Annotated in this window: 49 protein-coding genes and 1 pseudogene (1 of these 50 running past the window's edge); 25 read left to right on the top strand and 25 right to left on the bottom strand. The window is 45.8% G+C overall.

All coding sequences use genetic code 11. From position 1 onward, the window contains the following. Positions 1 to 687: the 3' portion of a sulfite exporter TauE/SafE family protein gene (locus AACR11_RS24485; protein ID WP_029788359.1), read on the top strand. 63 nt of this gene lie to the left of the window's left edge; only the last 687 of its 750 coding nucleotides appear in the window; its start codon lies off the left edge, out of view; it ends in the stop codon at positions 685 to 687. A 12-nt stretch (positions 688 to 699) separates the two neighbouring features. On the opposite strand, the gene AACR11_RS24480 is transcribed toward AACR11_RS24485, so the two are convergent. Further along, a complete protein-coding gene (locus tag AACR11_RS24480; protein ID WP_017189707.1) occupies positions 700 to 1,590 on the bottom strand; it encodes a LysR family transcriptional regulator in 891 nt (296 codons plus the stop codon). Between the two features lie 70 nt (positions 1,591 to 1,660). After that, complete coding sequence (locus AACR11_RS24475) at positions 1,661 to 3,103, bottom strand: sugar porter family MFS transporter (protein ID WP_005447390.1); 1,443 nt, start codon at positions 3,101 to 3,103, stop codon at positions 1,661 to 1,663. Between the two features lie 538 nt (positions 3,104 to 3,641). On the opposite strand from AACR11_RS24475, the gene iolE reads away from it, so the two are divergent. The 9 genes from iolE to iolG all read left to right on the top strand — a co-directional run bounded on the left by iolE (position 3,642) and on the right by iolG (position 13,588). Further along, entirely contained in the window at positions 3,642 to 4,535 is an 894-nt protein-coding gene (gene iolE / locus AACR11_RS24470; protein ID WP_005437833.1) for a myo-inosose-2 dehydratase, read from the top strand. Positions 4,536 to 4,628: 93 nt separating this feature from the next. Then, entirely contained in the window at positions 4,629 to 6,500 is a 1,872-nt protein-coding gene (gene iolD, locus AACR11_RS24465; protein ID WP_029788358.1) for a 3D-(3,5/4)-trihydroxycyclohexane-1,2-dione acylhydrolase (decyclizing), read from the top strand. Positions 6,501 to 6,598: 98 nt separating this feature from the next. Next, positions 6,599 to 7,774 (top strand): Gfo/Idh/MocA family protein, encoded by a 1,176-nt coding sequence (locus AACR11_RS24460; protein ID WP_029788357.1) that lies wholly within the window; start codon positions 6,599 to 6,601, stop codon positions 7,772 to 7,774. Between the two features lie 12 nt (positions 7,775 to 7,786). Beyond that, entirely contained in the window at positions 7,787 to 8,773 is a 987-nt protein-coding gene (gene iolC, locus AACR11_RS24455; protein WP_009698036.1) for a 5-dehydro-2-deoxygluconokinase, read from the top strand. Between the two features lie 180 nt (positions 8,774 to 8,953). Beyond that, positions 8,954 to 9,823: a 5-deoxy-glucuronate isomerase gene (locus tag AACR11_RS24450; protein ID WP_029788356.1), complete on the top strand. Its 870-nt coding sequence runs from the start codon at positions 8,954 to 8,956 to the stop codon at positions 9,821 to 9,823. Between the two features lie 10 nt (positions 9,824 to 9,833). Then, entirely contained in the window at positions 9,834 to 10,661 is an 828-nt protein-coding gene (locus tag AACR11_RS24445) for a class II fructose-bisphosphate aldolase (RefSeq protein ID WP_005437843.1), read from the top strand. 72 nt (positions 10,662 to 10,733) lie between these two features. Next, positions 10,734 to 11,567, top strand: a complete 834-nt coding sequence (locus AACR11_RS24440) for a MurR/RpiR family transcriptional regulator (RefSeq protein WP_005447408.1) — start codon at positions 10,734 to 10,736, stop codon at positions 11,565 to 11,567. A gap of 185 nt (positions 11,568 to 11,752) precedes the next feature. Beyond that, positions 11,753 to 12,580, top strand: a complete 828-nt coding sequence (locus tag AACR11_RS24435; protein ID WP_029788355.1) for a sugar phosphate isomerase/epimerase family protein — start codon at positions 11,753 to 11,755, stop codon at positions 12,578 to 12,580. Positions 12,581 to 12,601: 21 nt separating this feature from the next. Further along, positions 12,602 to 13,588: an inositol 2-dehydrogenase gene (iolG, locus tag AACR11_RS24430; protein WP_029788354.1), complete on the top strand. Its 987-nt coding sequence runs from the start codon at positions 12,602 to 12,604 to the stop codon at positions 13,586 to 13,588. Positions 13,589 to 13,667: 79 nt separating this feature from the next. Here iolG and sstT read toward each other — a convergent pair whose 3' ends face one another. The 8 genes from sstT to malT form a co-directional block, all read right to left on the bottom strand. Beyond that, positions 13,668 to 14,885: a serine/threonine transporter SstT gene (gene sstT, locus AACR11_RS24425; protein WP_026000277.1), complete on the bottom strand. Its 1,218-nt coding sequence runs from the start codon at positions 14,883 to 14,885 to the stop codon at positions 13,668 to 13,670. Between the two features lie 363 nt (positions 14,886 to 15,248). Beyond that, positions 15,249 to 16,325 carry a ribosome small subunit-dependent GTPase A gene (gene rsgA, locus AACR11_RS24420; protein ID WP_009700613.1) on the bottom strand — a complete coding sequence of 359 codons (1,077 nt, stop codon included), beginning with the start codon at positions 16,323 to 16,325 and terminating at the stop codon, positions 15,249 to 15,251. A 256-nt stretch (positions 16,326 to 16,581) separates the two neighbouring features. Continuing rightward, entirely contained in the window at positions 16,582 to 16,884 is a 303-nt protein-coding gene (locus tag AACR11_RS24415; protein ID WP_029788353.1) for a glucose PTS transporter subunit EIIB, read from the bottom strand. 177 nt (positions 16,885 to 17,061) lie between these two features. Next, a complete protein-coding gene (locus AACR11_RS24410) occupies positions 17,062 to 17,529 on the bottom strand; it encodes a copper chaperone PCu(A)C (RefSeq protein WP_029788352.1) in 468 nt (155 codons plus the stop codon). Next, positions 17,519 to 18,130 (bottom strand): SCO family protein, encoded by a 612-nt coding sequence (locus AACR11_RS24405; RefSeq protein WP_005447419.1) that lies wholly within the window; start codon positions 18,128 to 18,130, stop codon positions 17,519 to 17,521. The genes AACR11_RS24410 and AACR11_RS24405 overlap by 11 nt, the downstream gene beginning before the upstream one ends. A 9-nt stretch (positions 18,131 to 18,139) precedes the next feature. Then, positions 18,140 to 18,565: a hypothetical protein gene (locus AACR11_RS24400; protein WP_029788351.1), complete on the bottom strand. Its 426-nt coding sequence runs from the start codon at positions 18,563 to 18,565 to the stop codon at positions 18,140 to 18,142. Positions 18,566 to 18,780: 215 nt separating this feature from the next. Beyond that, positions 18,781 to 19,698 carry a DUF368 domain-containing protein gene (locus tag AACR11_RS24395; protein WP_029788350.1) on the bottom strand — a complete coding sequence of 306 codons (918 nt, stop codon included), beginning with the start codon at positions 19,696 to 19,698 and terminating at the stop codon, positions 18,781 to 18,783. Positions 19,699 to 20,562: 864 nt separating this feature from the next. Beyond that, positions 20,563 to 23,271 (bottom strand): HTH-type transcriptional regulator MalT, encoded by a 2,709-nt coding sequence (malT, locus tag AACR11_RS24390; RefSeq protein WP_009698026.1) that lies wholly within the window; start codon positions 23,269 to 23,271, stop codon positions 20,563 to 20,565. Between the two features lie 567 nt (positions 23,272 to 23,838). Between malT and AACR11_RS24385 the strand changes: the two genes are divergently transcribed. The 5 genes from AACR11_RS24385 to AACR11_RS24365 all read left to right on the top strand — a co-directional run bounded on the left by AACR11_RS24385 (position 23,839) and on the right by AACR11_RS24365 (position 34,152). Further along, positions 23,839 to 26,292 carry a glycogen/starch/alpha-glucan phosphorylase gene (locus AACR11_RS24385; RefSeq protein ID WP_005447423.1) on the top strand — a complete coding sequence of 818 codons (2,454 nt, stop codon included), beginning with the start codon at positions 23,839 to 23,841 and terminating at the stop codon, positions 26,290 to 26,292. Positions 26,293 to 26,409: 117 nt separating this feature from the next. Continuing rightward, the gene (malQ, locus tag AACR11_RS24380) at positions 26,410 to 28,590 is read left to right on the top strand and encodes a 4-alpha-glucanotransferase (RefSeq protein ID WP_029788348.1); all 2,181 of its coding nucleotides are present in this window, start codon (positions 26,410 to 26,412) and stop codon (positions 28,588 to 28,590) included. A gap of 226 nt (positions 28,591 to 28,816) precedes the next feature. Further along, complete coding sequence (gene glgB / locus AACR11_RS24375; RefSeq protein WP_029788347.1) at positions 28,817 to 31,045, top strand: 1,4-alpha-glucan branching protein GlgB; 2,229 nt, start codon at positions 28,817 to 28,819, stop codon at positions 31,043 to 31,045. Positions 31,046 to 31,222: 177 nt separating this feature from the next. Beyond that, complete coding sequence (mtgA, locus tag AACR11_RS24370; protein WP_005447428.1) at positions 31,223 to 31,900, top strand: monofunctional biosynthetic peptidoglycan transglycosylase; 678 nt, start codon at positions 31,223 to 31,225, stop codon at positions 31,898 to 31,900. A 191-nt stretch (positions 31,901 to 32,091) separates the two neighbouring features. After that, positions 32,092 to 34,152, top strand: coding sequence for an alpha-amylase (locus tag AACR11_RS24365; protein WP_029788346.1), 2,061 nt, complete (start codon positions 32,092 to 32,094; stop codon positions 34,150 to 34,152). A 97-nt stretch (positions 34,153 to 34,249) separates the two neighbouring features. Here AACR11_RS24365 and AACR11_RS24360 read toward each other — a convergent pair whose 3' ends face one another. Beyond that, on the bottom strand, positions 34,250 to 34,966 hold the full coding sequence (locus AACR11_RS24360) for a DsbA family protein (RefSeq protein ID WP_005447441.1): 717 nt from the start codon (positions 34,964 to 34,966) through the stop codon (positions 34,250 to 34,252). A 90-nt stretch (positions 34,967 to 35,056) separates the two neighbouring features. Next, positions 35,057 to 35,380 carry a hypothetical protein gene (locus tag AACR11_RS24355; protein ID WP_005447443.1) on the bottom strand — a complete coding sequence of 108 codons (324 nt, stop codon included), beginning with the start codon at positions 35,378 to 35,380 and terminating at the stop codon, positions 35,057 to 35,059. A gap of 422 nt (positions 35,381 to 35,802) precedes the next feature. On the opposite strand from AACR11_RS24355, the gene AACR11_RS24350 reads away from it, so the two are divergent. The 5 genes from AACR11_RS24350 (at position 35,803) to AACR11_RS24330 (ending at position 39,344) form a co-directional block, all read left to right on the top strand. Beyond that, a complete protein-coding gene (locus AACR11_RS24350; RefSeq protein ID WP_005437881.1) occupies positions 35,803 to 36,543 on the top strand; it encodes a nucleoside recognition domain-containing protein in 741 nt (246 codons plus the stop codon). Continuing rightward, positions 36,543 to 37,010 (top strand): YjiG family protein, encoded by a 468-nt coding sequence (locus AACR11_RS24345; RefSeq protein WP_005374849.1) that lies wholly within the window; start codon positions 36,543 to 36,545, stop codon positions 37,008 to 37,010. The genes AACR11_RS24350 and AACR11_RS24345 overlap by 1 nt, the downstream gene beginning before the upstream one ends. A 9-nt stretch (positions 37,011 to 37,019) precedes the next feature. Further along, positions 37,020 to 38,144, top strand: coding sequence for a M20 family metallopeptidase (locus AACR11_RS24340; RefSeq protein ID WP_005447444.1), 1,125 nt, complete (start codon positions 37,020 to 37,022; stop codon positions 38,142 to 38,144). A gap of 205 nt (positions 38,145 to 38,349) precedes the next feature. After that, the gene (locus AACR11_RS24335) at positions 38,350 to 38,724 is read left to right on the top strand and encodes a YkvA family protein (protein ID WP_017818396.1); all 375 of its coding nucleotides are present in this window, start codon (positions 38,350 to 38,352) and stop codon (positions 38,722 to 38,724) included. 206 nt (positions 38,725 to 38,930) lie between these two features. Next, on the top strand, positions 38,931 to 39,344 hold the full coding sequence (locus tag AACR11_RS24330; protein ID WP_162860679.1) for a DUF6795 domain-containing protein: 414 nt from the start codon (positions 38,931 to 38,933) through the stop codon (positions 39,342 to 39,344). A 133-nt stretch (positions 39,345 to 39,477) separates the two neighbouring features. Here AACR11_RS24330 and AACR11_RS24325 read toward each other — a convergent pair whose 3' ends face one another. From AACR11_RS24325 to AACR11_RS24305, 5 genes are all read right to left on the bottom strand, one after another. Continuing rightward, the gene (locus AACR11_RS24325) at positions 39,478 to 39,942 is read right to left on the bottom strand and encodes a DUF6795 domain-containing protein (RefSeq protein ID WP_321572335.1); all 465 of its coding nucleotides are present in this window, start codon (positions 39,940 to 39,942) and stop codon (positions 39,478 to 39,480) included. A 402-nt stretch (positions 39,943 to 40,344) separates the two neighbouring features. Continuing rightward, on the bottom strand, positions 40,345 to 41,649 hold the full coding sequence (locus tag AACR11_RS24320) for a dicarboxylate/amino acid:cation symporter (protein WP_005437888.1): 1,305 nt from the start codon (positions 41,647 to 41,649) through the stop codon (positions 40,345 to 40,347). A gap of 320 nt (positions 41,650 to 41,969) precedes the next feature. After that, positions 41,970 to 43,034, bottom strand: a complete 1,065-nt coding sequence (locus AACR11_RS24315) for a DUF4056 domain-containing protein (RefSeq protein WP_029788342.1) — start codon at positions 43,032 to 43,034, stop codon at positions 41,970 to 41,972. A gap of 9 nt (positions 43,035 to 43,043) precedes the next feature. Further along, positions 43,044 to 44,168 (bottom strand): BamA/TamA family outer membrane protein, encoded by a 1,125-nt coding sequence (locus AACR11_RS24310; protein WP_029788341.1) that lies wholly within the window; start codon positions 44,166 to 44,168, stop codon positions 43,044 to 43,046. A gap of 12 nt (positions 44,169 to 44,180) precedes the next feature. After that, positions 44,181 to 45,020 carry a hypothetical protein gene (locus AACR11_RS24305; RefSeq protein WP_079325167.1) on the bottom strand — a complete coding sequence of 280 codons (840 nt, stop codon included), beginning with the start codon at positions 45,018 to 45,020 and terminating at the stop codon, positions 44,181 to 44,183. 284 nt (positions 45,021 to 45,304) lie between these two features. On the opposite strand from AACR11_RS24305, the gene AACR11_RS24300 reads away from it, so the two are divergent. Continuing rightward, a complete protein-coding gene (locus AACR11_RS24300) occupies positions 45,305 to 45,901 on the top strand; it encodes a TetR/AcrR family transcriptional regulator (protein WP_029788340.1) in 597 nt (198 codons plus the stop codon). Positions 45,902 to 45,957: 56 nt separating this feature from the next. Here the strand turns inward: AACR11_RS24300 and AACR11_RS24295 are convergent. Beyond that, a pseudogene (locus AACR11_RS24295) lies at positions 45,958 to 47,228 on the bottom strand (DUF1835 domain-containing protein). A 326-nt stretch (positions 47,229 to 47,554) separates the two neighbouring features. Continuing rightward, entirely contained in the window at positions 47,555 to 48,448 is an 894-nt protein-coding gene (locus tag AACR11_RS24290; RefSeq protein ID WP_029788339.1) for a LysR family transcriptional regulator, read from the bottom strand. 109 nt (positions 48,449 to 48,557) lie between these two features. On the opposite strand from AACR11_RS24290, the gene AACR11_RS24285 reads away from it, so the two are divergent. Beyond that, positions 48,558 to 48,866, top strand: coding sequence for a monooxygenase (locus tag AACR11_RS24285; protein WP_029788338.1), 309 nt, complete (start codon positions 48,558 to 48,560; stop codon positions 48,864 to 48,866). Positions 48,867 to 48,870: 4 nt separating this feature from the next. Next, on the top strand, positions 48,871 to 49,242 hold the full coding sequence (locus AACR11_RS24280) for a hypothetical protein (RefSeq protein ID WP_005447457.1): 372 nt from the start codon (positions 48,871 to 48,873) through the stop codon (positions 49,240 to 49,242). Positions 49,243 to 49,355: 113 nt separating this feature from the next. On the opposite strand, the gene AACR11_RS24275 is transcribed toward AACR11_RS24280, so the two are convergent. The 4 genes from AACR11_RS24275 to nfsA all read right to left on the bottom strand — a co-directional run bounded on the left by AACR11_RS24275 (position 49,356) and on the right by nfsA (position 54,426). Further along, positions 49,356 to 51,506: a polysaccharide biosynthesis tyrosine autokinase gene (locus AACR11_RS24275; RefSeq protein ID WP_029788337.1), complete on the bottom strand. Its 2,151-nt coding sequence runs from the start codon at positions 51,504 to 51,506 to the stop codon at positions 49,356 to 49,358. Positions 51,507 to 51,536: 30 nt separating this feature from the next. Continuing rightward, complete coding sequence (locus AACR11_RS24270) at positions 51,537 to 51,977, bottom strand: arsenate reductase/protein-tyrosine-phosphatase family protein (RefSeq protein WP_005447459.1); 441 nt, start codon at positions 51,975 to 51,977, stop codon at positions 51,537 to 51,539. Between the two features lie 71 nt (positions 51,978 to 52,048). Further along, complete coding sequence (locus AACR11_RS24265; RefSeq protein ID WP_005447460.1) at positions 52,049 to 53,170, bottom strand: polysaccharide export protein; 1,122 nt, start codon at positions 53,168 to 53,170, stop codon at positions 52,049 to 52,051. 533 nt (positions 53,171 to 53,703) lie between these two features. Further along, positions 53,704 to 54,426, bottom strand: a complete 723-nt coding sequence (gene nfsA / locus AACR11_RS24260) for an oxygen-insensitive NADPH nitroreductase (RefSeq protein ID WP_029788336.1) — start codon at positions 54,424 to 54,426, stop codon at positions 53,704 to 53,706. Positions 54,427 to 54,639: 213 nt separating this feature from the next. Here nfsA and AACR11_RS24255 point away from each other — a divergent pair, with 213 nt between their 5' ends. After that, positions 54,640 to 55,281 (top strand): MarC family protein, encoded by a 642-nt coding sequence (locus AACR11_RS24255; protein ID WP_005447464.1) that lies wholly within the window; start codon positions 54,640 to 54,642, stop codon positions 55,279 to 55,281. Positions 55,282 to 55,472: 191 nt separating this feature from the next. Continuing rightward, positions 55,473 to 56,345 (top strand): patatin-like phospholipase family protein, encoded by an 873-nt coding sequence (locus AACR11_RS24250; protein WP_029788335.1) that lies wholly within the window; start codon positions 55,473 to 55,475, stop codon positions 56,343 to 56,345. Positions 56,346 to 56,364: 19 nt separating this feature from the next. Here AACR11_RS24250 and AACR11_RS24245 read toward each other — a convergent pair whose 3' ends face one another. Beyond that, complete coding sequence (locus AACR11_RS24245; RefSeq protein ID WP_029788334.1) at positions 56,365 to 57,054, bottom strand: flavin reductase family protein; 690 nt, start codon at positions 57,052 to 57,054, stop codon at positions 56,365 to 56,367. Positions 57,055 to 57,098: 44 nt separating this feature from the next. Further along, entirely contained in the window at positions 57,099 to 57,599 is a 501-nt protein-coding gene (locus tag AACR11_RS24240; protein WP_029788333.1) for a fasciclin domain-containing protein, read from the bottom strand. Positions 57,600 to 57,671: the final 72 nt, after the last annotated feature.

Genomic DNA, 57,671 nt, shown 5'->3' with positions numbered 1-57,671 from the left:
AAAGGTGGGCTCGGTGGAGCGCTGGGCATTTTGGCTGTTCCGATGATGGCGCTGGTGGTGCCGCCAACACAAGCGGCGGCGATTTTATTGCCCATCTTGTTGGTGATGGACGCATTTGCGGTGCGTCATCATTATCGAAATGCCGATGTTCGAGTGCTCAAAACTATGTTGCCGGGGACTTTGCTTGGGGTGGTATTAGCGGGGGTATTTTTGAGTATCACCCCAGAGTCGGGGTTGAAGATCACCGTTGGCGTGCTGTCTTTGCTGTTCTGTTTTCAGTATTGGCTAAGTGGTGAAACTCCATCTCAATCAGGGAAGTTAGGCGCTTGGATTTGGAGTACACTGAGCGGTTTTTCCAGTACCGCAATTCATGCTGGTGGCGGTCCAGCGAGTATCTATTTACTGCCGTTGAAACTGCCTAAAATCAACCTAATAGCGACCATGGCACTATTGTTCGGCATAGTGAATGTAGCGAAACTCGTACCTTACATTTGGCTTGGCGAGTTTGATTCGACCAACTTAATGACTGCGCTGGTGTTAATTCCACTCGCGCCTGTTGGCGTTAAAATGGGCGTGTATCTTTTGCATCGCGTCAGTCAGGAAAAAATTTATCAGCTCTGTTACTTGTTCTTGTTTCTTTCAGGCGCCAAGCTGACTTTCGATGGCGTGAGCACTTTATTGTTTTAACTCCAATCCGACTCAACAAGGCTTTTCCAATAAGAACTCTTTGAACTTTATTGCCACTGGAGATGCAGTTTTGGGTGAATGGTAATACAGATTCAAACTCCAAATACTGGTCTCATACTCTTCCAATAGTGGTACCAACTCGCCTTTCTCGACTGCTTTTTCGGTGACGAATTGCGGCAAGTAGGCGACACCAGCTCCTTTTAAGGAGCCACTTAGTAATAGGTCGCTGTCGTTCACCTCGATTGTTTTTGGCACTTTGAGTACCATGTTTTCCACACCTTGGCGGAAGATCCAATCATTGCTGCCCGTCAGTGTGGTTGCAATTAAGCAAGCGTGGTCTCGTAGTGCTTCTGGGTGCGTGGGCAAGCCATATTTTTCTAGGTATTGCGGCGAAGCCACGACGATAAACGGGCACTGCATCAGCTCGCGCTTCACCAGTAATAAATCTTTTTCACGGTAGCCTTGGAAGCTGGCATTGGCACTGATCATTAGGTCACAAGTACTGGCGTGATCCAATGCCCAAGGAGTGACGTTGATGTTGAAGGTCACCTTTGGGTTGAGTTTGGAATACTCGGCGATTTTATCCATCAGATAGTGATTGGCATAGACGGGAGTGCACGCGATGTTGATGTGACCTTTTTCGCTGTCTTGGAAGTCTTCTAACTTGCGACTGATGCGCTCTGCGCTATCGACCAAAGGAGAAAACTCTTCGTATAAGGTTTGCCCCGCTTGAGTGGCTTCCAATAACCGATTCGAGCGGCGACATAAGGTCGTACCGAAGTGTTGCTCCAGTTCTTGCAGCCAACGGCTTCCTGCGGAGACCGAAATGTTGAATTTTCGTGCTGCGGAGGAGATAGACCCAGAGCGGATCACATAGACAAAGAACGCCATTTTATCGAGCATGAGTTTTGCCTCCAAAGCAAAAAGGGAACAAGTGCGATCACCTGTTCCCTTTGTAAAACATTAAGTTATCTTATGCACGTGCTTCAGTCGCACTTCCAGATACTTTTTTACCCAGTTTTTTCGCCATCGCTTCTTCCATTTTCTCTAAGCTGACGCCTTTCGTTTCAGGCACATACTTAACTACGATGACCATACAGATGAGTGACAAGACGCCGAATAACCAGAAGCTAAATGCGCCATTGAATTGCTCTTTTAGGTAAGGGTTTTCGTTTAGCATTGGGAAAGATTGCGTCACGATGAAGCCTGTAAACCATTGTGCGCCGACGGCGATGGCCATGGCACGAGAGCGAATGCTGTTCGGGAATATTTCTGAAATCATTGTCCAACATGCACAACCCCATGATGTCGCGTAAGACACTACGTACAAACACAATGCGAACAGTGCTGCGTAGCCTTCGGTTTGTTGGTAAAGCACATAGCCGACCACGAACATACCAAATGCACAACCAAAGGTGCCGTATTTCATTAATGGTAGACGACCTACTTTATCAATCAGGTACATACCAAGTGCGTTACCACCGATAAAGACAATACCGACAAAGGTAGTTTGGAACAGCGCATTTTCTGTTGAGCCAGTGATCGGTTTTAAGATCTCAGGTGTGTAGTACATGATCACGTTGATGCCCGTTAACTGTTGAGCCGCCGCAACGAACGTACCAATCACTAAGATGGCGAACAATAATGGCGAACGCAGGCTGACTTTGTTCTTCTTCGCACCGACGGTTTCTTTCAATGACTCTTGGATCTCTTTGATCAAACGATCTGCGTGTTTCGGGTTTGAGATACGAGATAACGTCTCTTTGGCATCGTCTACTTTGCCTTTCAAAACCAGCCAACGTGGTGATTCTGGGATGAGGAACAACAACATTGCGAAAAGCGCGGCAGGAATCACTTCAGAGCCAAGCATCCAGCGCCAGCCCATATCCACTAACCAAGCCTCTGACATGCCTTTTGCGATGAGGTAGTTGACGTAAAACACACCCGTTTGACCGATAACTGCCGATTGCTGGAACATGCTCACCGCACGACCTCGGAAGTCTTTTGGTGCGACTTCTGACATATACATTGGTGATACCACACAAGCCAAACCTACAGCTACGCCACCGACGATACGTAGAACAACATAGAAAGAGAAGGTTTGAGCGAGTGCAGAGCCAATGGCGGATATGATGAAGAGAATGGCGGCGATGAAGAGGGTGTTGCGTCGACCGTATTTTAGGGCTGCCCAGCCTGCGCTGACCGCACCGATGATACTACCTAATACTACGCTGGATACGGCCCAGCCAGTTTGAGCTGGTGACAATCCGAAGTAATCACGGATTGGACCAATTGCGCCAGAGATAACAGCAGTGTCGTAACCTAATAAGATGCCTCCGAGCGCAGCGATACAACAAATCCTAACGATGTAGGCGATATTGTGCTTTCGAGCTTCGGCCTTGGATGTAGCTTCCATTGTTTTTTCCTTTATTAGATCCCCAAGCTTTCCTTTAACCATCGAATAAGATCAAGTTGGGTAGCGGCCAATACTCTGTTTTGTAGGGTACGAGTATTGGGTATCTATATTGCCGACTTTTAATGTTTATTAGATGTATGAAAATTATTTTTCATTTGTCGGTTGCGTTTATCATATTTACTCTTTTGTTATTCGACTAGGTGTCTGTTCGTTTTTTATCCTAAAGTGTTACCCAAATCAAAAAATGAAAAACATTTTTCATTTTCAAATGTCAACATAAATTATTGAAAACAAAGGGTTTAAATAAAATGAGATCTGGCGCAAGTTTGCTTGTAGGGCTTGCTGTGATTGGCTTTTTTCATGATTTAACAATTTGATGACATCGATTTTATGTTGTGAAAAATATTTTTCATTTAAAGTTTTTTTCGCTAATGTAATTTCCAGTGAAACGAAATCGGTGAAAGAAAAGCATCTATAAAAACCACGCTTTTACTTCACGACATTTATTAAATAACGGAAACATTGTCGGAGAATAAAAATGAGCAACGTGCAATATGGAATTAGCCCACTGACTTGGACAAATGATGACATGCCAGAACTGGGCGGCGATATCCCATTGGAAACGTGTCTAAGTGAAATGGCAGAAGCTGGTTTCACTGGTACAGAGCTAGGTACTAAGTACCCACGTGAGCCAGAAGTTCTAATCCCTCTACTAGAAAAACATGGCCTAGTGCTCGCTTCTGGCTGGTACAGCGGCAATCTAATGAAGCTGACTGCGGAAGAAGAAATCGCAGCGATGCAAGAGCACATCAAATTGCTTAAGGCTGCTGGCTGTAAAGCAATGGTGTTCGGTGAAGTGAGCAACACGGTTCACGGCGACATCAACACGCCACTTTCTCAACGCGTGATCCTGACGATGGACGAGTGGAAAACCTACTGCGCGAAGTTAACTCAAGTTGCGGAATACCTTCTAAACGAGCACGACATCAAGCTGTCTTTCCATCATCACGTCGGCACCATCTGTGAAACCGAAGATGACATCAACATCATGATGGAATTCACTGGCGAAGCGGTTTACCTAACTCTAGATACGGGTCACATCACTTACGGTGGTGGTAATCCAGTGACCATGATCAAACGTTGGGGTCACCGCATTGGCCACATGCACTTTAAAGATCTTCGTCTAGAAGTGATGAAAGCCGCACGTGATGCAGACAAATCATTCCTAAACGCAGTGCTTGATGGCGTATTTACTGTTCCTGGTACAGGTGACGTGGATTACGACGACGTATTCGCAGCACTGAAAGAGCGCAACTACCAAGGCTGGTTGCTGGTTGAAGCAGAGCAAGACCCTGCGAAAGCGCACCCATTGACGTACGCGAAAACGGCTTACGAGAACATCACAGGCTACGCGAAGAAATACGGTCTATAAGAGCACAAGTAAGGAAGGGGAGATTCGTCTCCCCTGTATCAAGCCGTGGAGACAACGCGGCTACAAAAATGATTGATACTACCGGGGAAGACAATGAAAACTGTACGCCTAACTGTTGCAGAAGCGCTAGCTCAGTACCTAGCCGCACAAATGATTGAAATTGATGGTAAAAAAGAACAGCTATTTGGTGCAGCATTCGCCATCTTTGGTCACGGTAACGTGACGTGCTTTGGACAGCAGCTAAAAAATATCGAAGACAAAATTCCGACTTGGCGTGGTCAAAATGAGCAGTCGATGGCAACAGCGGCAATCGCGTATGCCAAAGCGAACTTACGTCGTCGCATCGGTATCGCGACCAGTTCAATTGGTCCGGGTGCAACCAATATGGTTACCGCAGCAGGTATCGCGCACACAAACCGTTTACCAGTGCTTTTGATTTCTGGAGACGCTTACGTCAGTCGTCTGCCAGATCCTGTACTTCAACAGCCAGAGAATTTCTACGATCCTTCGATCACTTGTAACGATGCGTTCAAACCGCTAACACGTTACTGGGATCGCATTATCTCGCCAACGCAATTGATGCACTCATTGCCTCAGGCTATTGACACCATGCTTGACCCAGAAACCTGTGGTCCAGCGTTTATCGGCTTACCACAAGATATTCAGGGCGTGGCTTACGATTTCCCTGAAGTCTTCTTCCAAGAAAAAGTACACCGCATTCGTCGTCCAGAGCCAGAAGTGGCAGATCTAGAGGATGCAAAAGCGGCGCTACTTAGCGCGAAACAACCTTTGGTTATCTCTGGCGGTGGCGTGCATTACTCACTAGCAACGGACGAGTTGGCTGCCTTTGCGAAAAAACACAACATCCCTGTGGTTGAGACCATTGCTGGTCGCGCCACGATGCTGCAAAACAATCCTCTAAACGCAGGTCCAATCGGCGTGACAGGTTCAGACTCTGCAAACTACATGGCAGCGCATGCGGATGTGGTGTTGGCTGTGGGTACTCGCTTACAAGACTTCACGACAGGCTCTTGGTCGGTGTTCAAGAACCCAGATATGAAGCTAGTTGCCATCAATACCGCACGTTTTGATGCCATTAAACATCGTGCTATTCCAGTTAAAGCAGACGCAAAACGTGGCTTAGTTGAGCTGTCTAACCTACTGGGCGATTTCCGTAGTAGCGACGAGTGGGCGGCAACGGCGAAAGCGCAAGCGGATGAATGGAAAGCCGTGGTACATCGCCGTACTCACCCTCAACCAGGCGACCTACTCGACGGTACGTCTTCTTATGCAGAAGTGATTGGCAAGCTCAACAAGTCTATGCAGCCGGGCGACACGGTACTTACGGCAGCGGGTGGCTTACCAGCAGAGCTCGCGATGAACTGGCAGAACTACCAAATTGGTAAGTTCGACATTGAATTTGGCTTCTCTTGCATGGGTTATGAAATCGCAGGTGGCTGGGGCGCTAAAGTCGCGAACCCAGATAACGATGTGGTTGTGCTCGTCGGTGATGGCTCTTACCTGATTCAAAACTCAGACATCTACTCGTCAGTTCTGACAGGTCACAAGATGATTGTCGTGGTATGCGATAACGGTGGTTTCGCGGTGATCAACAAGCTGCAAAACAATACGGGTAACGAGTCGTTCAATAACCTATTGGAAGACTGTCGCCGTCCTGATGGCGAGGTAGCTCGCGTGGACTTTGCTAAGCATGCTGAAGCGCAAGGCGCAATCAGCGAGAAGTTGACCTCAATCGACCAGTTTGATGACGCATTCCAACGCGCTAAAGAAGCCGACCGTACTTACGTGATTGTGGTCGACATCGACCCAGTATCGCCAATGGCTTGGTCTAAGTGTGATTGCTGGTGGGAAGTGGGACTTCCTCAAGTGACACGCAATGACGACACCGCAGAGAAAGTGGCTGCATGGGAAGAAGGCAGAGCAGCGCAACGTGCCGGCGTTTAAGCCCAAACCGATTTATGTATCAAAACATCCAGCTTTAAAACAGATTTCAACAATTCGATTTATAGGCTCTTGAGCAAGAGCCTATCAAGGAGTCAAACATGTTTAATGAAGAACGTCATTTTGAGCAACCAATCCGTTGGGCAATGGTCGGCGGTGGTCGTGGCAGTCAGATCGGTTACTCGCACCGTAATGCGGCGCAGCGCGATGGTTTGTTTAAATTGGTCGCTGGTGCATTCGATTTGGACGAGGATCGTTGTCGTGATTTTGGTGAGAACTTAGGTCTCGATGGCGACCGTTGCTACGCAAATTACAAAGAGATGTTTGAGAAGGAAGCGCAACGCGAAGATGGCATTCAAGCTGTTTCGGTAGCAACACCAAACTCAACTCACTACGAAATTTGTAAAGCAGCACTGGAAGCTAACTTACACGTGGTGTGTGAAAAACCAATCACCTTCACGACGGAAGAAGCAGAAGAGCTCAAACAGATCGCAGCAGAGCGCAATCGCGTGATTGGCGTGATGTACGGTTACAGCGGTTTCCCAATGGTTCAGCAAGCGCGTGAAATGGTGAAGCGTGGTGATCTGGGTGAGATTCGTGTGGTGAACATGCAGTTTGCTCACGGCTTCCACAACGAAGAATACGAGAAAAACGATCCAGGTTTGAAATGGCGCGTCAGCCCAGAAGTCTCAGGTCCAACTTATGTTCTGGGTGATGTGGGTACGCACGCTTTCTACCTGTGTGAAGTGATGACGGGTCTTGAAATCGACCGTTTGTCTTGCATGCGTCAAAGCTTCATCAAGTCACGTGCTCCGCTCGAAGATAACGCTCACATCATGATGCAATTCAAAGATGGCGCAGTCGGTACGCTTTGGGCGTCGGCAGTGAATGCAGGTTCGATGCACCAACAAAAAATCCGCATCGTCGGTTCGAAAGCGTCCATCGAATGGTGGGATGAGCAACCAAACCAACTTCGTTTTGAAGTGCAAGGCGAAGCACCACGCATTCTCGAGCGTGGCATGGGCTACCTATACCAAGATGCACCGGGTGTGGCTTCTAACCGCGTTGGTGGTGGTCATGCAGAAGGTTACTTCGAATCATGGGCGAACTTGTACCACCGTTTCGCGTTGGCATTTGATGCGGCTGACCGCGATGACCAGCAAGCGCTGTCTGAAATTTGGTTCCCAGGAATCGATGCAGGTATCGAAGGCGTGCGCCTATGCGAGAAGTGTGTGGAATCTGCAGACCAGAACGCTGCTTGGGTTGAATACAAATAATAGGAACAGACGATGACAAACATTGCACTTGAAACAAATCGACCATTGGATGCCATCGTTTTAGGACGTGCGGGCGTAGATCTCTACGCTCGCGAAGCTAAAACCGACATGGCAGATATCTCTGGCTTCAACAAATTCGTTGGTGGCTCAGCAGCAAACATTGCGGTGGGCATTGCCAAGTTAGGCGGTAAGGTCGGCTTTATTGGCTGCGTGGCTGACGATGCATTCGGTGGTTACGTTAAAGGTTACATGACGGAGCAAGGTATCAACCTTGATGGTATGAGAACCGATGACTCTGGTTCGCGCACCTCGGTGGCATTCACAGAGATGAAGCCAAAAGATTGCACCGTGCTTATCTATCGTAACAACGCATCGGATTTGACCATCAAGCCAGAAGAGATTGATCCCGCTTACATCGCTAGCTCAAAAGTTTTGGTTGTCACAGGAACGGCATTGTCGGAAAGCCCAAGCCGTGAAGCCACTTTGATTGCGATGCAGCACGCGCGCCGCAGCAATACCTTAGTGGTGCTGGATGTTGATTACCGTCCTTACTCTTGGCGTACGGATACCGATGCTTCGATTTACTACGGCATTGCCGCGGGTCTTTCAGACGTCGTGATCGGTAATCGTGAAGAGTTCGACATGATGGAAACCGTCATTGCACCGGGTAACACCGATGATGACCAAACGGCGGCTCGCTTCTTAACAGAGAACACCCAAGTGGTGGTGGTGAAAGCCGGTGAGCATGGTTCGAAAGTGTATGACCGTACGGGTCATAAGTTCGAGCAAGGCATTTTCCGAGTCGAAGCCAATAAGCCATTTGGCTCTGGTGACTCATTCGCCGGCGGTCTGATTTGGACGCTAGTTACTGGTGGTTCGTTAGAAGAGGGCGTACGCAACGGCACGGCAGCAGCGGCGATTAATGTCAGCGGTCACAGCTGCACAGAAGCCATGCCAACTAAGGAACAACTATTCGATTTTATTGAGACGCGAAGTTAAGCATGGTTTGGTGCTTTCGGGCACCACATTGCTGCGCGTTTGGTCTCCCGGGCCGGTATGTCACTTGAGGGCAACTAAACAGTGCGCGTACACACCATCGTGGCCCGGCTTTTTTGTTAAGCCACTTTCAGAAGGATAGGGCAGCCTCGTTTCACTACGAGCTGTGAGGAGAAAAGAAAAATGGGAAAACACATTCCACCATTTGATAACAAGAATGAACCAATTATTGGTGCGAACGACGAAGTAACGCCGCTATGTTACTTCAACCAAGTGTTCTTGAATCAGAACGAAACCTTTGACCATGTCATCGAAGGGTATGAGTCTGTCATCGTATTGGCTGGCGGCACTTGCAGCATCATCGTGACGAAAGACGGTGAAAGTGAAACGTTCGACAACATTGGTAAACGTAAATCAGTTTGGGACGGCAACCCAGAAGCGGTTTACGTACCACTTGGCTACCGCGCGACCATCCAATGTGTGAGCGACAAGGCTGACGTTATGATTGCGGGTGGTAAGTTTGAAGCGTCACTGGAGCCTTTCTGTGTTCGCGAAGAGAACGTAGACATGGTTCAGTACGGTTCAGATGAGACTAAAACTCACCGCAAAATCAAACACGTGCTGGGTCAATCCAACGCAGACAAACGTGGTCGCTTATTGGTGAGTGAGCTATTCACCGTTGGTGCAGGTGGTTGGTCTGGCTTTCCACCACACAAGCACGATGAAGATCGTGTTAAGCCTGATGGCAGCAAAGAAACCCTTTATGAAGAAGTGTACCAATTCCGCTTTAACCCAGATTTCGGCTTTGGTGCGCAGTTCCTATACGAGCATGAAGACGACTTTGGTCCGGTTTACCATGTGCGCACGGGCTCTGTGATCGCCATCGACAAAGGTTATCACCCAAGTGTGGCGGCGCCGGGTTATGAAATGTATTACTTCACCATCATCGTTGGCAAAACAGAGAAATCTTTGATTCAGCATTTTGATCCGCACCACGAATACCAAGTGGAGACGATCCCTGGCATCAAAGACATGATCGCGAAATTTAAGTAGGGGAATCATCATGTTGGTAAATTTGAATGACCTATTGCCGGAGGCTGCGGCGTCTAACTACGCTGTCCCTTGCTTTAATGTGTTCGGCTTTGAAGATGCACGTGCTGTTGTTGAAGCGGCAGAGCAAGTGAACAAACCTGTAATTCTGGCGTGTAATAAAGACGTTGTGGACTTTTATGGCGTCGAAACCGCTGCGGCGATGTTCCTAAATCTAGCGCATAAGAGCACGGTGCCTGTCGTGCTTCACCTTGACCACACTTACGAAGAAGACATCGTCTTTCGCGCGCTTAAAGCTGGGTTTAGTTCTGTGATGTTTGATGGCTCTCAACTGACGTTGGACGAGAACATTGCTCGCACTAAGAAAGTCGTTGAAGTGGCGCATGCGTTAGGAGCATCGGTAGAGGGGGAAATTGGTTCGGTGCCTTACGAAGAAGGTCGCGACCACATAAAATCTATCTACACAGAACCGGAAGATGCGGCGCGCTTTGCGGAAGAGAGTGGCGTAGATTGTGTCGCAATTTCCGTCGGTAATGTTCACCGCTTAACCGAGCCCACTTGTACTATCGATTTTGGTCGCCTAGACCGTATCGCAAATGCTGTGGCTGTGCCGTTGGTGATTCATGGTTCGAGTGGTATTCGCGATGAAGACATGCTCAAGCTGAAGCAAAGTCGTGTGTCCAAGTTCAATATTGGCACCTGTTTGCGTCAGGCTCTGGGTCATAATCTTCGCGATTACATGAATCAGGAACCGCAAAAGTTTGACCGCATTTACTTCATGCAAAAGGCGATGCCGTACGTGAAAGAAGAAGCGGTACGAAACTTTGAATTATTATCTTAAAATAGCAGCCCCTTTTGTTACTATAAGGGGCCTCTATCTCCAAGCGTTCATTGATAGGAGAGCAGTATAACTATGGATGTTGAAGTGAAAGCACCTGCAGATTTAGACACACTAAAAGAGTTAATCGCAAAGCGTTACGACAGTTTGAGCGGACGTTTGCAGCAAGTCGCGGATTTTGTAACCGACCAGCCGATGCTGGTGGCGGTAGAAACCATGGCGACCATTGCCAAGCAAGCCAACGTACCATTGTCGACCTTGAGTCGATTCTCTAATGCGATGGGCTTTGATGGCTTCACTTCTATGCAAGTACTGTTTCGCGATCAGTATTTGAATCGTCCGAGAGACTACAAAGAGCGCGTTCGTAAAGCTCGTGAGATGGAGGACGTCCCACATGACTCGCCTCAAGCCATCTTCCAGGATTTCGGACACGCAAACATTGAAGCACTAGAACAGCTTCAAATGTCGGTCTCTCCACAAAAACTGGAACGTGCAGTGGCTCTGATGGATGGAGCAGAAACCATCTACATCCAGGGGACTCGTCGCGCTTACCCAGTGGCCTTCTATCTTTGGTACGCCCTCATGAAATCCGACAAGAGTGTAGTGCTCTTGGATGATCACGGTGGCATGTTGTCTCCGTTAACTCGACGAATGAACGAAAAAGACGTTCTGTTTGCTATCACCTTCAATCCATACGCGGAAGAAACCAGCCAACTGATTGATGATGCTTGCAAAAAGAACGTACCGATTGTCTGCATTACTGATAACCAAATGACGCCTCATGGCAGCAAAATGGATGTCTGTTTTGAAGTGCAAGAAGGCGAATTGATGGGCTTCCGTTCGCTCAGCAGCTCCATGTATTTGGCGCAGGCGATTGCGGTGAGTCTGATTTGTCGAGAAGTGAAGTAACTTCATCGCTCAGTAATCTCAAATAGGGACGCGATCCTGCGAGCGAATAAGCAGTAAAGCGCGCAGATTTTTCCATACCTTTGTCCACTGATTAAGTGCAACTTAGCGGTTGCGCTGCGGGTTTGCTCGAGCTGAATTCGGCTTATGTCCTGCAATGTACAGGGCAGTGAGAAGAGGTAAATCTGATGCGTTTTGCTCTACATGGCATGTGCTCTCTGCACAGCAATATCCTATCTGATGTCCGACTTGCCAAAGAAACTGGCTACCAAGGGCTCGAAATTCACACCGAAAAACTCTGGCGTTATATTCAAGCTGGCTTCTCCGCTGAGCAACTCAAACAACGTATGGATGAGTTTGGCATTGTTCCAACGGCGATCGACATCATTGGCGCGGTTGAAGTGACAGATAAAGCCAGCCAACGTCAATTGTTCCAAGATTCAGAAACGCTGTGCCGTTTTGCGCAAGCCGTGGGTGCACCTACCATCCAGCTCAATGCTTTTGAGGCATTAAATGGCTTAACTAAAGAGCAAAACATCGAACTCACGGCACAGAACATTCGCCAGATTGTCGACATTGGTAAGAGCTATGGCATCCGTTTCCAATATGAAGGCGCGGCTTGGACTCCAATCGCCAAATTGGAAGATTACTTCCGCCTGTACGACGCCGTCGGCCGCGACAACTTTGGTTTTGTTGTGGATACATGGCACTTATGGGCATGTCGCGGAGCAACGTTGGAACAAGTGGCAAATGTCGATGCCGAGCTGATTTTCAACGTGCACTTGTCTGACGGTAAGCGCCCTGCACCGGGCGAAGCTTGGCCTGATGAGCGCGCTCTACGTGGTTACTTACTAGGGCAAGGTGAAGTGCCATTGAAAGAGTGGGTCGATGCGATTCGACAAACGGGTTACGACGGATTCTACTCTGGTGAATTCCTCAACGACCAACTCTGGGAAGGGGATTATTACGATATCGCCGCAGATATGTTGGCGGGTATGAAGCATCAATTCGACTAGTCGACACATAAGGGATTTTCTATGTTTAATATTGCTTTATTTGGAGCGGGTCGAATTGGTCAAGTGCATGCGGTCAATATCGAACGTTCACCTGAAACCACGATTTATTCGCTTATCGAACCTTTTGAGGTCTATGCGGATCAGTTTTGTGTGCAGTATCCGCAGACAAAGCGCCAAACCGTAGAAGAGGCGATGGCGGATGACAACGTTCATGCGGTGTGTATTTGCTCGTCAACCGATACTCATGCGGATTTGATTGAGCGAGCAGCAAAAGCAGGCAAAGCGATTTTTTGTGAGAAGCCTATCGACCTTGATTTGGGGCGAGTACGTGATTGCTTGGGCGTAGTAAACCAGCATCAGGTGCCGTTCTTATTAGGCTTCAATCGCCGCTTTGACCCGCATTTCTTGAGCCTTAAGAAAGCGCTGGATGACGGTCAAATTGGCGAACCAGCAAGCGTAGTCATCACCTCTCGCGATCCTGCGCCACCGCCAGCACAATACAGCAAATCGTCCGGTGGTATGTTCCGTGATATGACGATCCACGACCTCGACATGGCGCGGTTTATCTTAGGGGAAGATCCAATCACTGTTACGGCACATGGCAGTTGCAAGGTAGATCCTGCCATTGGTGAAGCGGGAGATATCGATACCAGTGTGGTGACGCTTACATTCCCTTCTGGTGCGATGGCGACGATTCATAACAGTCGTCGCTCTGGCTACGGATACGATCAGCGTCTCGAAGTGCATGGCGAGAAAGGCATGCTGCAAGTGGCGAATCTGACCGAAAATCTAGTCAGTCACAGCACAGAAATAGGGCAAGTAGGCGCAACACCGAAGTACTTCTTCTTAGAGCGTTATGAGCGTGCTTACGTGGCAGAGTGGCAACACTTTGTTGAAGTACTTAAAGGCGAAGCACCATGCTGCTCGGGTATAGATGGTGAGATTGCTCTGACGTTAGCGGATGCCGCGTTAGAGTCGATGCAAACAGGGAAGACGGTTCGTTTGTAGGTCATCCCTAACAGGAAACAAAAAGGGGAGCCGCATTGGCTCCCCTTCCTATTATTGAGATCTTAAAGATGCTTAAGTCTTACTGAGCTTTTTGCTGTTCTGATTTGCAAACAGCGGCAGTGAAGATAACGTCTGTTGAGCTGTTTAGGGCTGTTTCAGCAGAGTCTTGAATCACACCGATGATGAAGCCAACCGCTACAACCTGCATTGCTACGTCGTTTGAGATACCAAACAGACCACACGCTAGTGGGATTAGTAGTAGAGAACCACCTGCAACACCTGATGCGCCACACGCTGATACTGCTGCAACAATACTTAGTAGTACCGCTGTCATTAGGTCAACGTCGATACCCATAGTGTGTACCGCTGCTAGCGTTAGGGTAGTGATAGTGATTGCTGCGCCCGCCATGTTGATGGTCGCGCCTAGTGGAATAGATACTGAGTACGTATCTTCGTCTAGATCTAGCTTCTTACATAGGTTCATGTTCACTGGGATGTTTGCAGCACTTGAACGCGTAAAGAATGCCGTTACGCCACTTTCACGTAGACATTGGAATACCAACGGGTATGGGTTTTCTTTCGTTTTGAAGTATACGATCGCAGGGTTAACCACTAGCGCAATGATAAACATTGAACCTAGTAGTACCGCTAGAAGGTGAGCGTAGCTTGCTAGTGCACCAAAACCTGTTGTTGCAAACGTTGAGGCAACCAGACCAAAGATACCAAATGGCGCAAGACGAATGATGAAACGAACAATGTGGGAAACACTGTGGCTTAGATCTTCGAATACCGCTTTTGTTGTTGCTGATGCGTGGTGAAGTGCAAGACCAAGACCCACACCCCAAGCAAGAATACCGATGTAGTTTGCTTCTACTAGCGCGTTTACTGGGTTATCAACCAGTTTGAACAACAAGGTTTGGATAACTTCTGCAATACCTTGTGGTGGTGTTGCACCTTCAGCGCCCGTTACTAGCGTTAAATTGGTCGGGAAAAGGAAACTTAGTACTACTGCGGTTAGTGCCGCAAAGAAGGTACCCGCTAGGTAAAGAATTACGATTGGACGCATGTAAGTGTGTTGGTTTTTCTTTTGGTTTGCGATAGACGCAGCCACCAAGATAAATACCAATACTGGAGCAATCGCTTTTAGTGCACCAACAAACAAGCTACCCAGCATACCAACGCTTTCTGCGTGGCTTGGCGAGATAGTCGCAAGCAGAATACCTAAGACGATACCGACGAGGATTTGGAGAACGAGGTTACCGCGAGCGAATCGGGCAACGAGACTGTTGTGTTGCATTTGCATACATCATTCCTGCAATTTTTGACTCAGCAACAGCGCAATATTCAGTCATTACACGGCGTAATGTTCCCTCGCATGAAGGGGCTGAATCTTGTGGTTGTACTGCTAAGACATCCTGATTATCAATTATCCTGTTTTTATAAATCCAGCCATTTTCTTGCTGAATATCACATATCTTAACTTGGTAATATTTTGTGTCTAGTTTTAGTTTGTTCTTAGTTTAAATGTTTGCTCAATGTTATCGTTATTGGTCTTTTGTGTTGATTTGTATGGCGAAGTATGAATGATGGTTTTTCATAAAGTTATTAAAAAAGGAGGCGTTAGCCTCCTTTGTTCTATTGATTACGCAAATACAACAAACTAGTAACTCTGTTGGCGTTTGCGCTTTCCGTCAACAATACTGCGAACCATTTTGCCGAACTGTTTATTCTGCGCTCTTTGCTCTGCGAGACTCGCTCCGTTATGGGCTTGTTCACGCAATAACTTCTGATAGTTAGTAAAGCGTCGTAGCTCAAGAGAGCCATCTTCAATCGCAGCTTGAACCGCGCAACCTGGCTCGGTTTGATGTTGGCAATCATTGAATCGGCAGTTATCAGCTAAGGCTTCAACATCAGCGAAAGTTTCACTCACGCCTGCCTCGCAATCTGCCAATTGGATCTCTCGCATTCCCGGCGTATCCATCAAGATCCCACCGGATGGTAATAGGTGGATTGAGCGTGAGGTCGTAGTGTGTCGACCTTTGCTGTCATCCTCACGAATACCACCAGTCGCTTGTTCTTGCTCGCCAAGCAGGGTGTTTACTAAGGTCGATTTTCCTACCCCTGAAGAGCCAATAAATGCGACGGTTTGACCTTCGCCGCACCAACTCATTAATTTGGCAACGTCTGATTCATCCAAACCATTAACGCTTTCCACCATAAGCAACGGATCGAGCTTTTGTACCTGAGCTTTGAGCTCGTCAACATCGTCGCATAAGTCTGCTTTCGTCAGCACAATCACGGGTTCTACATCAGCTTCATTGATGAGTGCCAAATAGCGCTCAATGCGACTGAGGTTAAAGTCGTGGTTGAGTGAACAAACGATGAAGACAGTATCCACGTTGGCGGCGATAAGTTGCTCGGCGACCTTACTACCTGCGGCTTTGCGGCTGAATAAGCTGCGGCGTTCAAGTAGGCGAGAAAACTGTTGCTGACCATCCAATACTACCCAATCACCAACGGTCATGCTGGGTAACGAGGGATGGATAGGTAAGTGAGTTTCACCTTGTTCGCTAACAACAACGTAACCACTACGATGGTGAGCAATCACTCGCGCAAAAAGCGTGTCTTGGTAATCGTCTAACGTCAATTGTTGTTGAAAAAAGGGTTTCCAACCTAATAGCTTTAATGGGTTAGGTTGAGTTAGTAGTGTTTCACAAAAAGAATGTGTTTTATTCATTGTTGAATTATCCCAGACGCAACAAAGCGCCTTAATACAAATCGCATTAGGGTCTAATTCGCATAGAGCTGACCCCGGTGAAAACCGGGCAAGGAAGGGAGGGGGTGTGGCTTAGCCACGAGAAAAAAGTTGGACGTTTACCCTTTCACTGCCCAGTTAGTGTTATTCATTACAATCATCATATTTCCTCTTAAGTTGGTGAGTTAACGGTCGGAGTATAGCGACTGCGCTCTGATTCTTACAACTCCTTTGCGTTTTATATGTGTTTTATTCGACGTTCTTCCATCTCTTGTGAATAGATGTTGGCTTTTACGCCGTAGATGATTTGGATATGTCGTTCATCAATGATCACGACACCATGCGCTCCATGCTCCTTCAGTGCTTTTTGATTCACAATGGTGGTGTCTTTTAGTGTGAGTCGTAGCCTTGTCGCGCAAGCACCAGTTTCCACCAAATTACTCATGCCACCAATAGCGTCAATGATGGTATCGACATCCTGTTCTAGGTTTGGATTTACTTGCGTCAGCATTTTAAATACGCGAGAAAGGGCTTTTAACATGGCGAGAAACTCGTTTGCAGCAAAGCCTTGTTTATATCTCAGCAGCGGCTGTTTCGCTCTGATTTAGGACACAAAATCATGTATTGATAGTTTGGCGAATACGGCTTAGAGAAAAGAGAGAGGAATAAAAAAGCTCCTCACGTTGGAGGAGCTTTGAATCGATGAAGTGAAGAGACACTAATGATGATGTTCGTGCTTTTTCATTCCAGCCATGACTTTTTTAACTGGTGCGGTAAAGCTTTGCTTTTGGTCGTTGTCGTAAGTCACTGTCACTTCGATTTCGTCGCCTTCATTAAGCGGCTTTTTAAGGTCGAATAGCATGATATGCAGGCTGCCCGGTTTTAGCTCGGTGGTCTCTTTTGCAGCGAGTGTGATGTGGTCTACTTGACGCATCTTCATTACATCGCCTTCTTTAATCACATCGTGCAACTCGACTTTACCTGCTGCAGGGGTTTCTGCTGCGACAATATTGATGTCTTCTTGGCTTCGGTTAGCAAAGGTCACAAACACAGCGCTCGTCACAGCACCTGGCGCCATTGCTCGTGCATACGGTTCGTGTGGCATCACGTTTAGGTTTGCTTGTGCCAAAGGGCTTAGAAGTAGGGCGGAGAGGGCTAACGTTTTGATTGCATGCTTAGCTTTCATTGGTTTTTCCTTCTGCTGTTAGTTTGGTTATCGCTTCGACAATTGGCGCAGGCGTTAAGGTGTGTGGCACTTTAGTGATGAGTGTGCCGTCAGGCTTCAAGAAGTAAAAGTAAGAGCTATGGTCGAGCGTGTATTTCAGCTCTGAGCCTTCTAGCTCCGTTTTACGGAAAATGACACCATATTTGTGGGCAAGTGGGGTGGTCACGTCGAGTGGTGCGGACAGGCCTTCAATCATCGGGTGGAAGTAGTGGGCGTACTTGGCTGATGCATCTGCCTCGTCACGTTCTGGATCAAGCGAGATGAACATTGGGCGCAACTGCGCTTTTTGCGCATCGTCGATTTGATTGAGTGCACCTGCTAGCATGGCTAATGAGGTTGGGCATACATCTGGGCAACGCGTAAAGCCAAAGTAAACAATGCGAATGCGATCATCGCTGGTATCGAAGATATCGACAGGTTTATCGCCTTCGCCAAACAACACGCTTTGCTCGGTAGTGACTTGTTGTTTTTTCTCTACGTCTTTTTGTCCATCTAGGTACGTTTTGGTACCAAAGCCAAGGACAAACGCAACCACGAGAAAGAGAGACCAATTACGGCTCATATCAATTCCTTATCTTTGCATTTTGAGGGCCGGGTAGATGGTGTCTTTACCGTCGGAAAGTTCACCAACCCACGTCATTGAATCTTGTGTACAAACGGGCAATGTCACATCACCCACAAATTTACCTGGTGCCACTTTCTTTAGCATGAATTTTGGCTCGCCCATTTCCATTTCTCGACCAACCAAACTTAATACGAGCTGATCCGCTTCGCTGTCTTGCCATTCGACTTCGAGCTGAGCTGGGATAAGAGGTTGAGCAGTATCGACGCTAAGCGTCATCGCAACATTATGTTGGATACAAGGTTCAGTAGAGAGGAAACAGTATTCATCGAGCGACTTAGGCTCGGGCGCTGAAGAGAAGTTTTTTATTAGGGTAGGCGCGTAAAAGCCAGCGACCAGTGCCACGGCTATCCCTGCAATTTGTAACACTTTCATTAAGATTCAGTATTTATCACTTAACATTGCCTGCATCCTAGCACAGATGGGATGTACGAAAACTCGTAACTTCAACAAATTGTGCACTATCCCCATCTATTTGAAACCTATTGTTTGTAAAGCGTAAATAAAAAAAGCGGAGCCAATGGCTCCGCTTTTTAAATGATTGAATTGTGAGCTATACCCAAGCATCTCGAGGTTACTTGGGGATAAGTCTACTTGTTTGAATCCGCAAACTTCTCTAAACCAAGTACTAACGCGATAGCGGCTAGCATCATGATCACGGCTAACAACAGTTGTGATGGTTGAGACGTGATGTGCTCAAACTCAAACGGTGATAGGTTTTGCTCTAGCAATGGCACTTGCTCACCCTTCGAGTTAGTACGCCATGTTAACGTTTCCTTCCAAGGCCAGATCTTTGGTAGCGTACCGATCATTAAGCCAGTCAGGAACATTAAGGTTAAATCGCGGAATTTGCGCAGTAACCAAGACAACAAGTGAGAGAAGGACAGCAGACCAGCAACACAGCCAACAAGGAACAGCGCAAGGATATCAATTTGGAAACCTTTTACCGCGCCCAATACAGGAGCATACATGCCGATCAACAGCAAAATAAAGCTGCCTGAGATACCCGGTAGAATCATCGCACAGATTGCGATAGCTCCAGCCAGAATGGTGTTGATCGCCGTTGGCTCCATATGAAGTGGTTTTAGCACCGTGATGCTGTAGGCGAAACCAATGCCGATCAATAACGCAACAAAACGGATAGCGTCACGTTTTTCTACTTGGCGAATGATGTGGTAGACAGACACCAAGATCAGACCAAAGAAGAATGACCAAATTGGAATTGGATGAGTTTCCAATAACCAACTGATTAGTTTTGCCAGCGTCGCGATGCTGGTGAAAATACCCGCAAATAAAGAGATAAGGAAGAAGCCGTTAATGTGATTAAACGCACCTTTGAAGCCATCCTTTTTCCAAATCGAGAAAAGTGAAGGGTTAATACGTCGAATGCTTTCTAGCAGTGTGTCATAAATGCCAGTAATAAATGCAATGGTACCGCCTGATACGCCTGGGACAACATCGGCTGCACCCATCGCCATTCCTTTGAAGTAGGTGATTAGATAGTTCATTTCTCAAGTACTAAGTCATGTAGATGGTCCTGAGTATACAAACATTGATGTCAAAAAAGTATGAAATAGTGGTGAGGAAAATATCTAAATGATTGCTTATCTAGGATCTGTTGAACTTTCGTGGTTAAGTTTTGTTCTGATGGGCGCATGGTTAAAATCGTTGTAGGCAAGGAAAGGAGTGTATTGCTTAGTCATTCTAGGCAAACACTCGCTGTAAAAATCAGCTTGAAAGGCCAACAGAACCTAGCAACGTTAAGCTTTTTGGTTAGTTTAGATGAATAAAAACAGAAAGATACGCGATAAAGAAATGGATTTGTTATCAGCTGTAAAGGGGCGCTTGATTGAATAAATGTCAGCGTAAAATCGATAAATTTGTTGAATGAAGTCGTTTGGTGACTTATTTATCACTTATGCCACAGAGTTGCGACTTGCAACTGCAATTTGCATTTTGACTTTGCATATTGCAAATGTTGTAACATCTTGGCAGTTTGATATGAGATCTTGTGCCCAAAAATAATGCTTTTCAAATTGGCATGATTAATGCATAATCCTTTTCGACCCTTCTTAAGCCGAGGGTCACCTAGCCAACTGACGTTGTTAGTGAATATACATTGTTCACATCATACATAAGCCAATCGCCTTAATTGCGGTTGGCTATTTTTTTGTCTGTCGTATACCCAAGTGACTTTGAGATGCAGGATTCAGAGCGTTGTTATTGATGCGAGCGCAATGAAAACAACGCCGTGTATCCAAGTCGTATATATGTACAACGTTTCTTACAGGCTTTGCAATTTGCATGAATGCCCACAAAAAAGGGGCTGACGCAATACGCCAACCCCTGTTTAGCTACTCTCTTTCGAGTGATCAGTAACCCATCAATTGCAGCAAGTTCTCCGCCGTCACAATCGCTTCCTTACGGTTTGCAATGTTGAGCTTTTGGTACAAGTTACGAATGTGAGTCTTAATCGTTGTGCCTGCTACATCTAACTCTTGAGCGATTTGCTCATTGCTAAAGCCTGAGTAGATCAAACCAAGCACTTGCCATTCACGTTGCGTGAGTGGACTGGTTCGAACCAGCTCCGGCACGTTCGGGTGGTTCACCAGTTTCTCAATAAAGTCTTCATCAAAGTGAATCGAACGGCTGCGTTGGTTTGAAGAGATGTCTTTCATCAATTGCTGAGCACGGTGACGTTCTAAATCGCCCAGCTCATGACGAAGACTTAGCTTCTCTAGTAGACCACCAATCGTTGCACCGTCGATTAAGAAGTTGCCGACCATACCGGTTTGGTTTGTCATCACTAGTGCTTCTTTCAATAGTGCTTTTGCTTGCTCTTCGTCTTTCTGACGCGCGGCAAATACCGCTTCAACCACAAGGTTGCGATTGGTATCGGTCACCAAGTTAGTACGACGAGCTTCGCTTTGTAGGAAGTCCAAAGCTTGTCGCGCTTCGTCATATTGGCCAAGGTTGATGTGAGCACGAGCAATATTGCGCCACTGTAACTGCAAGAAGTGGTTACACGCTGATTCCGGGCGAACTGCGGTGTTCAACCATTCTTGAATTGCTTCTGTGTTGCCACGAGCTTGCCAAAACAAAATCAGAGAGAGCGATGCGTTTGCCGTCCAGTCTACGTGATAAGTGGATTGTTTCATCAAGTGCTGGATGTGTTCGATAAACTTACCCGCTTTGTCTAGTTCACCGCGACCAATCGCAATACGCGCCAACATTGAGTAGCTATGTAAGTGCTTACTTGGTGAGTGGTTTTCTAGAATTTGTAGCCCTTTGTATGAGCACTCTTCTGCTTCATCCAAGCGGTTCCAGCACCACAATACTTGCGCGCGAATTCGTAATAAAAACTCGTGAAGAGGAACATGCTGAAGCTGTTGATCTTCAATCAAGCGGAAGCCGGAATCTTGCAGCTCAAATGCTGCTTGGACGTAACCTTGCGCGATCATGATTTCACTTTGTTGCAAGATTGCCCATAACGCTTGGTGGTAAACCTGATACTGACGTGCCAGTTTTTCGGTTTGTTGCATCATTGGTAATGCGCGGTCAAGTTTACCCAGTACGTGGTTTACTTCACCAACGACTGACGTCGCCACGATACGGCTGCGGTACACCGTTGGGTCAAGTTGGCTCAGTGCTAACTCGGCTAACTCTAATGCACGCTCTGGTTGGTTGCTGTTGATTGCAACCTGAGCGAGTAGGGCATTAGCTTGACCTTGGTAGCCAGAATCAAGTTCGATATTACGTTTCTTATGCTCTTCTTCGGCTTCTGCTAGAAGCTCACCAACCTGGTTGTAGCGGTGTTGGCTTTGCGCCAACCATGCGCGCAACATCGACAGTTTCGGGTGGCTGAAGAGTAAGTCTTTATCAAGCTGGTTGATCGCCGCTTCTAGCGTTGTTAACTCACCTTGGTTGAACATCTTCCAACCAAATTCATTCAAGATTTCTACGATTAGATCAGTGTCGTCAGATTTCTGTGCGTGGTGAATAGCTTGATGCGGTGCTTTTTGTTTTAGCCAGGCGACAGCTGCGTTGCGGTGTAGATCTTTCTCTTGTTGAGGAATACGCGCTTGACGTTCATGCGACAAAAATTCGCCAAACAGATTGTGGAATCGGAACCAGTTTTGTTCACCTTCCAGTGGATAGATAAACAAGCCGTATCGATTGAGTGACTCAATCATGCCGAGTGCATCTTCACGTTGCGTCAATGCAAAGACGAGTTCGTCGTTGAAATGGTCGAGTACCGACACTTGCATTAAGAAATGACGTGTCTCTTTGTCTAATAGATCAAAGACTTCTTCGACTAAGTAATCCCATAAGTGTGCATGATTAAACTGAGACACCGACTCTACGGTTTGTGCCAGAGTGCGGTTCTGATGCTGTGCTTGTAGGGCGATAAGTTGTAACGCTGATGGCCAACCTTCAACGTAAGTACGTAAGTTGTTCGCCATGTCTTCATCGATGCCATCGGCAATGCGTTGGTTGAAGAAGCGTGTGGTTTCTTCGGTATCGAATGCCAACATTTCGTTGCCGATTTCGATCATCAAGTCACGGACACGAAGGTTCGCAGTGCCTAATGGCGGTGCCGCACGGCTAGTAACCACTACAGTAAGGTTGTCTGGCATGTGCTTTAAGAAAAAACGCATGGACTCGTGAATTTCGTCGTTAGTGATCAGATGGTAGTCATCGAGTACGACGTAACACTCATGCTGAAAATCTGCCATTTCAGCGAAAACTTCGCTGAATAAAGAGCGTAAAGAAGAGAACTGACGCTTTTCAGCCAATTTTTGAGCGTTAGAGCAGTTGTAGTTGGTCGCTTTGTTTAAAGCTTGCAGTAGATAGTTAACGAAGCGGAAACCATCGTTATCACTGTCGTCGATACTGTACCAACCTACATTGGGTTTGTCTGATAGCCACTGTGCCGCCATGGTGGTTTTCCCGTAACCAGCCGGCGAGCGAAACAATACCAGTTTGTAGTAAGGCGCTTGTTGCAGTAAGTCCAACACTCGCGGACGGACGATTGCGTTGTGCAGGCGACCTGGGCGAGTAAGTTTAGATGGAATCCACATTATAAATTCTGTCCTTAATTTTTTGAGCTAGCGAAACTAGAAACTGACTCACACCACTAAATTCTAGTTTGTATAAAAAGTGTACAGGCTTGCGAGTCGTTTTGGATGTTACGACAACAGAATTGGTTGTTACTTTGATCCACTTCCTAATTCTCAAGAGTTGATGCAAATGCCACCAACTACGCCCTGTATTTGTGATTTTGGTCACTTAAACATCGATGGTATTGACCCCATGTAGAGAGAGTTGCACATCTATTAAGGAGAAATTATCAATGTTAAAAGACGTAATGTGATCGATAAGACAGTTTTTACATTGGAGTAGGAAGGGGGAATAAAAAACGTCATGAACAAATTTTAATCTTTCTCACAGATGGCTGTGATCCGAATCACTAAGAATAGGGTTATAGGCTGCCGTGTTGCGATTTGGATCACTAAGTTTGCAAGCTTACGCCCTCTACGCCCTACCCCCTCCTCCTTGTAGGGAGGACAAATGGGAGGATGTTTATTCACAGAGGGAAATGCACGATGTATGGCAGATGAATTACTAAAAGACGTGAGAATTTCTTAATGAAACCTACTCAACAGAAACAATTTGACAAGAAGTCGTTCCAAGAAAGCGTAAAGAAACATCTATCTGTGACTTACGCTCACACGGTTGAAAATGCAGATAGCCGCGCATGGTACCTAGCAATGGGTCGTGCATTGGCTGAGTTTACGACTTGTGATTTGCTTGCTACGGAAGCAGACGCTCGCATCCAAGAAGCGAAAAGCGTTAACTACCTTTCACTAGAATTCCTTATCGGTCGTTTGACTGGTAACAACCTAATCAGCATGGGTCTTTACGAAGAGATCACTGAAGCGATGGCTGAGCTAGGTCACAACCTAACAGACCTTCTAGAAGAAGAGCGCGACCCATCACTGGGTAACGGTGGTCTAGGCCGTCTAGCTGCATGTTTCATGGATTCATGTGCGGCTCAAGAATTCCCAACAGTAGGTTACGGTCTACACTACGAATACGGTCTATTTAAGCAGTCGTTTAAAGATGGTCGTCAACAAGAAGCACCAGACGCATGGCGTGGTGTAGAAGGTTACCCTTGGGAAGTCGCTCGTCCAGAGCTAGCGCAAGAAATCGGCTTCTACGGTCACGTTGAAGTGGTAAACGAAAACGGTAAAGAAGTTCGTAAATGGGTTCCTGGCATGTCTGTAAAAGCAATGCCTTGGGATCTGCCTATCGTAGGTTACGAATCAGATACTGTTTACCCTCTACGTCTTTGGGAATGTCAGGCAATTGCACCATTCTCACTAGAAAGCTTTAACAACGGTGATTACTTCGAAGCTCAGCACGCACTGATCGACGCAGGCAACATCACTAAAGTGCTTTACCCGAACGATAACCACGAGAAAGGTAAAACACTGCGTCTAATGCAACAGTACTTCCACTCTGCAGCATCTGTACGCGACATCCTACGTCGCCACGAAGCAGCAGGCTACTCGCTAGCGGATCTACCGAAGCAAGAGACTATCCAACTGAACGATACGCACCCAACAATCGCTATTCCTGAGCTAATGCGCATCCTAGTGGACGAGAAAGGTCTGACTTGGGAAGCGGCTTGGGAAATCAGTTCTCAGACTTTCGCGTACACTAACCATACGCTACTTCCTGAAGCACTAGAGACATGGCCAGAATCGCTAATCCAGCGTCTACTCCCACGTCACATGGAAATCATTTTTGAAATCAACCACCGCTTCCTACAAGAAGTTCGTAAGATGTGGCCTGGTGACGGTGAGAAGCAAGCTAAGCTTTCTATCATCCAAGAAGGTTTCAACCGCATGGTTCGCATGGCAAACCTATGTGTAATCGGTTCTTACGCAGTTAACGGCGTAGCAGCACTTCACTCTGAGTTGGTTAAGAAAGACCTATTCCCAGAGTTCCACGAGATGTACCCAACTCGTCTACATAACGTAACAAACGGTATCACGCCACGTCGTTGGTTGAAGTTCTGTAACCCAGGTCTATCTAAGCTAATTACCGATAAGATCGGTCCTGAATGGCCAGCAAAACTTGAGCAACTAGAAGGTATCGCTAAGTACGCAACAGACGCGAAATTCCAAAAAGAGTTCATGGCTGTTAAGAAAGAAAACAAACAGCGTCTTGCTGATTGGGTTCTAGATAACATGGGTATCGAACTAGATACTAACGCTATCTTCGACGTTCAAATCAAGCGTCTACACGAGTACAAGCGTCAGCACCTAGATCTGCTACACATTCTGTCTCTATACCACCGCATCCTAAACGAACCTGGTTTCGAGTGTGAGCCACGCGTATGTTTCTTCGCTGCGAAAGCCGCTCCAGGTTACCACCTAGCGAAAGAAATTATGTTCGCAGTGAACAAGGTTGCAGAGAAGATCAACAATGATCCACGTATCGGCAACAAACTGAAAGTGGTCTTCATCCCTGACTACCGCGTGAGCATGGCTGAAATCATCATCCCTGCGGCAGACGTTTCACAACAAATCTCTCTAGCAGGTAAAGAAGCATCTGGTACAGGTAACATGAAGATGGCTCTTAACGGTGCCCTAACTATCGGTACGATGGATGGTGCTAACGTTGAGATTCGCGAAGAAGTGGGCGACGAGAACATCTACATCTTCGGTCTTGATGTTGAAGGCGTGAAAGCGGTTAAAGCAGCTGGCTACAACCCTTACGACTACTACAATGCTGACCACTTACTAAAAGCGTCTCTAGACCTACTAACAGGTGATGAGTTTACGCCAGGTCAACCAGGTCTACTACGCGCTACATTCGATAGCCTACTAGATGGCGGTGACCCGTACCTATGTCTTGCTGACTTCGCATCTTATGTGAAAGCGCATGAAGAAATGGGCAAACAATACAAAGACCAAGCTGGCTGGGCTAAGAAAGCCATTCTTAACACTGCCCTAGTTGGCAAGTTCACATCAGACCGCTCAATTCGTGACTATGTGAACAACATCTGGAAACTAGAAGCGGTAAAACGTTAAAAGAACCCAGTTAAGACCAAGGTAGCCGAGCGCTACCTTTGGTCATTTTCAAGAATTAGTTATTGATAACAATAAAACCCTACATGGAAGGTGTTGGTATTACCTTCGGAGAAAGCGATGAAAGAACAAACAGCATTAAAGAAAGTCGCAGACATGGCGCGATTAGCTGATAGCTACGTCAGCGCGTGGGGAGACGAGGCAAAAGTTTCTGAGGAGACACTACGCCGCTTGCTCACTTCACTTGGCTACGATACTAGCAGCGATGAGAAGCTATTGGCTTCTGCTGAGAAAAAACATAAGAAAGACGTACTAGCCCCTGTTCTTGTTTTACGCGACGGCGACCCAGTCGAAGTGGAACTAAACCTAGGTACGAGTGCTCGTGAGAGTGAATTTAGCTGGCGTTTAGAAACAGAACAAGGAGAGGTACTTGAAGGCTATCTTCAGTCGCAAATTGTTCGTGATGAACGAGCTGAGGGTGGCCCTCTAGTGTTTGCATTGCCAAAGAATTTGGCATGGGGTTACCACAAACTGATCATCAGCCGTAAACGCCGTAAGACACCTTACGAAATGTCGCTGATCATCACACCGAAAGCGTGTTTCAAACAAGAAGATCTAAACCAGCATAAAAAGCTATGGGGTCCAAGCATTCAGCTATACACACTGCGTACTCAGCACAACTGGGGTATCGGTGACTTTGGTGACCTTAAGCAACTGGTCAGTGATATCGCCTCTCGTGGCGGTGACTTCATTGGTTTGAACCCAATTCATTCATTGTTCCCAGCGAACCCTGAAGGTGCGAGCCCATACAGCCCGTCTTCTCGTCGTTGGCTGAACATCATGTACATCGACGTAAGCTCTGTGCCTGAATTTGCACTAAGTGCAGAAGCACAACAACGCGTTGGCAGCGCTGAGTTCCAACAGCGTCTGCAAAAAGCTCGTGAAGCACACTGGGTGAACTACACCGAGGTTTCTGAGCTTAAGATGAACATTCTTCCGCTGCTATTTAGCGAGTTCAAAGCACGTCATCTAGACAAGAACACTGATCGTGCGCGCGCGTTCCTAGAGTTTGTAGAACTTGGCGGTGAGAGCCTACTTCACCAAGCGGCATTTGATGCTCTGCATGGTGAATTACACGCTGAAGATTCAAGTGTTTGGGGCTGGCCGGTATTCCCTGAGAAATTCCGTACGTTTGATGCTGCGGCAACTCAGAAGTACATCAAAGACAACTCTGACCGCGTTCACCTGTACATGTACCTACAGTGGATTGCAGACGATCAGATCAAAGAAGCACAGGCTCTTGCAGAAGAAAAAGGCATGGCGGTTGGTCTATACCGAGACCTTGCTGTTGGTGTTGCAGATTCAGGCAGCGAGACTTGGGCTGATGATGGCAACCTAGTACTGGATGCAAGCATCGGTGCGCCACCAGATATCCTTGGTCCTCTGGGTCAAAACTGGGGCCTGCCTCCGCTAAACCCACAAGTGTTGGAAGCGACAGGCTACGACGCGTACATCAAGTTGCTAAGTGCAAACATGAAGCATTGTGGCGCACTGCGTATTGACCACGTTCTTGGTCTGCTTCGCCTTTGGTGGATTCCAAAAGGTGAGAAGGCGACAGAAGGTGCATACCTGTACTACCCAGTTGAAGATATGCTAGCAATCCTAGCGCTAGAATCTCATCGTCATCAGTGTTCTGTAATCGGTGAAGATTTGGGTACCGTGCCTGATGAAATCGTTGATATCCTTCGTGACGCAGGTGTTCACTCATACAAAGTATTCTTCTTCGAAACATCAAAAGACGACGGCGGCTTCATTTCTCCGAAGCATTACGCTGAGCAGTCTATGGCGGCATTGTGTACGCACGATATGCCAACCCTACGTGGCTTCTGGCACTGTGATGACTTGAAGATGGGTCGAGAGATCGGTCTGTACCCAGACGAGCAACAACTGGAAGGTCTGTTTGATGACCGTTTGAAGTGCAAACAAGGCATCCTAGACAGTGTTCGTTGGCATGGTTACCTACCAGAAGGTATCGGTCATGATGCGCAGTACGTACCAATGGATGGTTACCTAAGTGAAGCATTGCAACTGCATGTGGCTGCGGGTGACTCAGCACTACTAAGTGTTCAGCTTGAAGACTGGCTAGAAATGGACCAACCGGTAAACATTCCAGGTACTGTTGACGAGTATCCAAACTGGCGTCGTAAACTATCGATGAACCTTGACGAAATCTTCAGCCGTGAAGACGTTAACCGTATTTCTAAGCGCCTCACTGAAGTGCGTGCGAAAGCGAGCAAATAAGGTGGAATGGGTGGTGTAGGAGTTCGCGAATTTAATTGCGCTGAGGTACGAAAGTACAGCCTAGGTCACTCATTAAATCGGCACAATCCGTTAGGATGAAGTACCGTTATTATGCCCGCAACAATAGCGGGCATTTTTGTTTTTTGACGCTATTTTATTCATCTCTTGGATAGAGTGCGGTTTTTTATAATTGTGTGAATTCACAACGTTTGGCTGAGGAAATCCGATGTTCAAAAACCATAAGGAGAATATCGGTGCTAGGGAGAAAGATTTGAAAACCAAGGTAAAGAAAAAATACGAACGCGCCTATGAATTACTAGCTGAGGCGGCTTACTCAGACCCATTTGCGTCACTTGGTCCATTCATCGATGATGGCGAAGGATCGTTACGAGTTTGGATGCCGGGTGCAGACAAAGTTGAATTGGTTGTCAGCGGTGAACCTCGTGTTGAGTTAGAACGCGAAGGCGAGAGCGGCTTCATCTTGAAAGAGAAGCGTGACCTGCACCTAACTCACTACCAACTTGCTGTGGATTGGGATGGCGTGGAACAGCTCATTGACGACCCTTACCAGTACCACAACATTTATCAAGAATACGAGCACCTGCACACGCCAAAAGACATGTACCGCTACATGGGATCGCAGTTTGTGACCATCGAACGCGGTGGTGAAAATATCTCTGGTGTGCGCTTCCTTGTTTACGCCCCTTATGCTTCTGCAATCAGCTTAGTGGGCAGCTTCAACCAGTGGGATGGTCGTCGCCATCCAATGCAACGTCTCGACTACGGTATCTGGGGCTTGTTTATTCCTGGTTTGGAAGAGGGCGTACAATACAAATTCGAACTCAAAGGTCCAAATGGGGAAGGGCTCCCTCATAAGCAAGACCCTTGGGGCTTCTACTCTGAACAATACCCATCATTCGCGTCGATCACTTACGATCACAACCGTTACCAATGGCAAGATGCAAAATGGCAAAATCGTCCCGTCACACAGAAACGTGATGAAGCTTTATCTTTCTACGAACTGCATGCGGGTTCTTGGAAGCGTAACGCAGATGGGGATTTCCTAAATTACCGTGAACTCGCGGCTGAGTTAGTGCCTTACCTTGTGGATATGGGCTACACCCACGTTGAGCTGATGCCAGTTTCAGAACACCCGTTCTTTGGCTCTTGGGGTTACCAACCTGTAGGGTTGTTTGCGCCGACGAGTCGCTACGGCTCTCCAGATGATTTCAAATTCTTTGTTGATGCCTGTCACCAAGCTGGCTTGGGCGTGGTACTGGATTGGGTACCTGCGCACTTCCCATCGGATGATCATGGTTTAGCGAACTTTGATGGCACACCACTGTTCCACGATCCAGATCCTCGCCGCGGTTGGCACCAAGACTGGAACTCTTACATCTACGATCTAGGTCGTGAGCATGTGCGCCGTTTCCTTGTGTCTAACGCACTGTATTGGTTTGAGCAATTCCATATTGATGGTATCCGTGTGGACGCTGTTGCGTCGATGCTCTACCTAGACTACTCACGCAGTCACGATCAGTGGATTCCAAATGTGGACGGCGGCAACGAGAACTACGATGCGATCGCAACGTTGAAGTGGATGAACGAAGAAGTGTACAAGCACTTCCCGAATGCAATGACCATTGCAGAAGAATCGACGGCATTCCCGGGCGTATCTGCACCGACATTTATGGGCGGTTTAGGCTTTGGCTTTAAGTGGAATATGGGTTGGATGCACGACAGTCTTTCTTACATCCAAGAAGATCCTATTCACCGCAAATACCACCACAATACCATCACGTTCCCGCTTGTTTACGCACACAGCGAGAACTATGTGCTGTCGCTATCTCATGATGAAGTGGTGTACGGCAAAGGTTCTATCCATAACAAGATGCCAGGTGATGAGTGGCAACAAACGGCGAACCTACGTGCTTACTACGGTTACATGTATGGTCAACCGGGTAAGAAGCTAAACTTCATGGGCGCTGAGCTTGGTCAAACCGCAGAGTGGAATCACGATGACCAGTTACAATGGTTCTTACTTGAGTTTAGTCGCCACCAAGGTGTGCAAGCACTGATTCGCGACTTGAACCACTTGTACTGTGACGAAGCGGCGATGCACGATCAAGATTGTGTGCCTGCTGGCTTTGAATGGCGTCTGCAAGATGAAGCGGAAGCAAGTATCCTTGCGCATGAACGTATTAGCCAAGATGGCGAACGTGTATTGGTGATCAGTAATTTCACACCAGTGCCTCATGAGCGTTTCCGTTTGGGTGTGCCGATGGAAGGCAAGTACGAACTTCTGTTGAATACTGACGACGCGAAATACGATGGCAGCGATTTTGAGGTACTAAGTAACGTCGAAACGCAAGAAGTAGAAAGCGAGTCGTTACCTCAATCTCTTGAGCTGCGTTTACCACCTCTATCGACAGTATTCTATAAACTGACGAAATAACTTTCATTAATCAAACAGTAAGCCCGGTTTACATTGTAAATTGGGCTTTTTTTAACCAATTTTTGACCTTGTAAACTTGTTGTTCTACCTTGAATCAGGCAACCTTCGCTCCCATTTACTTGAACACCCACACGTGTAAAAGTGGCGTATTCCTTACTCTGGCTAGGCAAATAAAGCATGCTGAAAAGACTGAAGTCGTTTCTATTCAAAATTTCATTGGTTTTGTTACTGACTCCCGTTTTGCTGGTGGGCTTCGTCAAATACGTGAATCCGCCTCTATGGGGATGGAAGATCAGCCGCATGATCTCGCCACCAGAAGGCTATCCAGAGAGTAGTCAGCAAGAGTGGGTACCGCTGTCTCAGATTTCAAAAAATATCCAACTTGCGGTGATGGCTACGGAAGATCAGAAATTTCCTCATCACTATGGGGTGGATTTTGATTCACTGTTTTCTGTTATCTCACAAGCCGGCGAGAACGGACCTTCTCGTGGTGCAAGTACGATTACTCAGCAAACTGCAAAGAACGTATTTCTGTTCCCTTCACACTCTTATGTGCGCAAAGCGTACGAGCTCTACTTTGCTCTTTTAATGGAGGCAATGTGGAGTAAAGAACGCATCCTCGAAGTGTATTTGAATGTCGTGGAGTTTGGTCCCGGTATTTACGGTATCGAAGCTGCAGCACAAAACTATTACGGCATTCGGGCTAGCCAACTGACCCAATGGCAAGCGGCGAGGTTAGCGGTGGTTCTGCCGAATCCTTACAAGATCAAAGTGTATCCGCACACTAATTACACTCAACATCGCACCAATTGGGCTCTGACCCAAATGCGCAATCTTGGCAACGTCGAGTTATAAGTTTCTCTTTTCCTTAACTATCTTGTGTCCGTAAATAGAACTACGCCCCGATAAAGGCAAAATGTGAAGCGTCACAAGCTTTAGGGCGTAGCCTTATAGAATGATGTGCTCAGTTTTTCATCCATTTACTATTAGTGTGAATAAAACTACAACACGAATACTGCGTCTATGCGCAACCAATGGACTGAACGATGAAACTGAATCTGATTACGACTACCTTATTGCTTGCATCGGCAAGTGCCATCGCCGAGCCAAACATCACCATATCTACCACGACCAACAGCCGTGACTTTCCTTTAAGTGCAGAGCAGCCTTTGGTTGTGCCATTAACCAAAGACGGCTATACGCTTAAAATCACTGGCGTTGAAGGCGATTGCGTTGCGCCCGATGGTCAGAAAGTTAAATTCAACAAACCGATCGCGCTGAATTGTGGAAAGCCAACGGAATTGCCGTTAAAAATCCGTTTTACTGGCGATTACTCTTTCGCTTTTGATGCGGAAGCGAAAACACTGCGCTTCAAGCGTGAACCTAAGAAAGCTGCCAAGACAGAATTCAAACGCCCAATCCCACAAGTGCAATGTGAGGTTTACCAAGGCGGCGAAGTCACCATCGCGTTAGGTGACAGTTTCCCAGATGGCACCAAGTTGCGTGATGCCTATTCTGGTCAAATGGTCGAAGTAAAAGATCAGCAAGTATCGCTGACGCCAAGCAAAGACTCTGGCGGTTTGGTGCTACTAGAGCCAGTGAAGAAAACCAAAGAAGCAGTGCCGTTTGATTATCGTAATGCCAACATTTACTTCGTGATGGTCGACCGTTTCAACAACGCCGATACGAGCAATGACAATAGCTATGGGCGCAAGAAAGACGGCAAAGAAGAGATCGGTACCTTCCACGGCGGTGATCTAAAAGGCGTGATCGAGAAACTGGATTACATCAAGAGCCTAGGTACAGATGCGATTTGGTTATCGCCAATCGTTGAGCAAGTACACGGCTTTGTGGGCGGCGGTGATAGCGGCTCATTCCCGTTCTATGCTTACCACGGTTACTGGACGCGTGATTTCACCAAGATTGATGAGAACTTTGGTAACGAAGATGACCTTAAAGTGCTGGTGGAAGAGGCGCATAAGCGTGGTCTCAAAGTCTTGATGGACGCGGTAATCAACCACACTGGCTACTCAACGTTAGCCGATTTGCAATTTGACGGTATTGAGGTGTTAAAGCCAAACGCTGACCTACCGAAGAAGTGGGGGGATTGGCAACCAAAAGCGGGCGAAAATTGGCATAGCTACCACCAGAATATTGATTACCAGAGTCCAAACTGGGCGAAATGGTGGGGCGGTGATTGGGTAAGAACCGGTTTGCCGGGCTACCCTGCTCCGGGCAGCAGCGATATCACTATGTCATTGGCGGGTTTACCTGACTTTATCACTGAATCAGACAAAGCCGTGAAGCCAGCGCAATGGCTATTGGATAACCCCGGCACACGTGTAGAAGCGCGTGACAATTACACCGTTTCCGATTACTTGATTGAGTGGCAAACTGATTGGGTGAAACGCTTTGGTATTGATGGTTACCGTGTTGATACGGTGAAACACGTTGAAGGTGATGTGTGGAAGCGCTTGAAAGAAGAAGCATCAAGCAGTCTAGAGCAGTGGCGCAAAGAGAACGGAAAATCGGGTCTGCCATTTTGGATGATGGGTGAAGTATGGGGGCATACCGCTTATCGCAGCCCTTACTTTGACGATGGCTTTGATGCGTTGATTAACTTCGACATGCAGAAGAAATTAGATAAAGGCGCGGCGTGTTTCAGCCAAATGGCAGACACCTACCAAAGTTACGCAGACACAATCGCCAACGAGAAAGACTTCAACCCAGTGAGCTACATGTCTTCTCACGATACCGAGCTGTTCTTCTCTCGCTTCAAAGACTATGGCATGCAGCGTAACGCCGCGAATGCACTGCTTCTAAGCCCTGGTGCTGTTCAGGTTTACTACGGTGACGAAGTGGGTCGTAACATTGGTCCTTACGCGGATGATTTCCACCAAGGCACACGCTCTGACATGGTATGGAAGCTATCTGATGAGAAGCAAGCGCTGCTCAAACACTGGCAAACTCTAGGTCAGTTCCGTAAAGCGCATCCAGCGATTGGTGCGGGTCAGCATCAAGTGATTGAACAAGAAGGCGCGTACGTGTTCTCTCGTTCACTTGGCAATGACAAAGTCGTTGTGGCGTTTGTGGGGCGTGACAAGTAGTTAGAACTTCGTTTTAAGCCTAGATAGAAAAAGCCCTTCCTTGAGTTCTCAGGGAAGGGCTTTGTTGTTTTTGATTGTTACTTATCGATTTCGATAGTTATTTCTTTAGCTCTTGGTCGATAACTTTCTCAAGCTCTTCGAAAGGCACATAACCCGGAATGACTTGGTCATTAATGATGATCGCTGGTGTGCCTCGTAGACCTAAGCGAGTGAAGTACTCGTAGTTTTTATCCAACAATGCTTTGGTCTCTTTGTCGTCGACAAGCTGTGCTTCTGTGCCGGTCTTCTTAGCGATTTTTTGTAGTGAACTTGCATCATGTGGACCCGGCTTCTTCACCAACAAGTCGTGCACTTCTTTGTACTTGTCATGTTGGTTCTGCCAAACGTTCAATGCGTAACTTGCCGAGTTGTAACCGTTCTTTTCGTACTGTTCTTTGAACGATACAGTCATGTTCAGCACTTTTACCTGTGGGTATTCTTTCTCGACCTTCACCAACTCTCCTTCAAGGCGTTTACAGAAAGGACAGCTGTAATCGGTCACGTTGATGATTGTCAGCTCTGGATTCTCAGCGCCAAAGTAAGAGTGCTTGCCGTCGTTCAAATACGCGCGCGCTTCATCCAATGTTGCGTTGAAGGTCTTTTGATAAGCGACATAATCTTGCAGATTCTGATGTAGTGCGTCGAGGATCTGCGGGTTTTCTTTCAGCAGTTGAGTAATTTCTTGCAGCTTCTCTTCTGACGTTTTTTCTGCTGCGTGTGAAAATAGCGGAACAAGTGCGATAACCACAGTTAATAGTGTGCGAGTGAATTTCATGATTTTTCCTAAAACTCTTTTTCTTCGCGTTTCTTGTGCGAAGTGATTAAAAATAAAACAATTGATTTGGGGGTGAATAGCAATCGGGTTTTATTCTCTAAACACACATAGCTTGAGGTGCACCCGATATTTGTCGGGTATCGGTTCAGTATGATGGCGGAAAGCATTGCGCTCGCTGCCACTGATAGACAGCAAGACAAACGCAAATAGGAATAAGGGGACAATGAAGCTGTCGAGATGGTTTTGTGAAACCTGAATCAGTTTTTCAGACAATTCACACTGCTTAGTCAGTCCTTTTTCGCTCTTTTGCTGTTGCCCAGTGGCATGCTCAGTCGTCACTTGATCACCAATGAGAGGACAAGATTGAAAGAGACCTACATTTTTACTTAAACAGATCACGACAACCCAAGCCACAAGGGCGAGTGTCCATCGAGCGATGTTGGATTGTGATCGAAGCAAAAGGCAAACCCTGAGTAAGTCTCTAAGTAATGACCGCACCACCCTAAATTAAATTGCACAGAAAATTTGTTAGTTTTCGGTCAAGAAATCTTAAATAAGCAACAAATCATGAAGCACGTCGAGAATGTGGCTAATAGCAAACTTGTTCCAAACTTTAACTTGCTTTGTTAATGGATTGAACTTGCTGATTATCAGATAAATCTACCTTATCTTGGTCATAAATATTTATTATCTTTTAAATGTGATTCAAATCATAAAATAAAACTTCATAACTAAGCAGCATGGCTGTTCGGTAAATGGATTGATTTTGATCATCTCTCTAGCACGTCGTTCAGGGGATCATCTATGCGTTCTGTTCCACATATATAGGTGAATTTATGACAAGCCCTGTTCATGCTGAACGCAAGGTGACGATCGGGTGTTACATTGCACTCGCGTTTGCGGTTGTGTTCTTTTCTGGTCTGATGCAATCCAACGAATGGTACGGTGTATTCGACTTTACAACGCTTAATGGTTCTTTCGGTAAAGTCGCTTACGGCGTGACGGAAGGTGCAGATGGCGCGGTACAAGCTGCGACTACCTCTTTCCGTGGTACTGGTGGTAGCGGTGCTCGTGACGGTTTCATTTTTGCGCTTACTTTGATTCCAACCGTTATGTTCGCGTTAGGTATGATCAACGTACTTGAGCACTACGGTGCACTTGAAGCCGCTCGTAAGCTTCTTACTCCTCTTCTACGTCCTCTAATGGGCATCCCTGGTAACTCTGGTCTGGCTCTGATTGCTTCTCTACAAAGTACCGATGCAGGTGCGGCTATGACGCGTCAACTAAAAGATGAAGGTCACCTTACTAAGCGTGAAACGGACGTATTTACCATGTTCCAGTTCACTGCGGGTGCAACCATCGTGAACTTCTTCTCATCGGGTGCGGTATTGTTCACGTTGACGATGGCAGACGGCTCTCTAGCAGTAACTTCTTCTATTGGTTTGGCGGTTGTGGTGATGTTCGCGTTTAAGATCATTGGTGCGAACCTGTTCCGTATCTACCTAAACATGACGGAAGGTAAAGAAGACAAGCAAGACCAAAACAAATCAGAGAACCTAAAAGAGGAGACGGCATAATGGGTGACGTTAAAGCGAAAAAACCAATGGTGACGGATATCTTCGTCGAAGGTGCTAAGAAAGGTTGGGTAATTGCGACTACCTCTACGGTTCCTAACGTATTAATGGCTTTCGTTATCATCAAAGCGCTGCAAATCACTGGTGCGCTGGATCTGATGGGCACTGTGTTTTCTCCAATCATGGCAGTGTTTGGTCTTCCGGGTGAAGCAGCAGCGGTATTGATCGGGGCTTGGATGTCGATGGGCGGCGCGGTTGGTGTAGTGATTACGTTATTTGACCAAGGCATCCTGAACGGCACGCACATTGCGATTCTTGCGCCTGCTATCTACCTAATGGGCTCTCAAGTTCAGTACATGGGTCGTATCATGGGTCCAATTGGTACTGAAGGTCGTTACATCCCAGTTATGATTGCAATCTCAGTATTGAACGCATTTGGCGCAATGCTAGTGATGAATCTGTTTGTCTAGGAGTGAGTCATGCAATTCTCTCTAAATGAATATCTAGAAGAGCTACGTCCGCTAATCAATGTGGATTGTGGCACTTACACTACTGATGGTATCGAGTTCATCGCTTCTCAATTTGAAGAGAAGTACCAAGCGATGTCAGGTTGGAGCGTAAAACGCATCGACTGTGGCAGAGCCGGTGTTGGTCTTGAAGTTCGAAATAAGCCGGAAGCTGAGCAAATCGATGTGATGCTGATTGGTCATATGGATACCGTGTTCCCTGTGGGTACCGCTGAGCTTCGTCCAATGTCTCAAGATGCAGAGAAAGCCTACGGTCCAGGTGTGTCTGACATGAAATCTGGTTTGCTTAACATCGTATACGCGATGCGCAATCTAGACCAAGCGGTGTTGGATAAGTTATCTATCGCTATCTGCATGAACCCAGATGAAGAGACTGGCTCTTTGGATTCTGTGGATTGGATTCAATCAGTTGCGAAAAACGCAAAGAATGTTCTGGTTGCAGAAGCGGCACGTGCAGACGGCGGTTTAGTGAAAGCGCGCAAAGGCATGGCTCGCTACAAAATGACCTTTAATGGCGTTGCTGCTCACGCAGGGAACGAGCCAGAAAACGGTCGCAGCGCAATCACTGAGATGGCGAATTGGATTTTGGCTGTCAATGCAATGACCAACTTTGAATCTGGTACCACGTTGAACGTCGGTATTGTTTCTGGCGGCAACGGTGCGAACATCGTCCCTGAGCATGCTGAAGCGATCGTGGATGTGCGTTTCTGGAGCAACGAAGAATACGATGATGTCGATAGCAAGCTAAACGGCATGCTGGAAACACCATTCGTTGATGGCGTGAGCATTGAGTTGGTTCGTGAAGCGTATAAGCCTTCTATGGTGCCAAGCCCACAAACAGAAAGCTTAATGACATTAGTTGAAGAAGCGGCAAGTGAATTGGCTATCGACATCAACTGGAAAGAAGTCGGTGGTGGCTCTGATGCAAACAACACGGCGATTCTAGGCGTTCCAACTTTGGATGGTCTAGGACCTATCGGTGCAGGCTTCCACAGTGACCAAGAGTACTTGTTACTTGAGTCGATCGAACCGCGAATCAAAATGCTGATGCGTGTACTGGAGAAGATTGCTCAATAAGGCATTCTGCTTCTAAAGCTTGGTTCCCAAAGCTTTTGGTTTCAAAACTTTTAGTTTCCAAGGCAATAATCCCCGGACTTCGGTTTGGGGATTTTTTTATCTAGCCAATTGGCTTCCTTTCTTCATTATCATTACTCGCTATTAATCCTACGTTCAGGTTCATCGTCTTAATATCTATGCCACAGTCATAAGTTTAGGAGGCACGATGACCACAAGCATGTCTGTAAATTCGGCGTCCGATGACGTCTTAGACCAAACGATGCAAGCACCAGATGAGAAAACCTTCTGGCGTAAAATGAAAAATTCCGTCAAGAAAGCAGGTGAAGAGATTGCTGTTATGGGCATCAAATCATGGCTTGCGATGGCAGATTCCAATACCTCTGTTCGCCACAAAGCTATCTTAGGTGGCGCACTGGCTTATTTCGTCCTGCCAACAGATATGGTACCAGACGTACTAGCAGGTGTCGGCTTTACCGATGACATGGCTGCACTTACCCTAGCGGCGAACTCGGTCGGCAATGCCATCACCGACGAGCATGAAGAACAAGCGAGAGAAAAGCTGAGTTCGATGGTGAAGTAGGTGGGGAAACTGCCCATCAAACATGTTCAATGTTTGGTTTAGTTCAAATAAGAAATTGTTATTTTTAACATTTACTTAAAGCACACGAGCTCGTCGTAATGTTGTTTACCGTGGTGGATTTGGTCTATTGGAAAGTATACTTTCGGATTCAAGTTTTTAGCTAAGGGCAGCCTTCCATGTACAGGTATACGCCAGATATCCGGGGTATGTTAACTTTGAACGGAACACCGTTGTCATCTCAATTAGTGGTCCTTCGAGTTGGTGTTCGTGGAATCATACATGAGTTTCAAACTCTTACTGATGCTGGCGGAGCGTTTGCCTTCCCTGCATTTGAAGAGCGTAAATCTCAAGGCATATTGAGCCTAAATCAGGAATACGTGCTCGTTTTCCTGAAGACTCATCTAGCAAATGGAGAAGAGGTGACGATATGGGAGTCTTCAATTGATGGTTATGAGACTTATGAGTTTGCTAGAGAAAATATGGGAAATTTGAATTGTGAAGTAACCAATGAAGTTTACTACTTCGCTTTTTCTTATTTTGGAAATGGTGAAGATGATACTTATGTGTACAGTCAGTGCAAACTAACTGGTTATGTGGAATCAGGAGTATACGAAAGTTAAGTAGTGAATTCCTTTAGAGAAATATTCTGAGAATGAGCACTTTGATTGACATGTTTAAACTTGATTGAGGCGTGCAGGTATAGCTTTTGCTTTTAAAGAACTTTGAGTTTAATAATCATCACAATCATAAACTCTATGAAAAATGTCTTTTATATAAAAATCCATTTAAATTGCAGGAGCTAACCATCATTAGATCTCGAACATTTTCTAGGTTTATATTCTTGAAAAAGTATCGAAACTCGGTATCTTCAAGCTCACAGTAAAGATTACTTAAGTTGTCCTCTATAAATATAGGTGGTGAAACGTAGTTTAACTGAGACTCCCAAATATATTTCTTTTCTTCATTTATATAGGTGTATACCCCTATGTATGAGTATGTTTGATTCAAAGCGAATTCTTTGAACCTTTGAGAATGTATGACTGGTTTAAAGTGAAATTCACCTAACTCATTAGTACTTGAACTCCTTTTGTAAGTATTCTTTAAAAAATTAGCTTCTAAGTAAACCGTTAGATTTTCTAGAGGTCTTTGATCAAGAACTAAAGTACCTTTTATCTCTGGGCTTAATGTATATTTAAATTTCTTAAAAAAATCGAACATACTTTCGTTGAAACCTAATGCAAGTATTGGAAATGATAAAATGAATAAAAAAGACTATTTTTAAATATGAAATTATGATGTATGTATCTTAGTACCAACCTAATTATCAGACTACTATCTATCGCGATTTGGTTTTGATCTTTAATTTGATAATGGAATTTGTATCTCTATATGATGAAAATGTCCCATATATCATTTTCAAAGTGATAAACATAGACCAGTTATCTTAACCATCTAGATGAACTAATATAGAATCTAACTACTTACCGATTAGTAATTGAAACAACCTCGGGGAACGAGAATTTTATCTAAACCTTTTTGATTTCGGGTTTATTGGAAATAAAAAACCACCTCAGAATAAGGTGGTTTTTGCTTAGACAGGATAATTTAGTTTAGAAGGGTTTAAGCTTCCGCGCGTTTCAGATGCACTTCTTCTTCTGCGACCCCAGCTTTTGGATCGTTGAAGCGAGTTTCATCCAGTGCGCCTTCCGATTTAGCAACAATGATAGTCACTGCGCTGTCACCGGTGATGTTAACTGCGGTACGAATCATATCAAGTAGACGGTCAACACCCATGATAAGTGCAATGCCCTCTAGTGGCAGACCTACTTGGTTCAATACCATTGCTAGCATTACTAGACCAACACCAGGAACACCTGCGGTACCGATAGACGCCAATGTTGCCGTCATGATAACCATTAGGTAGTCACCCATAGTTAGGTCGATGTTGAATGCCTGCGCGATGAACGCTGTCGCCACACCTTGCATGATCGCCGTGCCGTCCATGTTCACGGTTGCACCTAGCGGTACTGTGAACGATGATACGCGGTTCTCAACACCCATACGGTGCTTAGCTGTTTCCATTGTCACTGGAATGGTCGCGTTCGATGATGCTGTAGAGAAAGCAAACATGATTGCGTCTTCCATCTTACGTAGGAACGTAATTGGATTTAGACCAGTGAAGCCTTTTAGCATCAGACTGTAAGTCACAAGGCCGTGCAGCAATAACGTACCTGCTAGTACAACGAAGTATTCAGCAAGGTTGAAGATTGCGCTTAGACCAAGACCTGTAAACAGCTTCGCCATTAGGAAGAACACACCGTAAGGCGCAAGGTTCATCAGAATCGCAACCAATTTCATGATTACTTCATTCAGATCAGAGAAGAATGCTGCGATACGCTCGCCTGGCTTACCTGCTGCACTGATCGCGATACCGAATAGGACGGCGAACACGATAACTTGCAGGGTTTTACCTTCTGCCATTGCGCTGATTGGGTTAGTCGGGAACATATCAATGATCACCTGACCCAAAGATGGCGCTTCTGCTGATTTGAATGAACTTGCTGCGGTTAGGTCTGCACCAGCACCCGGCTGGAATAGCGTACCCATGGTTAGAGCAAGTGTGATTGCGATAGCGGTTGTTGCTACGTAGAAAGCAAGGGTTTTACCACCCATGCGACCCAATGTAGATAGGTCTTTTAGAGAGCTGGTACCACAAACTAGCGAAACAAATACTAGCGGTACAACAAGCATTTTTAAGCTGGCAACGAAGATCTGTCCACCAACTTCGAATAATCCATTAACAATGTATGCGTCGACAAATCCGTTGTCGGCAAAAAGTGTGCGAATTGCAAATCCTGTCAAGATACCCGCTACCATACCCAAAATTACGCGGCTGGTGAGCGACATCGGTTTCTTGGTATTCATGAGAACACTCCTTATAGTTATGCACCTTGAGTTCACTTCAAGGCGGCGTGCAGATTAGCAGCGGAGTGTGAAAATACGAAAGAATAATCCTCTGAATGGTCGATAGATGTGAAGTTAGTCACTTTAAAAAATAGAATATTAACCAAATGGTAACTAAAAGGCTGGTTGAAAAGTTTGTTGATTAACAAATTTATCGAATTTACAACCGATAGAAATGAATTCTTACATTCTTGATTGGTAGAAAACTGTTTGCATACAAGTAGAGGACAAGATGCCAAGTGCATAACTAGGCATCTTTTATTCAGTTGTTTATTGCGGTGTTATTTCAATGGAGGGCGGGTTTGGTTATCGATGGTACGAGCAAAATCTGAAATCTGTTGATAATCTGTAGGTGTCCAAATTGATTTTGAGGTCAGAGACTTAGGCAGTGCTGAGAAGGCTTTTTCATTGTCGCTTGCTCTAAACTCTACGCTCATCCACTGGTCAATTGGTTGTTGATCGGCAAAGGTCGCGGATAACGAAAGCTCATGGTTTGCACCAGAGTAGTTGGGCGTTAAGTTCAGTGCCATATGGTAATCTCGGAATCGAACTACCCATTTATCAGGTAAGCGTCGCGAGCTATCCCACCAATCACCATCGAGTTGCTGGATTTTCTGTTTCGTTATCGCTTTCGATTGAGCTTTTAAATCCTTTAAAGCTTGTTTGAAAGCGCTGTCCATGGCTCTAGAAAAGCCTTTTTGATCGAGCTCGGGGTTGTCCAGTAATACTTGCTTGGCTAATTTTGCGCCGAGCATGTTGGAGTAGAGGTCTTCGGATGAAAAGGCAGATGCCAGCTCTTTAAATCCGCTAACGGACACCATACCGAACCACTGAGCTATTTCATGCCATTGAGCCAGTCGAAACGCGGTTAGCGCTGCTGCTTGAGCACTGCGATCTAGCTTCTCTTCTTCGCTAAGCTTCTCTTTTTGTTCATACCAACGAATACGACGAACACGAAGTTCTTCAGGCAAGTCCAGATGCGCTGCGCGACCGAGATAATGTTGATTTAGGGTGAATAAATAATAGGTGTAATCTGCGGTATCACGGACGTGGGCAGTATCAATAAACCCGCCTAGTTTGGTAAAGATAATGCCGTTAGCTTCTTCATTCAGACCTAGCAGGCTACCAGAGACAGACTCACTGCCATCGTTATAGTGGTGAGTACCCACTTCGTTGCTGGATAAGACATTCTCAAGAGAAAAGAATGGAACAGGCACGCTTCCTAGTTGCGCTTTGAGATCGACACCAAATGCACAGCACGGTCTTACGCCAACCGGTGCTTTCAGTTCTTGCGCGTGGACGAGTCCACTACAAAGGCTCAGTAGTAATAGTGCTGTTTTCTTCAAACCCTACTCCTAGAATGCTTCATTAATTTGGAAATAAAAACCAGTGCTGTCTTTGCCGACGCCCAAATCGACGCGCACGTTAATACGTGCCTTAAAGGCAAATCGATAACCAACCCCGACAGTAGGTAACCAGCCACTTTTAAAGAGGTCGTGATAAGTCGGTGCGATATTACCGGCACCTAGCCACCCAACCACACCATGACGACCTGCAATGGTATGGCGAATCTCTACTTGTGTAGAAAGCTGGTGTTTATCGCGATATTGCCCTTGGTAGTAGCCACGCATACGCTGGTCATCACCTAACTGGGCGTAATCAAACCAAGGAGCGTCACCGAAAATCGATTGTGAATATACCTCCATTGCGATAATCGTAGTGTCAGACCATTGTTGGTAAACACGATAGTTAGCAACGAGGTTGTCGTAGTCTTCATCACTACCGAGTGAATCTCGGTTCGCTATCCATTCAATATCGAGAAACTGTCCACGCATTGGGTTCGGTTCGAAATCACGCGTGTCGTATTCCATTCCAACTAAGACACCACTGCTGGTGGCATCGGCAACTTCTGAAGGGAGAATATCGCCATCGACACCGTCGACCTTACTGAATGACTGCCATTGCCAGCCAAGTTTGGCGTAAGTATTTGGTGCGACTTCAACGGCGATTTTTGGGCTCAACTGTAAACGTTGCCCTTCATACTGCACTTTGTTGTTCTCGTTTTCTGCGGCTTGGCTGCCAATACCCCAATAGTAACCGGGGGTATGGCTTATCCATGCCTCACCTAAAAGACGGACTTTGTCATTTTTTAAATAGGTGCGATTGTTTAACCCCAAGCCGTAAGAACCTGAGGTTGAACCATAAGAAGTAACGGTGACGGTCGAGTAAGGATCGCCTTTTTGCCAGTCATAAGGCGTGTACAACCCCACTGCGGCAACGCCAATACCAAACCCTTGTTCTGGGTTAACAAAAGGACCTGGTAATACGCCCCAGTCGATTAACTTAGATTCATCCACGGTCTCACTTGAACCAAGCTTGGTCAGGATGTCATCCATTAAGCTACTTTCGTCTTGCTGCATAGCAAAAGCAGATGACGAACTAAGCAGCGCGGTGAGCGCAAGAGAATAAGAGGCTTTCATCTTCTTGTTACCCTAGAAACGACGGTCTAAAGAGAAGAAGATGCTTTGACGATCTCCAAAACCGGCTTCACCCAAAAGGTACCAATCTTCATTAATTTGGTATTGCATGCCTGCGATGGTGTTCCATTCAGATTCTAAACGCTGTTTTACTTCAAAACGCGCGCCTGATGGGATTACGCCACCTAAAGATTGTGGTAGTCCAAGATCTTTGAGTGAACCAGAGAGTTCTTGTTCGACATCTTGATACATAGCACCAACCCAAAATCGAATTGGCACGCCATTTTGATGGAAGTCGTAACCAACACGAGGAGATACAACAAGCGCATCAATTGAACCGTCAATAACGGTTAAATTGGTTTGAGTGTAACTTGCATCGACCAGTGCGAACCATTGCTCGTAGCCGCCGGCAAGTACAAAGCCAAGACCTTTGGTGTAACCGTCAAGGTCTAGACGAAAGTTCTCAATACGTTGTGGTTTCACAAACGGCAACTTAACTTTGACGTTTACATCCGTTTCTGAATAGCCGTCGAGCGTGCCGATCAAGCCATAAACGTTTAAGAAAGGAAATAGCCAGACATCAGCACGCAATGTCATTACATCGGTGGCTTGTTTACCTGGTTCTGCTTGCATATCGACTAGTTTTTCAATCCCGCCCAAGCCTTTTAAAGCGATAGAGTCGACATTGATGCCTTGTTCCATACTCATATAGCTGAGGTTTAAACCAAAAGGTTTTGGCAAATTGTAGCCAAGCGCCTCTGCTTTCTCTTTCCAAATAGGAAGAGAAATGGAATCCGCATTCGCGACTCCGGTAAACAAGCAAGATGCAGCAACAAGCAAAGAAGGTAATTTCATAAGTCACTTCATAAATCGTGGCGATCTCAATGTAAGCGGAAGATAGGTTACTTTTAGCTTATGAGATTCAATTATCGTCACGGAAAAATCACTGCTTTCTCATAAGGAAAAAGCACCAAAACGAGAGTTAAGATCCGCGGCTTTTATGTGTTTTTAGAGAGGCTTCTTAACTTCGGCGAGCGCATCTTACTCTTAAAATTTAAAAAGTAAACTTTAAAGTGTACTTTAGATTCTTGCGCGCTATACTCTGCAGCCACTTACATGAGGTTGGTGAATCTAGAACGATGAAACTTTCGGAAAAAAAACGCATTGCGCTGATTGAAGCGGCTCAACAGGAGTTTATTGAGCACGGATTTAGTGGCGCAAATATGGATAGAGTGTGTGAGCGAGCTGGGGCATCGAAGCGTACCTTATATCGCCATTTTGAAAGTAAAGATGTGTTGTTTATCGAGTCGATACAAAGCGTGCTCGAAACTCAGCGTGCACGATTGCAACTCAATTACTCACCAGAGAGCGATATCGAAACACAACTTAGAACCTATCTGCATGCCAAGTTGGACTCTATGTATGAAGACTTTGGTTTGCCGCTCGCCAAGATGGTGATCAGTGAGTTTATGCGCACACCAGAATTGGCAGAGAACTACCTACACCAACTTCAACGCCAAGATGCATTGCTGGAAAACTGGTTTAAAGAAGCCATTGCGGATAACAAGGTCAAAGCGCTTGACCCAGTCATGATGAGTTGCATGCTAATGTGCTTATTGAAAGGAAACTGTTTGTGGCCACAATTGGTTGCCAATCAAGCGGTGCCGAGTATTGAGCAGCGCAAGAAAGTCGTTGAGGATATTCTTACGCTGTTTTTAGATGGCTACCGACGTTAGTTTGCTTATTGCTTATTGCTTATTGCTTATTGCTTATTGCTTATTGCCTCAAATGTTTAACTCATCACGACATGACGCAGTGTTGATAGAGAGGTGTGATCCCACGTCCAATAGTCTTGTTCTCGGTTATGGAGCCCTCCGACCCAATAGTCTTGAATGAAAAAGTCTTTCCCACTCAAACAAGCTTTGCCACGAGCATTAATACTGACTTGTTGTTCCCACCAATTTTTATCAAATGAATCCACAGCAAACAGTGGTTTTTCCGCTCGTGCGAGTGGTAGTAGCAATGCATAAAACATTACGTCACCGAGGGTGGGAAGGGGCTCTCTTTGCTGACTTCTTTGAAACCAATCTTTAACGGTGATGGCTGTGCTTTGCTCGCCCAATACTTGCAACGCCAAATATTGGGTGAAGCTCAATCCTGACTCCGAGTTAGGCAGTTCTTGAAGGTGTCGTTTCATCACTGCTTTGATATTCGGTAAGCAATCTAATTCATGTTGTTCTAGCAAGTTAAGGAGCGGCTGCGGTGTTTGAGCCCGCAACGCTTGCCAGCAGCGTTTGGCTTGACTGAAAAGCTTCGCTGTAACCGGCTTTCGGTGTTGCCAGCATGAGCGAATAGCTTCGGCAGGGAGTTGCCCAAAGCCAATAAACCGTTCTGTTCCTGGAAACTGGTTGAATTCGATGATCTCTATCACTTTACCTACCCTGTTCTCTAACAAGGAAAGTCCTCGAAGTAGCATGAATTGATCATAGGCATCGTGTTCAACCCAAAAAACAATACGTTCATATTGATGGTTAAGTAGAGTATGGATATTGTTTTGCTCAAACTGCGCTACATTTTGAACCGAATCTTTGCGAGCCATCACGGGTAGCAATGTGCCTACGACGTATTGTGCTCGAATGGCGACAAAGCCTTTTTCATCATTAGGAATAGGGCCGATGCACAGTGGATCAATCATAGGTAAGAAATCACCTTCAAACCCGCAAGTCTTAATAGTTGCTGAATATCGTGCCCACAGCGGACATGGAGTGTTTTTAAATCTGCATCAAGCGGGTTTGCTTGGTGGTCAATAGCGTGCTTGTGCCTTTCTAATTCCTCTATATGTGCTTTTAACTTGCTCCAACTGGGTAAGCCAAGCTCTCTAGCTAGAGCGTGTTGAACGTCTGACAGCTGGATAGAGTCAGGAGTAAGCGTTTCTGGTTGAGAGTGAAACTGTTTAACCTGTTTGAGTGCAATGGTGTCTTTTTGGCGGATGGCCTTTAAGCGTTTTTTTGCTACAGACTTTTGCTGGTTAAGGTTAATGGAGAAGCTATTGTAAGATTGCATTTTTCACCTTTCTTATCTCTTCCACACTCGCTTTATTAGAAGTTAAAAAGAAGGTAAAAACAGATTGTTCCTGCTAACAAAAGCAGGGTGGTTGAGGTGCCGTGAACCGAGTTCTTTCCGCGAGTGTTGGGTGCTTTAGGCTTGAGCTGCTTCAATGGTATGTAATCGAAACAGGTATCGCAACTTTGAATAATATAAAGAAGCAAAACTGCACTTAACTTCACATAAAACAGTTCTAGAACTTAAGCGAGGAGTAAGTTGGAGAAGAGAAAGCATCCATGATGAAGGCTTAAGAATTGCGCCTGTTGAGCTTGTTTTGTGTCGCTCTATCCAACTCGCACTTTGGCACTATCAAGGAGTGTTTTATAGAGAGCAAGGGCGGCGGGTCCACTTTTCGCTCCTTTCGGCAAGGTAAGATGTAGAGCGACTTGATATTGGTTCGAATGTTCAAGATCTATCTCTTTGATGTGGTCGTTTTGACGGTACTCAACGAGATGTTTTGGGAGGCGGCAGAAGCCGACACCTTGCTCAACCGCTCTAAATGCGTGGTCAAAATTATCTACCGTGATTCTTTGACGCGCGCGTAACCAGCCTACGTCTCGCTTCTCTTTGTTTGATTCCCCTAAGTCTCGAACCACAATTTGGCTGGTGGTTGCAAAGTCCGCCAATGAAATATGTTCCTTTTTTGCTAGTGAATGTCGAGCTGCGATCACAGGGACCATAGTGGTAGTGCCGAACGCTTCAGCAGGGTAGTTGGTGATCGGAAGGTTGATGATGGCAATATCCGCAAGTTCATTGATCACCATGTCTGTGGTTTTACTCAGAGAGGTCTCTACAACTTGAACGGAAGTCGTGTTGTTATGTGTGAGAAATTCACTAAGTGGAGTATAGAGCCAACTTGGGTCGCACAAGTGATCGATCGCTACCGTTATCTGTGATTCTACACCGCTATTTAGCTGCTCACTGATCATTTCAAGTTCACGAGCCTGCTCAAGCATTGATTGTGCACGGCGCAACATCGTCTGACCGTGTTCGGTTAATCCGGCCTTACGACCTTTTACTTCTATCAGCTTGATACCTAATTGGTCTTCGAGCTTTTTCACCGAATAGATAAGCGTGGTATGGCTTTTATTGAGCATCACTGCGGCTGACTGAATGCTCCCCGCCTGTTCAATTGCTTGTAGTGTTTGCCATTGTTCTAAGGTTGTTTTGAGTCTCATTAGTCAGTTTTTTCCACAGTTAATGGCAAAATTATGAACTTTTTTGTCAGTTTTATAAAGGTAATAATCTTCCCATCAAAAGCGAGTCAATAAGAAGAGGAGACTCAAGATGGCGAAACTATTGCAAGTTGATTTTGAATTTCATGGTCCGTTTGGTGAAGAGATGTCGAATGCTCTGATCGATTTAGCTAAATCAATTAACCAAGAACCGGGTATGATTTGGAAAATTTGGACGGAAAGCGAGACAGATAAACTTGGTGGTGGCATCTATCTTTTTGAAGATGAAGCCACGGCGCAAGCTTATCTCGAAATGCACGCTGCTCGTCTGAAACAGATGGGGGTTGAACAAGTAAGAGGGCAGATATTTGATATCAACGCGCCACTAAGCACCATCAACCAAGGTCCGATCGGAGAGTAATATTATGACTAACCGCACCTTTCTAACCGTTCATGGCACGATTTATACGGTATTTGCTTTTGCTCTATTTTTTGTTCCGACCATGATGTGGCCGATGTATGGTGTACAAATTAATGACCAGTACGCACTATTTTTGTCCCAGCATACGTCAATCTTTTTAGGTGGGATTGCTGCGGTAAGTTTGATGTTGCGTGATGTTGAATCTGGCAATACGGCGAAACAACTGTTTAAAGCTTTGTTGGTCACGAATGTCTTGGGCGTAGCGATCACTACTTATGCTGGCATCACGGGGGTGTTTGTTGGCTTTGGTTGGAGTGATCCCGCCTTCTTCTTGCTATTGAGTGTGCTCACTTTTCTTCAATTGAAGAAGCAATAATAGAAGCTATCTTAATTAGATCATTATTAAAAAGCCCCGCGATAATTGCGGGGCTTTGTGTTTCTATTTATGGTTTTCCCCAAGTATGCTTAAGTCACTTGGGTGTAGCGACATTACTCACTCTTATAGGCGTAGTTGTAATAACCGTAGCCGTATGAACTCGCCGCTTTCTTCTCAATTGCGTTAAGAATGACGCCTTTGACTTCTACACCCGATTGTTCAAATCGACTGCGAGCGACTTCAAGCTCTTTCGATGTCGTTTGGTCAAAGCGAGCTACCATCAGAGTGGTTCCTGCAATCGCACCAACGATACTAGGGTCAGTCACTGCCAATACTGGCGGTGTATCGATGATCACTAGGTCATACTCTTGTGATGCTTTTTCTACAAACTCAACAAATCGTGGGTGCATCAAAAGCTCAGAAGGGTTTGGTGGTACTTGACCACGAGTAATTACATCTAAGTTCTCAACTTTAGTCGGCTTGATCACCATATCTTGACTAATCTTACCGCTTAAGAAATCAGAAAGACCGTTATCAGCCGTCAGACCAAAACATTGTTGCAAGTAACCTTTACGCATGTCCGCATCGACCAACAACACTTTTTGACCTGTCTTCGCTGCTACTGCCGCAAAGTTTGTCGATACAAATGTCTTACCAATTGAAGGCGCTGGACCAGAGATCATCAGTACGTTGTTTTTCGCTTCCATCATCGCAAAATGAAGGCTAGTACGAAGTCCACGTAGTGCTTCAATCGAAAGATCCGCAGGGTTTTCTTCTGCCAATAGAAGCAGGTCTTTGTTGCTCTTGCGCTTAAGTTTGCTCGCAACTTCTAATTGTTGTACCGACTTAGGAACACTTGCGTAAACAGAAATACCCGTTTGTTCAATCTCGTCTGGAGAAGTGACGCCGCGGTGGAAAGCGGTTTTAACCAGAACAAAAGCAACGGCAACCATACCGCCTAATAATGTTGCTAGAACAACGATAAGAGGCTTCTTAGGCTTCACTGGAATAGCGTAAGACTGTGCACTATCGATAATGCGTACGTTACCAACGGTACCAGCTTTAATAATGTTCAACTCTTGAACTTTGTTGAGAAGCTGAATGTAGATCTGTTGGTTAACTTCAACGTCACGTGTCATACGTAGGACTTCACGCTGCGTTTTTGGCAGCTTCTGAACTTGTCGGTTCAAACGAGCTTTTTCTTGCAGTAACGTCTGACGTTTATCCAATAGTGATTTATATGCTGGGTGATCCTGCGTGAACTTTTGGCTGATTTCACTTTCTTTGAATGTCAGTTCGTTAAGCTGCGCTTCAAGAGCGACCATCACTTTGAGTGTTGATTGTGCTTCAAGGTTTAAGTCGATCGATTCGTTTTCTTGTCTAAAACGATTCAGTACGTCTTCAGACCCTGTCAGTTTCTCTTTGATTTCCGGTAGGTGATCTTTTAGAAAGTTTAGGCTCTGTTCCGCTTCCGCTGAGTTTCTTCTTACATTCTGTAGAAAGTAGTTTTGCACAACGTCATTCAAAATTTGCTGGTTACGTTCAGGGTATTCGCCTTCAATACTCAGTGACACAATACCTGTTTTCGCGCCACGTTCTGAAATAGACAGCTGTGAAGCCAATCGGTTGATCGCGTCAAGCTTGCTAATTTTTCCGATTGAAAAACTGTCTTCGTTTTGCGCAACCAGTTCACGTACTTTGATGCGGTAGCCATTCATTTCAATCGTTTGACCAACAACGCCAGAAAGCACAATTTGATCTTCAATCATCAGATCAAAACTGCTTTTCTCTGCATCTGTTACCACAAGCTGATGCTTGTAACCTTGCGCGGTACGTGGCATCTCGAAAGTTGAAACTGAGATGTAATCTTGAGTGCCATTGATGCGAGCAAGACCTTTACCGATAAAAGGAAGATAGTCCGGAGTGGCAATCGTCGTTAGGTTAAATTTATCGACCGTATCACCAAGGATCATACGTGATTTGATGATCTCAATCTCAGTCGTTGCTGACGATTCTGCAGCAAAAAGCTCGCCCATATCGCCGACCATCGCCGAAATACCACCAGAGCTTTTCTGTTCGATCTGAATCAGAGCATCAGCTTTGTAGATAGGTGTCGATAGCAATGCCACGGCAATACCGATTGTTGCAAAGAGAAGCGTAATGCCAATGATGAACCATTTCGCATCTATCAATATGCCAAACAGTTTACCGAGATCGATTTCATCATCGGTTGGTGCAGATGAACTTATAGTTTGGTTAGCCATTGTTTTTTTATTTCGCCAAGTAATCTGAAGTTATAGTTTTTTTGCCCAAGCCTGAGCGGATTGCTCAATCAGAGAAAACGCATGATCAAATGCTTCTCTGCTTTGTCTGTATGGATCTGGAATGTCGACAGAATTCATCCAATGCCCAAACAGCATGGTCTTGCCTCTTGCTTCTGGAACGATCTCAGTTAATGCATCGATATGACCTTGTTCCATTACCAAGATAAGATCTTGTTTCGCACAAAGCTGCGCAGTAAGTTGTTGCGCTTGGTGATTCTCAAGAGAAAACCCTTTTTCCGAGGCAATGAGCGTTGCTGTCTCATCCGCTGGTTTCCCAGTCAGTCGACTTTTCTCAACGGCAATACCGGCTGAAGAAATGGTTTTATTCGGAAGAAGTTGTTGAAGCACTCGTTCCCCAGTCGGAGAGCGACAAATGTTACCTACACATACGACAAGAATGTTTGAAAACATGGTTTGTTCCTTATCAATAACTATTGGAAAGGGCTTACCTCTTCACATAAGCCCTTTCAAGAACGTCTGAACTACGGCCAGTTTCTAACGCGTAGAACACCTTCTGTAAGCTCATTGAAGCCTGAAATCGTCGGTACTAACTGTGCAATAACGCGGTTCCAACGACTGACTGGTGCAGCAGTAACATACACAATGTCGTAAGGTTCCAAATCAAATTCAGTACCAATCACTAACGCCGCTGCGTCAGAGACATCAAGTTGGTAAATGTCGCCTAATGCTTGATTGTCTTGAGATTTTCTGATGACAAAAACGCCAGTTGCATCCGCAGAAAGTTGGTTGATACCACCAACATTGCTTAAAGCCTCGGTCAAGCTCATGCCTGCGCGATCCATTTTCAGTAGCTTAGGATCGTTAACTTCACCCATAACAAACACTTTTTGAGTGTCATTTCTTGGCACATGTACGATGTCGCCAGGTTGAAGTAATCGGTTTTCAGTAAGGTCACCTTCTTGCATTAGCGCATAGAGAGAAATGTTTTCGACTTTGCCTTGGCGTGTCAGTGTGACGTTACGCCAATCCGCATCTTCTGCTAGACCGCCAGCGCGGTTAACTGCATCAAGAAGCGTAAGTGGGATATTGGTGATAGGTTGTTGCCCTGGCTTGTTAACTTCGCCAGTGATGTAAGATTTCTTGGAACGGAATGCCGCAACACTCACATCCACTTGTGGACTCTCAATGTACTTCGCCAACTTGTTAGCAATAATGGTACGAATTTGGCGAACATTTTTACCCGCAACTTCAACAATACCGATGTATGGATAGAAGATGGTGCCATCAGCATGCACCCAGTTACCCGCTTCTTCAGAGCTACGGTAAGAGCCTGCTGGAATGGTCAGTTCAGGGTGATCCCAAATAGTGATATTCAGAATATCGCCAGGACCGACTTCATACTCGTAAGCCGCGAGTTGATGGTCAAGTGTTGGGTTCGCTTTGGTCTCTACATCTGAGCTTTTTAGCTGCGAGACTTTATCAAGAGTCAGTGGAAAGACGTTAAAATCTGCCGCCGTATTGGCGCTGTTGTCTTCAACGATGTGCTTTCCACTCGTGGATAAGTGACTGCCCGGTACTGTACATCCAGCGAGAAGTACAGAGGAAAGGAGTAAACTGCCTAGCTTTGTATGGTTGAAATTCATGCTTTTTCATTCATCTGACGTAAAGAGCGAGTTGCTAAGAACAACGATATTTTTGCCTGAAAAAACAACACATCATGGTTTGCTGAGTATCAACCTTCGTTTTAATTTATAAAATACTCAATAAGAAATGAGTTGCATCTGGCGAGCGCACTCTAAAGAATTTCTTATGGAGGGGCAATAGACGATAAATTGATAAGAATCTAGTTATATATTACTGAATTTTATATTTTTGGGCGTCAAGTAGCGTTAATTTGACAATAGTGTTTTTTAATTAGCTCTAAATTTCCGTATTAGCTCACGAAATTTAAGATTGTGCGGGTTTTTAATCAGTTAATAATGCGACTAAATTTCTAAAAAAATTTATCTACTTTGTTTTAAAGTGTGATGGGTGTCGTATTTTTTGTTCGGGGTCAATAGTGCTTTGTTATGGTTTTGCCAAGAAGTAGGAAGCTAACAGTCAGAACATGATGTTGGTGCAAAAAAGTGATGGTTTGATGAACGATTTCATACAACAAACCATCATTTCAATGATATTAGCGTTTTGCTAGCCCCTTACTGTTCAAGTACCGTAGGATATGAGGTCGCGACTCACCAGCAAGCTTCCCAGTGACTTCTTGCGACCATGTACTCAGTTTTTGATTGCTTGTACGGCTCGCATAATACGCTTGCATAGTTTGATCGTAGCTCTGAATATCATCTAAGTTTAGCTCTTGGTATTGATTTTCATGAACAACCACATGTGCAGGTAGGCGTGGCTTTACTTCGGGATTTTGATCGGGATGCCCTAAGCACATACCAAACAACACCGCGCTATTTTCCGGTAAGCCCAATAGCTCATCAACTTGAGCGGCGCTATTCCTTAGTCCTCCAATATATACGCCACCTAATCCCATGGACTCGGCTGCAAGCAAGCAGTTTTGTGCCATGATTCCAGAATCAACTGCTCCAATCAGAGTTAGTTCTGTAAAGTCTGCCTGTACATCAGGATTGATGGTTGCATGGCGTTGATAATCAATACAAAACACTAAGAACTCAGCCGCACTTTCAACATAAGCTTGGTTACCAGCAAATTGAGCCAATTGCTTACGCTTTTCAGAGTCAGTCACTCGAACGATTGAGACGACTTGAAGCATACTAGAAGAAGACGCAGCTAAACCTGCTTGAATGATGGTTTGTCTTTGTTCATCAGTAATAGGAACTGCGGTGAATTTTCGGATAGAGCGATGAGCAAGAATGGTTTCAATCGTGTTGTTCATGATGTTCTGGCTTCCTGAAGAGTGGTTCTATTTGGCTGAATCTTCACCATAACGGCATTTATTGGGAGCGTAAACAGAGATGCACTACAAAGTGTGCCACAGGACAAAACTTGACGAAGTGCAACCGAGCAAATTGAACATAAAGTGACGTTATTTATAAACTTGGGTATATACTGATTTTTAATAATCAATAGCTTACCAAATGTGGAGAACATGAAAGAGCTAATACTTCATACGGTCACAGTGTTTATGGGCTTTTTTGCCATCATGAACCCTATCGCGAACATTCCTATCTTTTTAAGCCTAACAGCGGATGATGATAAACAAACGGTCCGCTCAATTGCATTTCGTTCGGTCTTTATCGCTTTTGTTATTGTTGCTGTGTTTGCTGTTGCGGGTAAGGTGATTTTCGACTTGTTCGGCATTACGTTATACGCGTTGCGTATTACCGGCGGCATCTTAGTCTTTTTAATTGGCTTTCACATGCTGCAAGGTGAATCAACGCACAAGAAGACCAAAGAGAAAGCCTACTCACCAGAGCAAGAACAGGCGGCTTTAAGTATTGCAGTTTCCCCACTGGCAATGCCGATTTTAGCTGGTCCGGGCACTCTCGCGACAGCAATGAACTTTGCAACAGCGGGTGGAATAACGGAAACCATTATTACTATCGCATCCTTTGCTGTGCTCTGTGCTATTACTTACGTTTTGTTTCTCTTTGGCGACAAGTTAGTGAAAGCTGTTGGTCCAAGTGCACTGAATGTGATCACCAAAATGATGGGGCTGATCCTCGCCGTGATTGGCACACAAATGTTCATTGATGGCGCTGCAGAGGCGTATAAAACCGTTTTTGCTTAATTTCTTTAGCATCTGAATACTTTACTTTGAATCCACATTGACTAGGCAGTTGATGTGGATTTTTTGATCCTAAGTTTCCACTTAAAAAGCCAAAAACACATAGACTTCGCCTATCTCAATAATAAGAATAACCAATTGTTGCTGTAGCACGAATTTCAGTAACCTTTTCAGAGCAATTATTGGGGGGAAACATGGCAACAAAAGCAATCGTAGTCGAAGGTGGTGCAATGCGTGGTGTCTTTGCTAGCGGCGTATTGGATGCATTCTTAGAACAAGACTACAAACCATTTGATTTTGCGATTGGCGTATCGGCAGGGGCTTCAAATTTGATCGGTTATTTGACCGATTACCCGCACCGTAGCATCAACGTCATTACTAAATTAGCAACCAGCAAACGCTTTTTCGATCCTACTCGTTTTTTAAAAGGCGGTGATTTGATCGATGTGAAATGGTTGTTTGAAGAATCAAATCGTTTGTACCCAGTCGATGAAGCAAAACTGTTTGAAGGCATTCCTTTCTTAGCGGCGACAACGAACGTAAATACGGGTAAAGCGGATTATTACCGTGTAAATCGTCATAACTTCCATAATGCGATGGAAGCGACGACGGCACTGCCTATTGCGTACAAGCATACTCCTTGCTTCTCTGGTGGTTGTTATACCGATGGTGGTGTGGCGGATTCCATTCCGGTTCGAGAAGCACATCGTCGCGGCGCTCGTGATATTACGGTTATCCTTTCTCATCCTTTGGCTTATGAGAAAAAGCCGGTAAAAACGCCTTGGTTAATGAAGAAGTTGTTCGCTGAGCATCCACAGATGGCAGAGGCAATGTTGCGCCGTTCAGAGAACTACAACGAATCGTTAGATTTCATTCGTAATCCTCCAAAAGACACGCACATTCGCGTTATTGCACCGCCGGATGAATTCAGTGTACAACGTCTATCAATGCGCCAGTCGGTATTGCTAGAAGGTTACGAAATGGGATTGGAAGCAGGGCGCGCCCACCTTACCAACCTGGCCGGTGAACACGGCTTAGACAGAGAAAACTGCCACTTCTGTATTTAGCTTTTGATGTCTAAAGCGGTTAGTCCATATCAACTTCAAGTGCTCCCCAAGATGAAGGTTCTCCCTCCCTCGTCAGAGGGAATAGGCGAGCGTCTGGTTTGGCATAACTTAACCTATGCAGACGTTGCGTGACGTGGTAGCTGTCGAGCCCGGAAACGGTCACTAAGTCGAGTAGCTCTAGATCTAGGTAGCCATCGGGCATGATGGCTCTTTCAGGTGCGTGTACCATCAACACTTCACCAATCAGCATCTCTGTCTGATTGCTTTCAATCTTGATGTGTTCTCTCAACACCAACCCCATTTTGAGATTGCTCTCTAGGACAAATGGCGCAGGAAACGCATCATCATAGTAAGGAGTAAGTCCTACCGCTTCAAACTCTGATATCTGTTTTGGATAGCGGGCGGAGGTTTGATGTGCTTTTTGGACGAAATCGACGCCGACGGCATTAATGGTGAAGTGCTTGGTATCGAGGATGTTTTCTAATGTATGACGACGGCTTTTGCGTGGACGAACAATAAAACCAAACAGTGGCGGATGTGAGCCTAAGTGGATCACAGAGCTTACGATAGCCAGGTTCTCTTGTCCTTGCCTGTCTCTTGTTCCGATGAGGTTCGCGCTTTTGTATCCCGCAAGGGAGTTGACCAATCGAGTTCTTTGGCGCTGCTCCATCGTTTGTATATCATGCTTTGAGAGTTTGATGTTTTCCATGTCCTAAAAAGGGGCGAGAAACCTCGCCCTTCCATGTTGTGTCACTATTTCGGCATGATGACGGTGTCGATCACGTGTATCACACCATTCTTAGCTTTGACGTCGGTGGCAATTACGGTAGCGTTATTGATCATCACTTTATCGCCCATGGTTTTGATCATCACGTCTTGCCCTTGGACTGTCGTCGCTTTATTCATTTTGACTACGTCTGCAGCCATCACTTTTCCCGGAACCACATGGTAAGTGAGAATCGCAACCAGCTTATCTTTGTTCTCGGGCATGAGTAGCATTTCGACTGTTCCATCTGGAAGCTTAGCAAAAGCTTCATCTGTGGGTGCAAATACAGTGAATGGACCTTTACCTTTTAGCGTATCCACTAAGCCTGCGGCTTTGACTGCTGCGACCAACGTATTGAACGAGCCATTTGCTGCGGCCACATCAACGATGTCTTCTTTCATCATTCCATGTTCATGTGCTTTCGCTGGCAGTAAAAAAGTTAGGGTGGCGAACAAAACCGTGGTCGTAACCAAGATGTGTTTCAACATAATGCATTCCTTTTGTTGTTTGGGTTGTACGCCCCCGATAGTAATGTCCGGTTTGACCCATTTAGAAATGTC

The sequence above is a fragment of the Vibrio sp. L85 genome (genome assembly GCF_963871815.1).
In the GTDB taxonomy this organism is placed as follows: domain Bacteria; phylum Pseudomonadota; class Gammaproteobacteria; order Enterobacterales; family Vibrionaceae; genus Vibrio; species Vibrio harveyi.
The sequence above is the reverse complement of the archived record's forward strand: the minus strand, read 5'-3'. Positions and strand labels throughout refer to the sequence as shown.

Bases quoted from the DNA above. Each gene is read 5' to 3' on its own strand.
- AACR11_RS24360 (WP_005447441.1), bottom strand. From the start codon at position 34,966: ATGAAATTCACTCGCACACTATTAACTGTGGTTATCGCACTTGTTCCG.
- AACR11_RS24280 (WP_005447457.1), top strand. From the start codon at position 48,871: ATGACTAACCGCACCTTTCTAACCGTTCATGGCACGATTTATACGGTA.
- malQ (WP_029788348.1), top strand. From the start codon at position 26,410: ATGAAAGAACAAACAGCATTAAAGAAAGTCGCAGACATGGCGCGATTA.
- nfsA (WP_029788336.1), bottom strand. From the start codon at position 54,426: ATGAACAACACGATTGAAACCATTCTTGCTCATCGCTCTATCCGAAAA.
- AACR11_RS24285 (WP_029788338.1), top strand. From the start codon at position 48,558: ATGGCGAAACTATTGCAAGTTGATTTTGAATTTCATGGTCCGTTTGGT.
- AACR11_RS24270 (WP_005447459.1), bottom strand. From the start codon at position 51,977: ATGTTTTCAAACATTCTTGTCGTATGTGTAGGTAACATTTGTCGCTCT.
- AACR11_RS24305 (WP_079325167.1), bottom strand. From the start codon at position 45,020: ATGAAATTACCTTCTTTGCTTGTTGCTGCATCTTGCTTGTTTACCGGA.
- AACR11_RS24275 (WP_029788337.1), bottom strand. From the start codon at position 51,506: ATGGCTAACCAAACTATAAGTTCATCTGCACCAACCGATGATGAAATC.
- malT (WP_009698026.1), bottom strand. From the start codon at position 23,271: ATGTGGATTCCATCTAAACTTACTCGCCCAGGTCGCCTGCACAACGCA.
- rsgA (WP_009700613.1), bottom strand. From the start codon at position 16,325: ATGAATAAAACACATTCTTTTTGTGAAACACTACTAACTCAACCTAAC.
- AACR11_RS24400 (WP_029788351.1), bottom strand. From the start codon at position 18,565: ATGAAAGTGTTACAAATTGCAGGGATAGCCGTGGCACTGGTCGCTGGC.
- AACR11_RS24265 (WP_005447460.1), bottom strand. From the start codon at position 53,170: ATGAATTTCAACCATACAAAGCTAGGCAGTTTACTCCTTTCCTCTGTA.
- iolE (WP_005437833.1), top strand. From the start codon at position 3,642: ATGAGCAACGTGCAATATGGAATTAGCCCACTGACTTGGACAAATGAT.
- AACR11_RS24310 (WP_029788341.1), bottom strand. From the start codon at position 44,168: ATGAAAGCCTCTTATTCTCTTGCGCTCACCGCGCTGCTTAGTTCGTCA.
- AACR11_RS24255 (WP_005447464.1), top strand. From the start codon at position 54,640: ATGAAAGAGCTAATACTTCATACGGTCACAGTGTTTATGGGCTTTTTT.
- AACR11_RS24385 (WP_005447423.1), top strand. From the start codon at position 23,839: ATGAAACCTACTCAACAGAAACAATTTGACAAGAAGTCGTTCCAAGAA.
- AACR11_RS24460 (WP_029788357.1), top strand. From the start codon at position 6,599: ATGTTTAATGAAGAACGTCATTTTGAGCAACCAATCCGTTGGGCAATG.
- AACR11_RS24395 (WP_029788350.1), bottom strand. From the start codon at position 19,698: ATGAACTATCTAATCACCTACTTCAAAGGAATGGCGATGGGTGCAGCC.
- AACR11_RS24290 (WP_029788339.1), bottom strand. From the start codon at position 48,448: ATGAGACTCAAAACAACCTTAGAACAATGGCAAACACTACAAGCAATT.
- AACR11_RS24250 (WP_029788335.1), top strand. From the start codon at position 55,473: ATGGCAACAAAAGCAATCGTAGTCGAAGGTGGTGCAATGCGTGGTGTC.
- AACR11_RS24300 (WP_029788340.1), top strand. From the start codon at position 45,305: ATGAAACTTTCGGAAAAAAAACGCATTGCGCTGATTGAAGCGGCTCAA.
- AACR11_RS24325 (WP_321572335.1), bottom strand. From the start codon at position 39,942: ATGTTCGATTTTTTTAAGAAATTTAAATATACATTAAGCCCAGAGATA.
- AACR11_RS24405 (WP_005447419.1), bottom strand. From the start codon at position 18,130: ATGAGCCGTAATTGGTCTCTCTTTCTCGTGGTTGCGTTTGTCCTTGGC.
- mtgA (WP_005447428.1), top strand. From the start codon at position 31,223: ATGCTGAAAAGACTGAAGTCGTTTCTATTCAAAATTTCATTGGTTTTG.
- AACR11_RS24410 (WP_029788352.1), bottom strand. From the start codon at position 17,529: ATGAAAGCTAAGCATGCAATCAAAACGTTAGCCCTCTCCGCCCTACTT.
- AACR11_RS24330 (WP_162860679.1), top strand. From the start codon at position 38,931: ATGTTAACTTTGAACGGAACACCGTTGTCATCTCAATTAGTGGTCCTT.
- AACR11_RS24245 (WP_029788334.1), bottom strand. From the start codon at position 57,054: ATGGAAAACATCAAACTCTCAAAGCATGATATACAAACGATGGAGCAG.
- iolG (WP_029788354.1), top strand. From the start codon at position 12,602: ATGTTTAATATTGCTTTATTTGGAGCGGGTCGAATTGGTCAAGTGCAT.
- iolC (WP_009698036.1), top strand. From the start codon at position 7,787: ATGACAAACATTGCACTTGAAACAAATCGACCATTGGATGCCATCGTT.
- AACR11_RS24450 (WP_029788356.1), top strand. From the start codon at position 8,954: ATGGGAAAACACATTCCACCATTTGATAACAAGAATGAACCAATTATT.
- AACR11_RS24415 (WP_029788353.1), bottom strand. From the start codon at position 16,884: ATGTTAAAAGCCCTTTCTCGCGTATTTAAAATGCTGACGCAAGTAAAT.
- AACR11_RS24345 (WP_005374849.1), top strand. From the start codon at position 36,543: ATGGGTGACGTTAAAGCGAAAAAACCAATGGTGACGGATATCTTCGTC.
- iolD (WP_029788358.1), top strand. From the start codon at position 4,629: ATGAAAACTGTACGCCTAACTGTTGCAGAAGCGCTAGCTCAGTACCTA.
- AACR11_RS24335 (WP_017818396.1), top strand. From the start codon at position 38,350: ATGACCACAAGCATGTCTGTAAATTCGGCGTCCGATGACGTCTTAGAC.
- AACR11_RS24365 (WP_029788346.1), top strand. From the start codon at position 32,092: ATGAAACTGAATCTGATTACGACTACCTTATTGCTTGCATCGGCAAGT.
- AACR11_RS24440 (WP_005447408.1), top strand. From the start codon at position 10,734: ATGGATGTTGAAGTGAAAGCACCTGCAGATTTAGACACACTAAAAGAG.
- sstT (WP_026000277.1), bottom strand. From the start codon at position 14,885: ATGCAACACAACAGTCTCGTTGCCCGATTCGCTCGCGGTAACCTCGTT.
- AACR11_RS24350 (WP_005437881.1), top strand. From the start codon at position 35,803: ATGACAAGCCCTGTTCATGCTGAACGCAAGGTGACGATCGGGTGTTAC.
- AACR11_RS24240 (WP_029788333.1), bottom strand. From the start codon at position 57,599: ATGTTGAAACACATCTTGGTTACGACCACGGTTTTGTTCGCCACCCTA.
- AACR11_RS24435 (WP_029788355.1), top strand. From the start codon at position 11,753: ATGCGTTTTGCTCTACATGGCATGTGCTCTCTGCACAGCAATATCCTA.
- AACR11_RS24340 (WP_005447444.1), top strand. From the start codon at position 37,020: ATGCAATTCTCTCTAAATGAATATCTAGAAGAGCTACGTCCGCTAATC.
- glgB (WP_029788347.1), top strand. From the start codon at position 28,817: ATGTTCAAAAACCATAAGGAGAATATCGGTGCTAGGGAGAAAGATTTG.
- AACR11_RS24475 (WP_005447390.1), bottom strand. From the start codon at position 3,103: ATGGAAGCTACATCCAAGGCCGAAGCTCGAAAGCACAATATCGCCTAC.
- AACR11_RS24445 (WP_005437843.1), top strand. From the start codon at position 9,834: ATGTTGGTAAATTTGAATGACCTATTGCCGGAGGCTGCGGCGTCTAAC.
- AACR11_RS24480 (WP_017189707.1), bottom strand. From the start codon at position 1,590: ATGCTCGATAAAATGGCGTTCTTTGTCTATGTGATCCGCTCTGGGTCT.
- AACR11_RS24320 (WP_005437888.1), bottom strand. From the start codon at position 41,649: ATGAATACCAAGAAACCGATGTCGCTCACCAGCCGCGTAATTTTGGGT.